This window comes from Roseovarius sp. PS-C2 (genome assembly GCF_018862045.1).
Taxonomy (GTDB): Bacteria; Pseudomonadota; Alphaproteobacteria; order Rhodobacterales; family Rhodobacteraceae; genus Roseovarius.
Window position 1 is genome coordinate 1 of the sequence record NZ_JAHKSQ010000005.1, and the last position, 57671, is coordinate 57671.

The window sequence follows — 57671 nt, forward strand, 5'->3', positions numbered from 1 at the left end:
CTCAAAAATCCCATGTCGATCACTCCATATCTCCCCGACCGAATCCGTCAGGGCAACGTGTTCACATGGGTCAATTCTCAGTGGAAATTTGGTGAGCTACCGGGTCACTTCTCAGCGGAAATCAACACCCTAGGGGGTCTGCCCGAACGATCCGAAACCGCCGGAGCGCCGTTTGCGGCGTCTGAGGACGTGCCTCCGACCCATCCGACAGTCCCTCCCGGTGCGGTGTCGGTCACGATGCGCTCGATCCAGCCATTCTCTGCCAAAGGCGTGACCGGCAGAAACGGACCGGTCCCGGTGTCACGCGGCCACACCCCGATCACGCAGGTCGGTCAACACCTCGGCGGCGATCCCGAACGAGCGGACCCGCGCGCTGTGGTCGTGGATCATGCCCGTGATCATCAATTCATCTGGCCGGAACGTGTCGATCAGCGTGCCGAGTTGCTCCCTCACGGTCGCGGCCGATCCGGTGGCAGAGCATGACAGGGCCTGCCGCACCTGGGTCATGACCGGCGCGGGAATGTCCTCATCGACGTCATGGGTCGGGTAAGGCAGTTTGCCGGGCCGTCCCGTTCTCAGCCGTGCGAAGGCGAGCAGTTGCGAGGAGCGCAGGAATTCCGCCTCGGCATCGCTATCCGCCGCACAGACCCCAGCGGCCATCATCACATAGGGTTTCTCCAGATGCGCCGACGGCTGGAAGCTACGGCGGTAGACCTCCAGCGCCTGCTCCAGCATCGCCGGGGCGAAATGCGAGGCAAAGGCATAGGGCAGGCCCAGATACGCCGCCAGTTGCGCGCCATAGAGGCTGGACCCGAGAATCCAGACCGGGACATGGGTGCCGGTTCCGGGAATGGCGCGCACGGGCGATGTGCCGGTGTCGTCGCCGAGATAGCCGATCAGTTCCTGCACGTCCTGCGGAAAGCTGTCTTCGGGCGCCATGTGACGGCGCAGCGCCCGTGCCGTGGCCATATCGGTGCCGGGCGCGCGGCCCAGCCCCAGGTCGATCCGCCCCGGATACAGCGTTGCAAGGGTGCCGAACTGCTCTGCAATGACAAGCGGCGCGTGGTTGGGCAGCATGATGCCCCCGGCCCCGATCCGCATGGTTTCGGTTGCGCCCGCCACATGGCCGATCAGCACGGCGGTGGCCGCGCTGGCAATCCCCGGCATGTTGTGATGCTCGGCCATCCAATAGCGATGATACCCGGCCCGCTCGGCGGCTTGGGCAAGATCGACGGTTCCCGCCAGGGCATCGGCGGCGGTTTTCCCCTCGGGAACAGGGGACAGATCGAGAAGTGAAAAATGCTGCATTAAGGCCTCCGTTGGAACACAGCTAGGCACCACGTGCGGCCACGCCAAGGCTGTATCGGATTTTTCAGTGGCCCGGCATTGGTTGGTCCGGGTGCGCCGAGGTTCTGGATGTTGTCTGTCTCTGCGCGCCGCGCGCCTTTTTGACGCGGCTGTCGGGAAAAGAACGGCAACGCTCCTGCAGTTCCCTATCAGGCCGTCGCTATGGAGAAATCAGCCAGAGCGGACGCTGCTGGCTGCGACGCTTGTCGAGGACTGAAATGTCAAAGAAACCTTACGAAAACACACGTCATGGTATCCGAAGCCAACGGATGAAGACATCCACCGCGTCAGTTCATACCGCCTCTACTTACGCGCGGTATAGTCCGAAACATCTTCGCAGGGCTGCCAGTGCCCTGAAGTTCGGATAGCTTTCAGGTTCAACGAAACCAGGACAACTGTCCGGAGACAAAAAAGACGCCCAAGGGCGCCTTATTTCATTGGTCGGAGTGAGAGGATTCGAACCTCCGACCCCTGCCTCCCGAAGACAGTGCTCTACCAGGCTGAGCTACACTCCGACCGTGGAACAGGCGATTACAGATCGTTGCGGTGCTTTGCAAGGGGGATTCGGGGGTTCTTGTGTTTCGCGGTGGCGATTTGCATTCTGTCATCCGGAGTAACCGGCATGTTGGCACAGGCATTGCCCGCCCTTGGAGGGATCGGGCTGTTTCTTCTGGGGATGAAGATCATGACGGACGCCCTGCGCGAGGCCGCGGGCGCCGGGCTGCGCCGTTTGCTGGCGCGCTTCACCACCACGCCCTTGCGCGGAGTCGCCAGCGGTGCATTGACCACGGCGGTTATCCAGTCCTCCTCGGCGACCACGGTCATGACGGTGGGGTTCGTGGGCGCGGGGTTGCTCAGCTTTCCGCACGCGCTCGGGGTCATTTACGGCGCGAATATCGGCACCACGGTGACCGGCTGGATCGTGTCGCTGGTGGGGTTCAAGCTCAGGCTGGGCACGGTGGCGATGGGGCTGTTGTTCTTGGCCAGCCTTGCGCTTTTGCTGACCGAAGGGCGCATGGCGCGGCTTGGGCGGATCGCGGCGGGGTTCAGCCTTTTGTTCATCGGGCTGGACATGATGCAAGACAGCATGAGCGGCGCGGGGGGCTGGTTGCACCCCGACCGGATGCCCGGTGACGGGATCGGCGGGTTGCTGATCATGGCCTTCGTGGGGCTGGCGATGACGGTCGCGATGCAATCCTCGTCCGCCGCCGTGGCAGTGGTGCTGGTCCTGCTGGACAGCGGCGCGCTGACGCTGATGCACGCCGCCGCCGCGGTGATCGGGATGAATCTGGGCACGACCTTTACCGCCCTTCTCGCCGTGCTGGGCGGATCGCGGGCAATGCAGCAGACGGCAGCGGCCAACCTGCTGTTCAACTTCGGCACCATGCTGATCGCCTTTCCGCTGCTGATGATTTCGGCGGGTGCGTTACAGGATATCGCGATGCGTACCGGGGCGGATACCGCGCTGGTCCTGTTCCACACCGCGTTCAACCTGCTGGGAACGGCGGTGTTCCTGCCGTTTACGGATCGGTTTGCCGGATTGGTCGCGCGCCTGTTGCCCGAGCCGTCAGTCAGCACGCCGCCCGAACTGGACGACCGCCTCCTGCGCGATGAAGGCGCGGCCATGCAGGCGGCGCACAGTGTCCTTCACTGGGCGGCGCGGGACGTGCTCAGCGCCTATTCCGCAGCGCTTGGCCCGAACCGGGATTTGCGGAGGCTGTCGGCGCTCGAACCGCGTGTCCTGCCGGTTCTGGATCAACTGAAAGATTACCTTGCGCGGATCGTCCTGCCGCGCGACAAGCCGGACGAAGCCGCCGCCTATGCCGCGCTCATGCATCAGGTCGATCACCTGACCCGCCTGTTGGAGCAAAGCGGCCGGCGCAGCTTTATCCCGATCCTGACGGCAAGGCCGGTCACCCTGCGCCCGGTGCGCTGGTTCGCGTGTTGCCTGTCACCCGAAAAGGGCCTGCCCCTGCCTGCCATTGGGGCGCGGCTGGCGCGCATGACCGGCGTGATCGACAGGCGCACGCGGCGGCACCGGCGCGCGCTTCTGCTGGGGGAACATGCGGGGATCTATTCGATGCAGGAAACCTTCGAGACCACCGATGCGATGCGGTGGCTGAACCGAATCATGCACAATGTGCAGCGCCTCGGGGAATACGACCAGACCGTGCAGAACAAACTGGGGCGGACAGATATGCCCGCCCCGCAGTCGTAAGGATCAGAGGCTGGCGTCCAGCGCCGCGACGATGGCATCGCCCATTTCCGAGGTCGACACAGGCTGCACGCCGTCTTCGCCCAGCAGGTCTGCGGTGCGCTTGCCATCGGCCAGCACCTGCTCGACCGCCTTTTCGAGGCGCGTCGCCTCGTCGCCCTGATCGAAGCTGTAGCGCAGCGCCATCGCAAAGCTGAGGATACAGGCAATGGGGTTGGCCTTGCCCTGTCCGGCAATATCGGGGGCCGAGCCATGTACCGGCTCGTACAGGGCCTTGGGCCGTCCGTTGGCCATCGGTGCGCCAAGGCTGGCCGAGGGCAGCATGCCAAGGCTGCCGGTCAGCATCGCGGCGGCGTCCGACAGCAGGTCGCCGAACAGGTTGTCGGTTACGATCACGTCGAATTGCTTGGGCCAGCGGCACAGCTGCATGGCACCGGCGTCGGCATACATGTGGCTCAGTTCCACGTCGGGGTAATCCTCGTCATGGACCTTCTGCACCACTTCGCGCCACAGGATGCCCGATTCCATCACGTTGGCCTTTTCCATCGAGCACACCTTGTTGCCCCGCTTGCGGGCCAGTTCGAAGGCGCTGCGCGCGACGCGGTCGATTTCGGATTCGGTATAACGCTGGGTGTTGATGCCCACGCGCTCGTTACCTTCCTCGAAGATACCGCGCGGTTCACCGAAATAGATACCGCTGGTCAGCTCGCGCACGATCATGATGTCGAGCCCGGCAACCACATCCTTTTTCAGCGACGAGAAATCGGCCAGCGCATCGAAACATTGCGCCGGGCGCAGGTTGGCGAACAGGTCCATTTCCTTGCGCAGGCGCAGCAGGCCGCGCTCGGGCTTCACCGAGAAATCCAGGTTGTCGTATTTCGGGCCACCCACCGCGCCCAGCAGAACGGCGTCCACCTCCTGCGCCTTGGCCATCGTATCGTCATGCAGGGGCGTGCCGTGCTTGTCATAGGCGGAACCGCCGACAAGATCCTCGCTGACGTCAAAGGACAGGTCGCGCTTGGCGCCGTACCAGTCGATGACCTTGCGCACCTCGGCCATGACTTCGGGGCCGATGCCGTCACCGGGCAGAATAAGAAGCGAGGGGGTGCTCATGGGGCGTTTCCTTTGCGTTATCTGGTGTCTGCTTTCGCCTATCCCGAAGCCCCGCAATGGTCAAGAAAGGCGGCGCGGGCTATAGGCGTACACGCCCCGCATCAAGGGTTTGGAACAGCTAGCTCTATGGCTCGCGCGAGTCGGTTTCCAGATCGACCCAGACCAGCCGGTGCGCGCTGGCCGTCATGGCCGCCTCATGGCCCGGTGCCCCCTTGGGGGGCCAATGCACCGCCGCCGCGCGCACCGTCCAATCCGCCGAGGGCAAAACGTAATCCACCCGCAGCGGGCCGGGGCCGGGCGCGGGCCAGTCCACCGTGTGCAGGCGCGGATCGCCTTTCGCTCCGGCCACTGGCAGCTCCGGGCCGGGGCGCATCGGGCGCGGGTCGCGCACGCGCGGATCGGCCAGCAGGGCGCGGATCGCACCCTTGCGCCCGCCTCCATCCACCGGGTCCACCGTCGCCCCGCCCAGAATGACGAACCGCGCCTTGGGGGCCGGGCCGAACGCCCCGTCCAGCACATGCTGCCACAGGCGGATTTCATCGTGATTGCGGCGGCCATTGCGATCTTCGGGGCCGTCGAACACATGCGGGGCGGCGTGAAAGGCCATCAGGCCGATGCGTCCGCCGGGCGCCTGCACCGGCACGATCCAATGCCCGACCGAAGACAGGCGCTGTATCGCCTGCGCCTCTTCGGACGGGAACGGCTTGCCGTCCGTCACGGGCAACAGCGCCCCCGGCACGTCCCGCCACAACAGGCCCGACAGATCGCGCACTGCAGCCCGGTCAATCGGATAGCGCGACAGGATCGCCATGCCCCCTTGCCCGAAAAACGCGCCATAGCCCTGCGCATCGGCCCCGCCGCCCAACCGGCCGTCACCGTTCAGGTCCAGCCCCGTGGGCTGGCCGCTGTTGGGTGGCAAGGCAAAGATATGCGGATAATGCGGCCCGCTCCGCGCAATGGCATCGCGCAGCGCCCGCAACCCATGCAGGTCGTGATCATGATCGACGCCCTGCAGCAACAGGATATCCGGCGTCACCTGCGCAATCACCTGCACCACGGCGGCCACCTGCGGATCCTTGTCTGTCAGGATATCGCGCAGCAACAGGCCGGGACCGTCACGTTCCAGACCCGTGTTGAATGTCGCGATGCGCAGGGTGTCCGCCGGGGCGCCCCCGGCGACAATCATCAGGAAAAGCGTCAGGATCAGGCGCTGTGCAACGCCTCGGCCTCGGCCCGCGCATAGGCGCGCTTGCGCTTGTCTTCGATCATCTCGGCGATACGAGACATCGCGACACCGCGCATCAGCATACTTGCAGGCAGAAAGGCCCATGCGGTCATCGTCCAGATCAGCGTTTGCGGATTGGCGATCGAGATCGGGTCGATCAGATCGGATGCCGCCTTGATCGCCGCCGGAATCAAGAATGGCAGCAAAGACCCTAACACAATGTTAAGGCCCGCATCCCGTTTCAGACGATAGAGAACATCGCCGCCACCCGTCGGATCGAACAGCGGCAGGTTCACCCAGACATTGAACGCACCGTTACGCAACGGCCAGCCGAACATGCGCACCGCCGTGATGAACACAAAGATCATCACGATGGAGATCGTATAAGACAGCCCCGCCGCCGTGCGCACCGAGGCGATCAGCGCCGCATCGGCATCGGGCGGCATCATCAGCACCACAAGGCGCACCGGCGAATACGGAAAGTCGATCACCCGGCCCAGCCCGTCGCCCAGCTGCGTCAGGAACAGGCTCCACCCCGTAGGATCGTGGGCGCCGCGCAGGATGATCGTCAGCAGGAAAACCGTGCTGGCGAGTCCGAAGAACTTGATCCGGTTGAACGGCGGGGCGAAACGGAATTCGACGATGCTGGGATACTGACCGTAATATTCGATGAAGGTCATGAACGACGCAAGAATGGCCAGCACCACCACAAGCTGCGCCGTGTCCGTTCCCGTATCCGGCAATAGCAACGATGGCGTTGCAACCAGCAACGCAACCAGAATGGCGCGTATCAACGCACTGGTAACTTGTGAAAACACTGCCCGCTTCCCTTCAAACTGGACCGGCACGGTACTTCGCCGCGCCGTTGTGCCAACTTGATTCCGCCAATTGTGGCGGTATGCCTCATTTCTGTCCAATTTTTGCCCACTTTCGCTCCGCGGCTCAAGCTGTACCCGGACAAGACATGGGTTTTTCGGCAAATTGATGTATGGGGTGGTGCGGGATTGCATCAATTTCGGTACAGAAATTGGGCAGCCTTGTGGCCCACCACTACATTTTGCGGTTTACCCGAACCCGACAACCAGAGGCATATTCCCCGATCCAAAAATGAAAGCACCGCCGGATTGCTCCGGCGGCGCATCAGATCAACGGTGGCGCAAGATCAGACCCAGGGGCGCTCCGTGCCCGCCTTGGCCTCGAAAGCATCAATGGCGGGCGCCTTTTCCATGGTCAGGCCGATATCGTCCAACCCTTCCAGCAGGCAATGCTTCTTGAACTGGTCCACCTCGAAGGGGAACACCTCGCCATCCGACGTGGTGATCGTCTGGTTTTCCAGATCGACGGTCATCCGCGCGTTCGATCCCTTCTCGGCATCCTTCATCAGAACGTCGATCTGGTCTTGCGGCAGGGCGATGGGCAGAATGCCGTTCTTGAAGCAGTTGTTGAAGAAGATGTCGGCAAAGCTGGGCGCGATGACACAGCGGATACCGAAGTCCTTGATCGCCCAAGGGGCATGCTCGCGCGACGATCCACAGCCGAAATTGTCGCCCGCGACAAGGATTTCAGCCTCGCGATACTGCGGTTTGTTCAGCACGAAATCGGGAATTTCGTTGCCGTCATCATCGTAGCGCATCTCGTCGAACAGGTTGACCCCCAGCCCCGAACGCTTGATCGTTTTCAGGAACTGCTTGGGAATGATCATGTCGGTATCGACATTGATCAGGGGCAGCGGGGCGGCAATGCCGGTGAGTTTTTCAAATTTTTCCATTCTGGTTCTCCTTGGCTCGGTCAGAGCCGGGGTTGTTCATCGAAATCAGGGATCACGGGCCGGGAACGGCCGGCGGCGATTGCGGTGGAACGGACGGCGCGGCTGACATAGACTTTGGAATCGTGAAAGAAAGCGCGCTCATCACCTGGCCCGAACTGAGGCAGATTACCGATTGCACGTTCAACCGTTGGCATGCCGGTATCGGCGACCCCAGCCTCATGGGCTGGCTGACCGTTTTCGCCTATGTCCTGACCTGCGCCCTGGCGTTTTCCGTTCGGCGCAAACTGCCGCCGCACCCTGCCGGCCAGAGACTTTTCTGGTCCTGCCTGGTGCTTTTGCTGGCGTTCCTGGCGATCAACAAGCAACTGGATCTCCAGTCGCTCGCCACCGCCAGCGCACGCTGCACGGCCAAGGTTCAGGGCTGGTACGCCGACAGGCGCAACTTTCAGATCATGGCGATCCTGTCCTTTATCGCCATCGCCTGCTTTGCGGGCCTGATCCTGCTCTGGGTCATACGCAAGGCCTTCTGGCGGAATGCGCTTGCCCTTGCCGGGCTGACAGCGGTGCTGGCCTTCGTGATGGTCAGGGCGGTGGGGTTTCACCACATGGATGCCCTGATCAAACGCGAAATAAGCGGTCTCCGGCTGAACTGGATTCTCGAACTGTCCGGTATCGCGCTTATATGTGCCAACGCCGTTTATCATCTTCTCCGCTCCCGGCGCACCAGACCTAGATAAGGTCCCGCACGTCCGTCAGCTTGCCGGTCACCGCAGCGGCGGCGGCCATTTGCGGCGACATCAGATGCGTCCGCCCGCCACGGCCCTGACGACCCTCGAAGTTGCGGTTGCTGGTGGCAGCGCAGCGTTCGCCGGGCGACAACTGATCGGGGTTCATCGCAAGGCACATCGAACACCCCGCAAGGCGCCATTCGAACCCGGCCTCCTTGAAGATGTCGGCAAGGCCCTCTTCCTCGGCCTGTGCCCGCACAAGGCCCGAACCGGGCACCACCATGGCGCGCAGACCGTCCTTGATCTTCTTGCCTTTCAGGATTTCGGCGGCGGCGCGCAGATCCTCGATCCGGCCATTGGTACAGGAGCCGATGAACACCGTGTCGATCTCGATATCGCTCAGCTTCTGACCGGCGGTCAGGCCCATGTATTCCAGCGCACGCTTGGCCGCGTCCACCTTGCCGCCCTCGAAATCCGAGGGGTTCGGAACGGTATCGGTGATCGGCAGCACGTCTTCGGGGCTGGTGCCCCAGGTGACGACGGGCGCGATATCCTCGCCCTTGATGGTGATCACCTTGTCCCAATGCGCGTCGTCATCGGAATAGAGCGTCTTCCACCACGTCAGCGCGGCTTCCCACTGTGCGCCTTTCGGGGCGTGGGGGCGGCCCTTGATGTATTCGAACGTGGTTTCGTCCGGGGCGATCAGACCGGCGCGCGCGCCGCCTTCGATCGCCATGTTGCAGACGGTCATCCGGCCTTCCATCGACAGCGAGCGGATCGCCTCGCCGCAATATTCGATCACATAACCCGTGCCACCCGCCGTGCCGGTCTTGCCGATCACCGACAGGGTGATGTCCTTGGCGGTCACGCCGGGGCGCAACTGGCCGGTGATCTCGACCTTCATGTTCTTCGACTTGGTCTGGATCAGGGTCTGGGTGGCCAGCACATGCTCGACCTCCGAGGTGCCGATGCCATGCGCCAGCGCGCCGAACGCGCCATGCGTGGCGGTGTGGCTGTCACCGCAAACCACGGTCATGCCCGGCAGCGTCCAGCCCTGCTCGGGGCCGACGATATGCACGATACCCTGACGAATATCGTCCACCGGGTAATAGTGGATGCCGAAATCCTTGGCGTTCTTGTCCAGCGCCTCGACCTGGATGCGGCTTTCCTCGTTCTGGATGCCGTTCACGCGGTCGGGCGTGGTGGGCACGTTGTGATCCGGCACGGCAATCGTGTTTTCCGGCTTGCGCACCTGACGCCCAGCCATGCGCAGCCCTTCAAAGGCCTGCGGGCTCGTCACCTCGTGCACGAGGTGACGATCGATATACAGAAGGGATGTGCCATCCTCGGCTTCATGCACGACATGTGCATCCCAGATTTTGTCATAGAGTGTCTTGGCAGACATGCGGGGAACTCCCGTTTGGCGGAATGTGGTCAAATAGCTCAACAGGTCTGGTCGCGCCTCATAGGCGCGCCAGCACCGTCATGGTCGCACCGTAAAACCGCCAGGGCAGGCGTGCGCGATCATCCATGTCGAAAATCCGTGTCATGCCATGTCAGATACAGCCGATGCCCGAGTCTATCAAGGGGATAGGTCACACAAGGCATGCGTCCCGAAAACGGCCCGCTCAGTCGGGCACCAGCATATACCCCTCGCCGCGCACCGTTTGCAGGTAGCGGGGCTGCTTGGGATCGGCCTCGATCTTGCGGCGCAGCCGGGTGATCTGCACATCGACCGCACGTTCCTGCGCCTGTCCCCTGTCGCGGCCCAGATCCTCGACCAGCTTGGTGCGGCTCACCGGCTCGCGCAGGTTCTCCGAGAATATCCGCATCAGCTGTACCTCGGTCGCGGTCAGGCGCACCATGGCGTCGCCCTCAAACAATTCCGAGCGTTCGATATCGAACCGCACCGGCCCCATATGCAGCACCTTGGGCGCCGCCAGCGCCGCGGCCGGTTCGGGCATCCGCCGCAGGATCGCGTTGATCCGCAACAGCAGCTCCTTGGGTTCGAACGGTTTGGGCAGGTAATCGTCGGCCCCCGCTTCGAGCCCGGCAATGCGCTCTTCGGTCTCGCCCCTCGCGGTCAGCAAAAGGATCGGCGTTTGCATCGTTTCGCGCAAGGATCGGGTCAGCGAAACGCCGTCTTCACCCGGCATCATCACATCCATCACGATCAGGTCGAATTCCAGCCCCGACAGGACACGCCGGGCATGTGCCGCATCCCGCGCGACCGACACCAGAAATCCGTTTCGCACCAGGAACTTGCGCAACAGGCCGCGAATGCGCTCGTCATCGTCCACGATCAGCAGATGAGGAATGGGATCGCTCATACGTCCTTGTCCCTGATGGCGTGATAGCGGCGGCGCATATCGGGGTCCATCATCGCCTCCAGCACCTTGCGGAACCCGGCAACCGCTTCGGGGCCCGCGGTGCGATATGCGCCCCGCATCCGGGCGCGTTGCGCATCGCTCAGCTTCTGTTCCAGCACGTCACCGGCATCCGTCAGGTACAGGTGGCGTTCGCGCTTGTCGGCGGTACCGACGCGGCTTTCCACCAGACCGTCCTCAATCAGGGTGCGCAGTACGCGGTTCAGCGATTGCTTGGTCACGCCCAGAATGGCCAGCAGGTTGTTCACCGTCGTGCCGGGAATACGCGAAATGAAGTGAAGCGCCCGGTGATGCGCACGGCCATAGGCCATTGTCGCGAGGATGCGGTCGGGATCGGCGGTAAACCCCCGATAGGCAAAGAACATCGCCTCGATTCCCTGCCTCAGTTGTTCATCCGTCAGGAACAGCAGGGTTTCCCCACCTTGTGGTTCAGGCATCGGCTCCTCCGGTCGCATCCTGTGAGCGTTTGAAACACATTACGTCAGCTTTATTGACATTCCAAGGATGAACTGGTAGCGAATCGCAGCTTTGACGCAATTATATGTCCGATATGGACGTTTCTCGCGCAATATATGGAAATCTCTCGCCACAATAAAGGAGATAGGCGATGGCTGGTTATGATGATCGTGACGGCAAGATCTGGATGGATGGCACCCTGGTCGACTGGCGCGAGGCCAACGTACATATCCTGACGCACGCGTTGCACTACGCCAGTTCCGTGTTCGAGGGCGAACGCTGCTATGACGGCAAGATATTCCTGTCGCGCAAGCACTCCGAACGCCTGCTGAAATCGGGCGAGCTGATGGATATGCAGATCCCCTACAGCGTCGATCAGATCGAGGCCGCCAAACAGGCCGTTCTGGAGGCCAACGGGCTGGACAACGCCTATGTGCGCGTCGTCGCCTTCCGTGGCGCGGGCGAAGACATGGGCGTCGCCTCGGCGCGTAACCCGGTGCGCATGGCCGTGGCCGCGTGGGAATGGGGCAACTATTACGGCGACGCCAAGATGAAAGGCGCCAAGCTGGACATCGCCAAGTGGAAACGCCCCAGCCCCGAAACCATCCCGACCGCCGCCAAGGCCGCCGGTCTTTACATGATTTGCACCATGTCCAAACACGCCGCCGAGGCCAAAGGCTGTTCGGACGCGCTGTTCATGGATTACCGCGGCTACGTGGCCGAGGCGACCGGCGCCAACGTGTTCTTCGTCAAGGACGGCGAGGTGCACACCCCCGACCCCGACGCGATCCTCAACGGCCTGACCCGCCAGACCGTGATCAAGCTGCTGGAAGAGCGCGGCATCAAGGTGAATGTCCGCCACATCATGCCCGAGGAACTGGAAGGGTTCGAGCAATGCTGGCTGACCGGCTCGGCCGCCGAAGTCACGCCCGTGGGCCAGATCGGCGACTACACGTTCGAAGTCGGCCAACTCACCCGCGACATCGCCGAAGGGTATGAAAAGCTGGTTCGCAGCTAAGCCCCCTCCCCGGCGCGGAATACACACGCTTCATGGGACCAGGCCCTCGGTCTTGCCCCATGACCACATGACAAAGCGAAGGCCGGGCATTGCCGCCCGGCCCGCCCGCTTCAGCCCTGATACTCCTCGTCCGAAACCTTCTCCATCCAGGTGACGGGGCTACCGTCGATGCTTTCCTGAATGGCGATATGGCTCATCGCGGTTTCGGGCGAGGCGCCGTGCCAGTGTTTTTCATCGGCGGGGAACCAGACGACATCGCCCTGGCTGATTTCCTCGATCGGCCCGCCTTCCCGTTGGACCCGGCCACGCCCGAAAGTCACGATCAGGGTCTGGCCCGCCGGGTGGGTGTGCCACGCGGTGCGCGCGCCGGGCTCGAACGTGACATGCGCGCCGCCCGCGCGCCCCGGCTCCTCGGCGGTGAACAGTGGATCAACCCGCACGGTGCCGGTGAAATACGCCTCCGGGCCGGGGGCCGAGGGGGTGGTGCCTGAACGAATGATTTTCATGGATCAACTCCTTGATTTGGGCACGGGGCTCAATCCCGCAGCTTTTCAAAACGATAGATAAGCGCAGGGCCACCGGGCTGACCATAGGCCAGTTCCGCCGTGACCATGGCAAAAGGCTCGACGAACCGCGCGGTGTGTAGCCCGCCCGCCTCCAGCGGCTCGAAACCGATGTCGCGGATAAGCCCGTTCGCGATATCCTTGGCCCCCGCATCGTCCCCATAGATCAGAAGATGCGGGCGCGGTGCCTGCTCTTTGCGGGCGAAAACGCCCGCAAAGCTTTCCGACGGGCTGGTATTGAAGCACGACACCCAGCGGGCGTCGGGGCGCATCCGGGCCAGTTCTTCGGCCCCCGACGTAGTGGTGCCCACCACCAGATCGGTGTTGCTCTCGTCCAACGGCACGCAGCAATTCAGCACAACCTGCCCGGCAAGATCGCCCGCCTGCTCCAGCACGTCGCCGATCCGCGACCAGTGAACCGCCAGCAATACCGCCTCCGCACCCCGCACGGCATTCGCGACCGATCCGCTGGCAGCCCCGGCATCACGGGCCAGCCGCTCCAGCTTTGCCGGGCTGCGCGCATAGGCAAAGGTCACCTCATGCCCGCAACGCGCCCAAAGCGTGCCCAGCTTGGCCCCCATCAGGCCCGATCCCAATATGCCGATCTTCATCGCGGTTCTCCTTCACGTCATGCGGCGCGCGGCGGGCAGATCACTCGGCGCGGGCTTCAAAGACCTGTTTCGCCACCGGCAGGGCCGAAAACACCTTGGGCCACCCGGTGTAGAACGCCAGATGCGACAGCACCGCACCCGCCTCTTCCTGTGTCAGACCGTTGTCCATCGCCCGGTTGAGGTGAAAGGTCATCTGCTCGGGCTGGCCTGCGGCAATCAATGCCGCGACGGTCACGAGGCTGCGGTCGCGCGGCGCGAGCCCCGGACGCAGCCACAGATCGCGAAACAGCAATTCACGGGTGTTGTCCACGACGCCCATGCTGACATCGCCGAAACTACCGCGCACGAAATCTTCCCGCGCGGCCTCGGCCTCTTCGTCCAGCGGCAGCAATTCGGGATCGGTGGCAGGCAGGTCTTCGGCAGTCACGCCGCGCGCCTCAAAAACGGGGGCGGCGGCACGGGTGGCCGCAGTGGCATTGCCCCAGCCCGTGTAGAAAGCGAGATGAGTGATGGTTTCCGAAATCTCGGCGGGTGTCACACCGGCATCCAGCGCCAATGCCACATGGTCGGACAGGTTGCCGGTTTCGTGGCGTGTCGTCAGCGCGACGAAGGTGACAAGCGCCCGGTCGCGGGCCGAAAGCTCCTGCCCCTGCCAGACGGACCCGAACAGATCGTCATTGGAATAGGACTCCAACGCCGGGGCCACACGGCCAACGGCCTCGGGCAGTGTGCCGGAAAGGTCTTGTGCGGTTGCGGTGGTGGCGGTCATTGCAAGGGCCGAGGCGGCGAGAAGGGTTTTCATCTGGAACTCCTGTGTGTTGCAGCTACCTCACCTATGTGGCCCCTCCCGGCCCGGCCTTAATGGCCGATCGCATCACGCCACTCATGATTACGCCTCATGAATGCTCAGCCCCGCTCGCGCAAAGCGTCCAGCACCACCTGAAACGCCGAAGACGGGCGCAACCGGCTGGGATAGTAAAGGTGGAAACCGGGGAAATAGGGCGAGTAATCTTCCAGACAGGTCCGCAAGGCACCCGAGGCCAGATGATCCGCCGCCAGCCGCTCGGGAACCAGCGCCAGCCCGTGCCCGTCGAGCGCCGCGCGCAGGACAAGGTTTATCGTGTTGAAACGGGCCTGCCCCTGCACCTTGACGCGGATTTCATTGCCCGCATCATCCTCGAATTCCCAGGCATAAAGCGCCCCGTGATTGGACAGCCGCAGATTGATGCAGCGATGATCGCTCAGATCCTGCGGTGCCTGCGGGATGCCCTGCGCGTCGAAATACTCAGGTGCGCCGACACAGATCATGCGCTCTTCCGGGCCGATCCGCATCGAGATCATCCCGTCGCTCACCTGATCGCCATACCGCACCCCGGCATCGCATTGCGAACTGGCCAGATCGGTATAACCGTAGTCGATCATGAGCTCGATATTGATCGCCGGAAACGCCTTGAGAACCGGCGACAGCTTGGGCCAGAGCAGGGATTCGATGGCATATTCGGTCGCGACGATCCGCACCGTCCCGGTCGGATGGTCCCGCGATTCGTTAAGCGCCTCGAGCCGCGCCTCGATCTTCTCGAAACAGGGTGCGAGCGTGGCAAGCAGGTCTTCGCCCTCGAGTGTCGGGGCAACAGACCGGGTCGTGCGGGTCAGAAGCCGCAGGCCAAGCCGCTTTTCCAAACCCTTGATCGTATGGCTCAGCGCCGATTGCGACACATTGAGGCGCGCTGCGGCGCGGGTAAAGCTGCGCTCTTCCGCCACCGTGGCCAGCGCGATCAGGTCGTTGATGTTTTCGCGAAGCATGAGAGAAGCCCTGACCTGCCAATCGAGGATCATGGTTGGTTTCCCTCACGATATATGCGCAGGGCTCATCAGTCCACGCATTATGCAGTCGCGCATCGTGATATCCCGCGCATTGGGCAATCTTCCGCACGACCGTGGCGGTGCGGTAAATATCCCCACCATTCATGAAGCCGCCTCATGACTGGTTGCGAAATCACGGGGCTAATAAACCTGCAACAAGGGCCCAATTTTCAGTGCATGAAGTTCACTTTGTCAGGAGAACAAGAAATGGCCGATATCACCGTTCCCGCCGCCACAGGCGACATGCCGAACCAGTGCCGCCGCGATCTGCTCAAAATGGCGGGGATCAGCGCCGCCGCCCTCGGGGCCGTTTCCGCCGCCGGAACGCCCGTTTTTGCACAAGTCACCGATACCTGGGACAAGACCTTTGCCCAAAGCGATGCCGTCGATCACCGGAAGGTGTCGTTCACCAACCGGTATGGCGTTCCCCTCGTGGGCGATCTCTACATGCCCGCCGACCGGCCCGCAGGGGTGTTGCCCGCCCTTGCAATCGCGGGGCCGTTCGGTGCGGTCAAGGAACAGGCCGCCGGTCTCTATGCACAGACGATGGCCGAACGTGGCTTTGTCACGCTGGCCTTCGATCCGTCCTTTGTCGGGGAAAGCGGCGGGGAAGTGCGCGACGTGGCCTCACCCGACATCAACACCGAGGATTTCATGGCGGCGATCGACTTCCTCGGTCTGCACGACGCCGTGGATCGCGAACGGATCGGGATCATCGGCATCTGCGGTTTCGGCGGCATGGCCCTGAACGCCGTCGCCGCCGACAAGCGTGTGAAAGCCGTGGCAACGACAAGCATGTATGACATGTCCCGCGTGATGGCCAAAGGCTATTACGACGCGATGACCGACCAACAACGCGCCGATGCGCTGGAACAGATGAGCCGCCAGCGCTGGAGCGATGTCGAAAACGGCCAACCGGCGATGGCGGGCGGTCTACCCGACAGTCTGGACGGGATCGACGATCCGGTGATCCGCATGTACCACGGTTATTACAAGACCGACCGCGGCTATCATGAGCGCTCGCTGAACTCCAACGGCGGCTGGACCGTGACCAACCCGCTTTCTTTCATGAACATGCCGCTTTTGACCTATATCGACGAGATTTCGCCGCGCCCGATGCTTCTTGTCGCCGGCTCCGAGGCGCATTCGCGCTATTTCACCGAAGACGCCTATGCCGCGGCGGCGGAACCCAAAGAGATGATGATCATCGACGGTGCGGATCACGTCGATCTTTACGACCAGGTGGACATCATTCCGTTCGACAAGCTGCAATCGTTCTTCGATCAGCACCTCGTCTAAGCGGTAACAACGCCGAAACCGGCAAGGCCGGGGGATCGGGCGGCGGCCTTTGCAGGCCGTCGCCCGCTTCGCCTCACCGGCAACATCGGTCCTGACGGGTCAGCGTTGCGGGCCGGGAGAACAGGAGCGAATACCGGACAAGATGCGGGTAATTCATGATCCACACTCATGAGTGATAGAAAGCTTCAGCCGGTTATCCCGCGCGCATGAAGGTTTAAATAACAAGGCAACCGAAACCGGACGGGAAAGGGGTATCACGATGACCCCCCGAGGCATGACACATATCAGGGCCGCCGTGGCGGCATTGGGCCTTCTGTCCGGCGTTGCCCCGGCGCATTCCGAAACAGGAGAATCCGCAATGACGAAAATCCATGTGATCGTCGGAAACGAAACTCTGACCGCGACGCTGGACGACACGCAAGTCGCACGCGACTTTGCCTCGCTCCTGCCGCTCAACCTGACGCTGAGCGATTATCACGCCACCGAAAAGGTCGCCGACCTGCCGCGCAAGCTCGATATCAGCGCCGCGCCCGACAGCTACACGCCGAAGGCGGGCGATATCACCCATTACGCCCCCTGGGGCAATCTCGCGATCTTCTACAAGCCGTTCCAGTCCTCGCGCGGCCTTGTCCGGCTCGGGGAATTCGACGGGCAGATGGATGCACTGATGCAGGATGGTGCTTTTCCGGTCCGCATCGAACTGGCCGACTAGACTCAAAGCAAGCAGGTGCGCCTGCACCAAACTCCAAGGAAAATATCATGACAAACAATATCACCGGCAAGACCGTCATCATCACCGGCGCCTCCTCCGGCATCGGCGAAGCGAGTGCCAGGCTGCTTGCCGCGAAGGGTGCCAATGTCGTTCTCGGCGCGCGCCGCGCGGACAAGCTCAGGCAGATCGCTGACGAGATCGAAGCCTCCGGCGGCAAGGCGGCCTGGCAGGAACTGGACGTAACCGACCCCTCGGAAAACGAGGCCATCGTCAAACTTGCCAAGGACAGGTTCGGCGGCGTCGACGCCATCTTCCTCAATGCCGGGCTGATGCCCAGCAGCCCGGTTTCGGCGCTCAAGACCGACGAATGGAACCGGATGGTCGATGTGAACATCAAGGGCGTGCTGAACGGGGTCGCGGCTGTCATGCCGACATTCACCGCGCAGAAATCCGGCCATGTCCTCGCCGTGTCCTCGGTCGCGGGGCTCAAGAACTATCCCGGCGCGGCGGTCTATGGCGGCACCAAATGGTTTGTGCGCAACTTCATGGAAGTGCTGCGCATGGAATCCGCCACCGAAGGCACGAACATCCGCACCGCAACGCTCTATCCGGCGGCGATCAACACCGAACTTCTGGGCACGATCACCGATCAGCAGACCGCCGAGGGCATGCAGGGCCTTTACGATACGTTCGGCATCTCGCCCGACCGGATCGCCGACGTGGTCGCCTTCGCGCTCGACCTGCCCGCAGACACCACGGTTAACGAATTCACCGTCGGCCCGGCCAATCAGCCCTGGTAACGACACGGGCGGTCAATCCGCTTGCGGACCCGTCATGAGAAAAGAACCAGCCGGGGGTGAGTATTCGCGCCCGGCTGGTTCGTCATGAAACACCCCACGCGTGTCATCGTCCGATCAATACGCAGGTCGGCAATTGCCCGGATTTGGCATCACTGGATGCCATGACGGCTTTCGTACAAAACTCGGGTCGATTTCGTACGTTTTGTACGAAACGCGCCGCCCGATTGGGGCGGCGCGGTTTGGAGTCAGCCGGGGCTCATGCCGCGCAATCGCTCGGACCGGCGGCGCAGCAGTTCGACCGTCGTCAGCAGGGCAATCGAGATCACCACGAGGATCGTCGCAACCGCCAGAATGGTCGGCGAGATTTGCTCGCGCAGGCCGATAAACATCTGCCAAGGCAGGGTTTTCTGCCCTGCCGAACCGACGAACAGAACCACCACCACCTCGTCGAAGGACGTGATGAAGGCGAACAACCCGCCCGAAATCACCCCCGGCAGGATCAGCGGCATCTGCACCCGGAAGAACGTGGTTACCGGGTTCGCCCCCATATTCGCCGCCGCACGGGTCAAAGAGCGGTCAAAGCCGACCAGGGTGGCCGTTACCGTAATGATAACAAAGGGAATTCCCAGTGCCGCATGGGCCAGAACGACCCCCCAATACGTCCCCTGAAGTCCCAGCCGCGAATAGAAGAAATACATCCCCGCCGCCGAAATGATCAGCGGCACGATCATCGGCGAGATCAGAACCGCCATGATCGCCCGCCGGAACGGCACGTGTTCGGAACTCAGGCCAATCGCCGCTAACGTCCCGAAACCAACCGATAAAATCGTCGCCATCGGCGCAATCGCCAACGAATTCCACATCGCCTGCTGCCAGTCGCTGTTGGTAAAGAAATCGCGGTAATGCTTGAGCGAATACCCCTCGGGATCAAAACGCAGCATCTCGGGCGTGAAGGTAAAGAAATCCTCGGCGTTGAAACTCAGCGGCATCACCACAAGGATCGGCGTGATCAGGAAGATAAAGATCGCCCCGCAAAGCACCCGGAACAGGAAATGCAGAAACACCTGCATTCCCGTGCTGTAGGGCGGCAGTTTGGCGCGGTAGCGACCCTCACCCAGCCAGAAGATGAACCAGCCAAAGAACGCCCCGAAGGCAAGGCCGATCACAACGCCGGGCACACCGGCATAGGCAAACCCCGCCACGCCAAAGCCTAGGAACGTGAGCCAGCGCGCAGAGCGTTCGTTACGAAATACCGTCAGCCACACAAAGGCCAGCACCGCAGTCAGTACCGCGCCAATGGCCACACCCAGCAAGGGGTTGTCATGGGCCGTTCCCACCAGCAGCCCGCAGAAGGCTCCGGCAAGCGCCACGACAGGCGCGACAAAGGAAACAGGTTTCGGTTCGATGATAGTGAGTGTCATCCGTCTTACCCCAGCTTCACGTTGTCGATGCCGACAATCTTGTCATAGGCCCAATAGAGGATCAGCACCGCCGCCAGCAGGATCGAGCCAAGCGCCGCCGCCAGCCCCCAGTTGAGCGAGGTCGAAATATGATAGGCGATCCGGTTCGAGATGAAGGTACCGGTGGTGCCGCCCACGATTTCGGGCGTAATGTAGTACCCGATGGCAAGGATGAACACGAGGATCGACCCCGCCCCGATGCCGGGCACAGACTGCGGGAAATAGACCCGCCAGAACGCCGTCCAGTTCGTCGCGCCAAGCGATTTCGCCGCGCGCACATAGTAGGGCGGAATGGTCGACATCACCGAATACATCGGCAGGATCATGAACGGCAGCAGGATATGCGTCATCGCCACGATCGTGCCGAACTGGTTGTTGATCATCACCAATCGGCTGGCGTCGTCCACCAGCCCCAGCCAGACCAGCGTATCGTTGATCACACCTTGTTGCTGCAACATCACCTTCCAGGCGGATGTGCGCACCAGAAGCGACGTCCAGAACGGCAACAGCACCAGAATCATCAACAGGCTCGACGTGCGCATCGGCAGGTTCGCCAGCAGGAATGCCACCGGATATGCCAGCAGGATACAAGACCCGGTGATCATGAGCGACATGAACAAAGTCCGCTTGAACAGCTTGATGTAGATCTGTTCGGATTCGGGACGCGCCTGAAAGCCTTCGGGCGTCTTCTGCATGTCTACGGCATTCAGGAAATAGCCCTCGGTAAAGGGCGGGGCATACATCTTGATGGTTTTCCAGTTGTCCAGATCGCCCCAATCCTCGTTCATGTCGAGGAAGGCCTGTTTGTAATCAATGGCGGGTTGATCGGCCATGCCGTCCTGCGCTGCGCGCAGTTCCTCGGCACCGGGGCCGTCATAGCCGGACAGATCCGCGCCACTGCGCAAATCCTCGATCAGCGCAACCTTGACGGCCTCCCACGGCTCTTCTTCTGCAACCACGTCTCCGTCGGCAATGGCGGTGAAAACCGCAAAGGCGCTATAGGCCCGCACCGTGCGCGGCAGCAGGTCGGCGATCTCTTGCGACGGCGCAAAGCCCACCTCGCCGGAAAACCCGGTTTCGTTCAGCCTGGACAGGCGCGTGCGTTGCGCCTCGATGATACCGTCGGCCTTGGCCGCACCATCAGCGCCGCTCATCAATGCGAACCAGAAAGCCTCGTCGCTCCAGGATTTGTCGAGATCCTCCAGGGCGTCGATCTGATCCTTGCCGACATCGTCTACCTTACGTCCCGATGTCCGGAACATCGAGGAAATCCCGGCCTCTTCATAGTTCAGCCGCGACCCCAGGCGTGTATGGCGCTTGGACTCGGCAGCCAGGAACATATCGTAATAAAGCGCCTCGAACGTCTCTTCTCCGGGCACCGTATCGCCGGTGCCGTCCCAATCGTTCAGCGTTGCAACCGCGTTGGGCAGGGTGTTCGAAACGATCTGGTTCTCGACCGAGCGGAACAGCATGTCCGCGATCGGCGCGATGAACGTCACGAGAACGAAGATCAGCAAGGGCGCGATCAGGGCCAGCGCCCTCATTTTCTGGGCTCGCAACGCGCGGTTCAGGCTGCGCTTGAGTGGCGTCCCGTCAGCGGCCAGCACCGGGCCGGAATCGGTGGTATCGCTCATCTTGTCCCCGTTGGAATTCTTTATGTTTTGGTCGAGAGGGCCGCGCACGGCCCTCTCGGGGTATTTTCAGTCAGACAGACCGATTACTGGGCCAGCCACGCCTGGAATTTCGCATCCAGATCGTCACGGTTGTCCGCCCACCATTCGTAGTCATACAGGTGAGTGTTCTTGGCGTTTTCCGGATCGGTCGGCATGTGTGGCCCCATGTCGATGCCCAGTTCGGCGTGCTTGCCGACCAGCGGTGCCGAGGACTGACGCGCCGGACCGTACGAGATGTATGCGGCCTGATCCGCCAGACGCTGCGTGTCGGTCGCGAACTTCAGGAAATCGAGCACACGGGCCAGACGATCTTCGGGCAGACCGGCGGGAACGACCCAACCGTCCAGGTCGAACGACTGCATGTCCCACATCATCGCGATCGGCTGATCCTGCTCGGCGATGGCCGAGAACAGACGACCGTTGTAGGTCGAACCCATGAAGACTTCGCCATCGGCCAGCAACTGCGGCGTTTCCGCACCGGCAGTCCACCAGACGACCTGATCCTTGATACCTTCCAGCTTGGCCAGCGCGCGGTTCACGCCTTCGTCGGTGCCCAGAACGTCATAGATTTCGTCCTTGGCCACACCGTCGCAGTACAGAGCCCATTCCATGTTGTCGATCGGGCGCTTCTGCAACGAACGCTTGCCCGGATATTTCTCCAGATCGAACACGTCGCAAACGCTGCTCGGCGGTTCGACGCCATCGGGCACCATGTCGGTGCGATAGCCGAAGGTGGTCGAATAGACGATCTGCGGAACGAAGCAGTCGCTGACGATCAGGTCGCCAAAGTCGTCGCTGGCATCGGTGCCATCGGGGGCAGGCGCCAGCATTTCGTCATGGTCCAGCTCCATTGCCAGGCCTTCGTCGCACAGGCGCATCGCGTCCGAGGCCACGACATCGACCAGATCCCAGGTCACGTTGCCGGCTTCGTTCATGGCACGCATCTTGGCGACGGCCTCGGCCGAGCTTTCGTCCCATGTGGCGGTCACGCCGGGATTCGCGGCCAGGTACGGCTCGACATAGGCTTTTTGCTGGCTGTTCTGATACGCGCCGCCCCAAGAGACGAGCGTCATCGAATCGGCCATGTCCTGCGCCTGAGCCGACACGGCGGCTACGGTCAGCGCGGTCGAGGCCAGAAGAGTTGTCTTGAAGGTCATTTCATACTCCCAACTAACGTCCCGTTTTGGTTTCAGGGCTTCGGGTTACGGGCAAGAACGTCGAAGCCTCAAGGTGACCGCACCCCGTTATCGAGGGTGCGAATACACATGACTTAGACCGCGTCCAGTGCGCGGCAATCGCGCGGCAGCCATCCGATCTGAATCTGCTCGCCCGGTTGCAGGCGCCGCTGATCCGCCGAATTGCGGGTCTTGATGATGAAATCGTCCCGGCCAGCCACGCGCAGGCGGGTGCGGAACACATCGCCCATATAGATGAATTCCATCACCTCGGCCTTCAGGGTGTGGGCATTTTCGCCCAGTTTGGCAGTGTCCACCTCGACACGCTCGGGGCGGATCGAGATGGTCGTGCGATCCCCGACCTTGCTCACATTGACCGGCTTGGCGTCAATCAACTCGCCATCATCCAACTGGACAAGGCAGATATCGTCGCTGATTTCCTTGATTGTCCCCTCAAGCGTGTTGTTCTCGCCGATGAACTGGGCAACGAAGCTGTTTTCAGGGCTTTCATACAACTCGTCGGGCGGCGCAAGCTGCTGAATGCGGCCATCGTCGAACACGGCCACGCGATCCGACATGGTCAGCGCCTCGGTCTGGTCGTGCGTCACGTAGACGGTGGTGATGCCCAGCTCATGCGCCAGATTGGTGATCTCGAACTGCATGTGCTCGCGCAACTGCTTGTCGAGCGCGCCCAGGGGTTCGTCCATCAGGACCAGCTCGGGCTCGAACACCAGTGCGCGCGCCAGGGCGATCCGCTGCTGCTGACCGCCTGAAAGCTGCGCCGGACGCCGCCCGCCGAAATCGCCCATCTGAACCATGTCCAGCGCGCGTTTCACCTTGGCCTCGCGGTCGGCCTTGCCGATCTTGCGCACTTCCAGAGGGAAGGACAGGTTTTCAGCCACGGTCATGTGCGGGAACAAGGCGTAGTTCTGGAACACCATGCCGATCCCACGCTTGTGCGGCGGAATGTTGTTGATCGGGCGTCCGTCCAGCTTGATCTCGCCATGCGTGGCGGTTTCGAACCCCGCCAGCATCATCAGGCAAGTTGTCTTGCCGGAACCCGACGGCCCGAGCATCGTGAGAAACTCGCCCTTGGGCATGGAAAGGTTGAGGTCTTTGACGACAAGATTTTCGCCGTCATAGCTTTTCTGTACGCGTTCGAATTCAACGAACGCATCGCCGGTCGTGGTGTCGGCCAAGTTAGGCTCCCTGTTATCGTTACTCGCGGATTTTCCCGCGTTTCATTGAACTAAAACGCCATTGAATTTCTGTTGCAACCCGATTCCGCGACATTTTGCATCGAATAGCGGCATCGCGGGAAGATTGGGCAATTTATATGGGCAATTCAGGCGTTTCGCCTGCGTCTGAATGCCGCGACCGTGCCGGGCCGCTATCCATTCGAATAGCGGCCCGGCATGTGATCAACTTACCCAAGAACCTGTTGAACGGCCTTGACGGTCTTGCCGACCACCTCGTCGGCCTCGTCCCGAGTCAGGCAGAACGGCGGTGCAAAACCCAGGATATCGCCCTGCGGCATGGCGCGACCGATCACGCCCTGTGCGGCCAGTGCACCGGCAATCTGCGGCCCGACCTTGTCGGTGCCGTCAAAGAATGTGCGGCTGTCCTTGTCCTTGACGAATTCGACAGCGCACATCATCCCTTCACCGCGCACATCACCGACATTGCCATGCCCGGCCAGCGCATCGGACATGGTCTTGTTCAGATAGCCACCCACCTCACGGTTGTTGGCGATCAGGTCCAGTTCGTCCAGCAGCTTGAGGTTAGCCACACCGGCCGCCGCCCCGATGGGATGGGCCGAGTAGGTCCAGCCGTGGCCGATGGGGCCGTTTTCATCGGTGCCCTGTTCCAGAATCTTCCACATCTTGTCGCCCACGATGGACCCCGACAGCGGCGCATAGGCACTGGTCAGACCCTTGGCGATGGTGATCAGGTCGGGTTCCAGCCCGTAATGATCCGAGCCGAACATCGTTCCCAGACGACCAAAGCCGGTAACAACCTCGTCGGCCACCAGCAGAATGTCATGCTTTTTCAGAACCGCCTGAATGGCCTGCCAGTACCCGGCGGGCGGGGGGACGATACCGCCGGTGCCCAGAACGGGCTCACCGATGAAAGCGGCGATGGTGTCCGCGCCTTCGCGCTCGATCAGCGCCTCCAGCTCGTCCACGCAATGCTGCACGAATTGCTCTTCGCTCTGGTCCAGATCGTCGCGACGGAAATAATACGGCGCTTCGGTATGGATCACCTGCGCCAGCGGCAGGTCGAATTTCTTGTGGAACAGTTCCAGCCCGGTCAGCGAGCCGGTCATCAACCCCGACCCATGATATCCGCGCCAGCGCGAGATGATCTTCTTCTTCTCGGGGCGGCCAAGGATGTTGTTGTAGTACCAGATCAGCTTGACGTTGGTCTCGTTCGCATCAGACCCCGACAGGCCGAAATAGACCTTGCTCATGTTTTTGGGCGCACGATCCATGATCATCTTGGATAGCGTGATGCTCGCCTCGGTGCCGTGACCCACATAGGCGTGGTAATAGGCCAATTCCTTGGCCTGTTCGGCGATGGCGTCGGCGATGTCCTGACGGCCATAGCCCACGTTCACGCAGTAAAGCCCGGCAAAGGCATCCAGCAGCTTGTTGCCGTCGCGGTCTTCGATATGGCAGTTGGTGCCGCCGGTGATCACGCGGTTCGGGGCCTCGCCACGGGCGAACTGCGCCAGATGCGTCGAGGGGTGGAAAAAATTGTCACGATCCCATTGATCGAGTTGATCGTTCTTCAGCATGTTTTGTCCTTTCGTTTGTTCGCTGGCCCGGAATTTTCAGAAATTCCGGGCCGAAATCTTTTTCAGGATTTCGCCCGCTCACGCCCAATCGCGGCAGACGTATTTGATCTCCATGAACTCTTCCATGCCCTTGCGGGCCCCTTCGCGGCCAAGGCCCGATTGCTTGACCCCGCCAAACGGGATCGGCGCGCCGGTGACCTTGGTGCGGTTCACCGCCACCATGCCGAATTGCAGCGCACGGGTCACGCGGTAGATGCGCCGCGGATCGTGGCTGTGCAGATAGGCGACAAGGCCATATTCGGTATCGTTGGCGCGTGCGATGACCTCTTCCTCGGTGTCGAACGGCGTGATCGGCGCGACGGGGCCAAAGGTCTCGTCCTTCATGATCGCCGCCTCGTCGGGCACGTCGGTCAGTACCGTGGGCTGATAAAACAGCGGCCCCAGATCGTCACGCTTGCCGCCACAGGCCAGCTTGGCGCCTTTTTCCAACGCGTCGGCAACGTGTTCCTCCTGCTTCTGCACCGCTTTTTCGTTCATCAGCGGCCCGATCTCGGGGTCATCCATGCCCACGCCAAGGCTCAGCGCCTGCGTGGCCTCGGTAAAGCGGCGGCAGAACTCGTCGTAGACCGGACGTTCCACATAGATACGGTTCGCACCCAGACAATCCTGCCCGGATGTGGCGAACTTGGCCTTGATGGTTTCCTTGATCGCGGTGTCCAGATCGGCGTTCTTGAACACGATCACCGGTGCGTGACCACCCAGTTCCATCACCAGCCGTTTGACCGTGTCAGCGGATTGGCGATACAGAAGCCGCCCGATTTCCGTGGACCCGGTGAACGACAGGGCGCGAACGCGATTGTCCTGTGTCCAGGGCTCCACCAGCGTGCGGGCCTGCCCCGTCAGCACGTTGAACACGCCCGCCGGAATACCGGCGCGTTCGGCCAGTTCGGCCAGCGCAAGGGCGGAATAGGGCGTTTCGCTCGACGGATGCGCCACGACGGTACAACCCGCCGCCATCGCCGCAGCGGCCTTGCGCGTCAGCATCGCCGCCGGGAAGTTCCACGGCGTGATCAGGGCCGCGACGCCCACGGGTTCCAGCCACAATTCCACCTCGGCATCGGGCAGGTGGCTGGTGACGCCCTCGATATTCGGGCGCTTGGCCTCTTCGGCATAATACTCGACAAAGCTGGCGGCATAGTCGATTTCGCCGCGCGCCTCGGATAGGGGCTTGCCCTGTTCCAGCACCATGATGCGAGCCAAGTCCTCCTTGTGCTCCAGCATCAGATCGAACCAGCGGCGCAGGATGGCCGAGCGATCCTGCGGCAGAGTCATCGACCAATCGGCAAACGCCGCCTGGGCAGCATCCACCGCCCCGCGTGCCTGATTGACAGACAGGCTGGCCACATCGCCCAGCAAACGCCCATCGGCAGGGTTGGTGACAGCAATCGTGGCGCTGTCATCGCCAGCCGTCCACTTGCCGTTCACATAAGAAAAACTGCGCACAAGGCGCGTATCGGTGACACCATTGCGGGTCCAGATCGCAGTATCGGACATAAAAGGCCCTCCTTTCTCCCGAAGATTTAGAGGGTCAGGGCCATGAGTTGGGGCTGAACAATCCGCAGTAACCAGAAGATTCTTCTGCCTCAAACCAACCAAGCAGACGATTCACCCTATCAAGGCGTCCAACGGCGGCAAGGCCGGGGATTTGACGGGTTTCGTGACGATATACGTGAAATACCGCGCCAGCCCGATCCGCGCCTCGAGCATCTCATCAATCAGACGTTGATAGGTGTCGATATCGGTGGTCACGATCTGCATCAGGTAATCGAACCCACCCCCTAGGGCCCAACAGGCGGTGATTTCGTCATAGTGCTGCACACTGTCTTCGAAGGCGCGGAAACTGGCCGGAGTATGATCGGCCAGCTCGGCGGCGACGAACACCGTCACATGCGGCCCAAGTTTTCGCAGGTTGATACGCGCATTGTAGCCTTCGATGATCCCGGCCTGTTCCAGCTTTTTCAGGCGCTCCCAGCACGGGCTGGCCGACAGGCCGACCTTGGTTGCCAGTTCGGCCTTGGTAATGCGTCCTTCGGTGGACAGCACACGTAAAATGGCCATGTCCCGGGCATCGAGTTTCAGCATCCTGGCTCCGTTCTACAGTTTCACGCAGTCGCGCAGATAAGGCAGGCGGCTTTGCGCCGTGACGACCCGGGCCGGATCAAGCGACGCCGCTATCAGCCCCACCTTGCCCGTTTCCGCCAGGGCCACGTCCTGCCCATCAGGGGCCACGATCCGGCTTCCGCCGTAAAACGACAACGCTCCACAGTCCCCTGCATGATCCGCATACGCGATCCAGACCCCGTTTTCAAAGGCGCGGGTCGGCACCAGTTTCTCGGCCACGACCCCCCACTCGGCCCCCAATGCCGTTGGCACCAGAACCACATGCGCACCGCCTTGCGCCGCCTGTCGCAGGCTTTCGGGGAATTCCACCTCGTAACAAATGATCATCGCCAGCCGCAGATCGCCCAGATCGGCAAAAGTCACGGCCCCGCCCCGGCCAAAGACCCGCTCTTCGAAACTGTATGGCGAGGGCAGGCGCTTGCGATGATTGGCCAGAAGACGGCCCGACGCGTCGATCAAAGCCGCGGAATTGTAAATCGTATCCCCCGCCCGTTCCGCATACCCATAGGCAATCGCGATGCCATGCTTGCGCGCAAGCGCGACAATCCCTTGCGCAAACGGGCCGTCCGGCGCTTCGGCCACGTCGCCGTAATCGGCCCGCTGATCGTACCCTGTCGAGAACAGCTCGGGGCACAACAGCAAATCCAGCCCCTGCCCCGCGATATGGCGCTCAAGCCGCGCCAGGCGTTCATCCTGCGCCCCGCCCGAGGCCGGGCACTGATACACGCCCAGCTTCATGCAGAAATCACCGTACCGGCCTTGCTGTCCCTGATCATCGCGAAAACGTGGCTGGCGATGGCCGTATCCTGCGCGCCGGTACCCGTCAGGTCGGCAATGGTGATGTCCTCTTCGCTGCGCCGCCCCGGCGCATCCCCGGTGATGACATTGCCCAGTTCCGCCGGAATGCCATGCGCCCAGACCCCAGCCTGTTTGGCGCTTCGCAATTCGCCCAGAATTTCCGTCTGGCTGACACGATCCGCCACATAGAGATCGGCCAGTGCCAGGGCACGCGGGTCGATCTCGTTCTTGCCTTCCTGATCCGATCCCATCGCAGTGATATGCAACCCTTTGTGCAGCCACTCGGCCTTGACCACGGGCTCACGCGCCGGGGTCGTCGTGACCACCAACTGACTGAGCGACACCAGCTCGGAGGCATCCGCCACCGGCTGCACCTCGATCCCCAGATCCGTCGCCAGATCCTCGGCGCAGGTTTGCGCCTTGGCCGCGTCCCGGCCCCAGACCAGCAGCTTGCTGAAGGGCCGCACCAGATGGGCAGCCTTCATCTGCAACCGCGCCTGCACGCCGGTGCCGATCACGCCCGCCGTTTCCACCACCTCGGGCGCCATATGCCGCGCGGCCACGGCGCCCGCAGCCGCCGTGCGAATGTCGGTCAGATACCCGTTGTCCAGAAACAGAGCCTGAACCAGCCCGGTCTTGGCCGAAAACAGGATCATCAGCCCGTTCAGCGACGGCAGGCCCAGCTTGGGATTGTCGAAGAATCCGGGGCTGACCTTGATCGCGAAGCCATCGAACCCCGGAATATAGGCGGTTTTCACATCGACCTCGCCATTGGCCGCGGGCAAGTCCATCGACAGGATGGGCGGCATCACCACCTCGCCGCTCGCAAGCGCGGTAAAGGCCTGCTCGATCACATCCACGGTTTCGATATCAAGGCCGACCACCTGACGCAGTTCCGCCTCGGTTAGAATCTTGATGTCATGAGACATAGGGTTTTCCTTTCACCGTCACATCGCCCAAATCCACATCCTGCCCGGTCACGATGCGGGTGAATGTAGGCATGTCCAGATTGCGGCCCGTCACGATGGTGGCGCTCGGACCGTCCAGTGTGACCTTGCCGTTCAGCACGGCGGCCAGCCCCACCACGCAGGCCCCTTCGGCCACGATCCTGTCCTCGTAATAGAGCACCTGCATGGCGTGATAGATTTCATCCTCGCTGACCAGAACGATCTCGTCCAGCAGATCACGGCACATTGGAAAGCTCAGCCTGTTCTTCAGCCCGATCCCGCCACCAAGGGAATCGGCAAGGCTGGCGACCTCTTCGACTTCGACGGGTTTGCCTGCCCTGATGCTTTCATACATCGCCGCCCCGCGATCCATGGTGATTCCCACCACGCGAATGCCCGGATTGATCGCCTTCGCCGCCAGCGCCACGCCCGCCGCCAGTCCGCCGCCCGACAAGGGCACAAGCAAGGTGGTCACATCGGGACGTGCCGACAGGATCTCCAGCCCGATCGTGCCCTGCCCCGCAATCACCAGCGGGTCGTCGAAGGGCGAGATTTCAACCAACCCTTCCTCGCGCACCAGACGCAGGGAGTGTGCCAGCGCATCGTCCTGACTGCGGCCCTCGATATGCACTTCGGCCCCAAGGGCGCGAATACCGTCCACCTTGGCCTGCGGCACCAGTTCGGACATGCAGACAACCGCCCGCATCCCCCGTGCCCTTGCCGCATAAGCCACGCCGCGCCCGTGATTGCCGGTGGAACAGCACGTCACACCCGCCGCATCGCCCACCCCCGCCACGGCGTTCAGCGCACCCCGCAGCTTGAACGCGCCTATGGGCTGCATGTTCTCGAGCTTCAGCAGAAACTCGGCCCCGGCGCGTTCGCTCATATAGGGCGACGGCACCAGGGGCGTGGCATCGGCGATCCCGCGGATCGTGTTCGCGGCGGCATGAATATCGGCCAGCGTCGGTTGCATTACGGCTCCTTGATGTATTGTGGCAGCTTTGCCTTGCTGCAGGCTATCGTCAATTGTGCGACATGGAATTTCCCAAAAACGACATTTCTTGCCGTTTTCCTTGGGGCACCCTCCGTTTCAAAACCGTAAGGCGGAAAGGTCCGATTACAGCAGGAAACACCATGATCGAAAAGAACCTTCCCTTTTCCGATGCCGAATTCCAGCGCCGCCTGACCAAGACACGCAGCGCGATGGAGTCCGCAGGCATCGACGTTTTGTTCGTGACCGACCCGTCAAACCAGAACTGGCTGACAGGTTATGACGGTTGGTCGTTCTATGTGCATCAGGGGGTTGTCGTTCTGCCCGATGCCGATCCGGTCTGGTGGGGCCGCAATCAGGACGCCAATGGCGGGCGGCGGACCGTTTGGATGACCGATGATCGGGTCATGGGATACGCCGACAACTACGTTCAGTCCACCGAGCGCCACCCCATGCAGGATCTGGCAGAGCGCCTGCGCGGCATGGGGGTGCAGGACAAACGCATCGGCGTCGAGATGGACAATTACTATTTCTCGGCCAAGGCCTATGCGGTGCTTCAGGCCGAACTGCCTGACGCCACCTTCGTCGATGCCACGGCGCTGGTGAACTGGCAGCGGGCGGTCAAATCCGACGAGGAACTGGTCTTCATCCGCAAGGCCGCCGCAATCTCGGAAAAGATCATGGACGGCCTTCTGGAGCGCGTCGAACCGGGCGTTCCCAAGAACGAGGTCGTGGCCGAGATTCTCCGCGACGGCATTCGCGGCGTAGACGGGGCCTGGGGCGATTACCCGGCCATCGTGCCGCTGTTGCCCTCGGGCTCGGACGCCGCCGCGCCGCACCTCACATGGGACGGGCGCGACTTTGCCAGCGGCGAGGCGACTTTCTTTGAGATTTCAGGCTGTTACCGCCGCTATCACGCGCCGTTCTGCCGCACGCTGTTTCTGGGCAAACCGCCGCAGTTCATCCTTGATGCGGAAAACGCGCTGGTCGAGGGGCTGGAGGCCGGGCTGGAGGCCGCCCGCGCCGGCAACCGCGCCTGCGACATCGCCAATGCACTGGCCGCACCGCTGGAGCGGGCGGGTATCGAACGCGGCGCGCGCTGCGGCTATCCCATCGGCCTCAGCTATCCGCCCGACTGGGGCGAACGCACCATCAGCCTGCGCGCCGAGGACGAAACCGTTCTGGAGCCGGGCATGACCTTCCACTTCATGCCGGGGCTGTGGATGTCCGACTGGGGCCTCGAGATTACCGAATCGGTGCTGATCACCGAGGACGGTCCGGCGGAAACCTTCTGCGACCGGCCCAGAAAGATGTTCGTCAAGGACTAGGCCGCGAATCGCCACCAAAGCCCGGTTAACAAGGGAAAACCGGCTTCGGCACCGCGTCGGTATCATGTCGGTATCGCGTCGGTGCCGGGGTCGGCGGCATCCGTGGTAAACGGTGCGCACGCAAACAACACCACAATCCCCCGGTTCTGCCGGTGACATTCGCCTCACCGCTTGCTAAAGCCTTGACGCGTTGACCAATGCGAGGGAGTGCGTGTTTTGAACGTCACGGAAACGAAACTGCCCGGTGTCCTGCTGCTGGAACCGCGCCGCTTTGGCGACGAACGCGGCTTCTTCTCGGAAAGCTGGAACCGCAAGACCTTTCTGGACCACGGGATCGACATGGATTTCGTGCAGGACAATCATTCGCTGTCCGCCACCGTGGGCACCGTGCGCGGCCTGCATTTCCAATCCCCGCCCCACGCACAGGCCAAACTGGTGCGCTGCGGGCGCGGGCGGCTGTTTGACGTGGCGGTGGACATCCGCAAGGGCAGCCCCACCTTCGGGCAATGGGTGGGCTATGAACTCAGCTTCGAGAACGGTCTGCAACTGCTGATCCCCGCCGGATTCCTGCACGGGTTCATCACCCGCGAACCCGATACCGAAATCATCTACAAATGCTCGGATTACTACGCGCCCGACTACGACGGCGCGGTGCGCTTCGACGATCCCGACCTGGGCATTGATTGGGGCCTCGGCGGCGATCCCGTCCTGTCCGAAAAAGACGCCAACGCGCCGCTGATGGCCGATTTCGACAGCCCCTTCACCTACGGAGACACGGCATGAAGATTCTTGTGACGGGTGGTGCGGGCTTCATCGGCTCGGCGGTGGTGCGACTGGCCGTGGCGCGCGGGCATCAGGTGATCAACCTCGATGCGCTGACCTACGCGGGGCGGCTGGAAAACGTGGCCGAAGTGGCCGACAGCCCGAATTACACCTTCGAGCAGGCCGATATCCGCGACCGCGCGGGCCTGACCCGTATTTTCGAATCCCATGACCCCGACGCGGTGATGCATCTGGCGGCGGAATCCCACGTGGACCGCTCGATCGACGGGCCCGGCGATTTCATCGAGACCAATATCACCGGCACCTATAACATGCTGGAAGCGGCCCGCGCCCAATGGGTTGCCAATGGCCGCCCCGAGGCGTTCCGGTTTCACCACATCTCGACCGATGAAGTATACGGATCACTGGGCGACGAAGGGCTGTTCACCGAAGACACGCCCTATGACCCGCGCAGTCCCTATTCCGCCTCGAAGGCGTCCTCGGATCATCTGGTGCGGGCGTGGTTCCACACCTACGGTTTGCCCGTGGTGCTGACCAATTGCTCGAACAATTACGGCCCTTACCATTTCCCCGAAAAACTGATCCCCAAGGTCATCCTGAACGCGCTGCACGGCAAGGAGCTGCCGATTTACGGGCAGGGCCTGAACGTGCGCGACTGGCTTTTTGTCGAAGATCACGCCGACGCGCTGCTGCTGGCGGTGGAAAAGGGCACACCGGGGCGCAGCTATAACGTGGGCGGCCATAACGAACGGCGCAACATCGACCTCGTGCATGCGATCTGCGATATCCTCGACGCCAAGCGCCCGCGCGACAGCGGCAGCTATCGGGACCAGATCGCCTTTGTCACCGACCGGCCCGGCCACGATGCGCGCTATGCCATCGACCCCGAGCGGATCATGAACGAACTGGGCTGGAAACCGTCTGTTACGGTGGAACAGGGTCTGGAAAAGACGGTGCAATGGTATCTGGACAACCCCGAATGGTGGCAGCCGCTACTGGAGATTGACGGCGTCGGCACACGGGTGGGCAAGGCATGAGCCTGCTGATCTTCGGCAAAACCGGCCAGGTGGCCACCGAACTGGCGCGTCTTGCGCCCGAGGCCCTCTTTCTGGGCCGCGATCAGGCCGACCTGAGCGATCCCGCCGCCTGTGCCGCCGCGATCAAGGCCCATGCACCCGAAGCCGTGATCAACGCCGCCGCCTATACGGCAGTGGACCGCGCCGAAGAGGAAGAGCCCCTCGCCACCGTGGTAAACGGCGAAACCCCCGGCGCGCTGGCCCGTGCCTGCACCGATCTGGGCATCCCGCTTGTGCATATCTCGACCGACTACGTGTTCGACGGAACGGGTAGCGATCCGCGCGCAATATCAGACCCTGTTGCACCGCAAAACGCCTATGGCCGCAGCAAACTGGCGGGCGAGCAGGCCGTGCAAAAGGCCGGTGGCACCTATGGCATCCTGCGCACAAGCTGGGTGTTCTCGGCACATGGCGGGAACTTCGTCAAAACCATGCTGCGCCTGTCGGACACCCGCGATGCGCTGAGCATCGTGAATGACCAGATCGGCGGGCCGACGCCCGCCGCAGACATCGCGCGCGCCTGCCTTGCCATGATCGAACAGCTACAGGCCGATCCCGGCAAGTCCGGCATCTATCACTTTTCCGGCGCACCCGATGTCAGTTGGAAAGACTTCGCCGAGGCGATATTCGAGCTTGCCGGACGGTCCGTGACGGTCAGCGGGATACCCACCGCCGACTATCCCACCCCGGCCAGCCGTCCATTGAATTCGCGGCTGGATTGCGCCGCAACAGAGACCGTTTTCGGCATAGCCCGCCCCGATTGGCGCGCGGGCCTGAAGGCGGTTTTGACAGACCTGGGAGTAACCAAAGCATGACCCAACGCAAAGGCATCATTCTGGCTGGCGGGTCCGGCACGCGGCTGTACCCGATCACCATGGGGATCTCGAAACAGTTGCTGCCGATCTACGACAAACCGATGATCTACTATCCGATCTCGGTATTGATGCTGGCCGGTATCCGCGACATCGCCATGATCACCACGCCGCAGGATCAGGCCCAGTTTCAGCGGATGCTGGGCGATGGCAGCCAGTGGGGCATTTCCCTGACCTATATCGTGCAGGAATCGCCCGACGGGCTGGCGCAGGCCTATTTGCTGGCCGAGGATTTCCTGAACGGCGCACCGTCGGCGATGGTCCTGGGCGACAACATCTTTTTCGGGCATGGCCTGTCCGAACTTCTGGCCGATGCCGACCGTCAAACCACCGGCGGCACGGTGTTCGGCTATCACGTCGCCGACCCCGAGCGCTATGGCGTGGTCAGCTTCGATTCCGAAGGCCGCGCCAGGGAAATCATCGAAAAACCCGAGGTTCCGCCGTCGAACTATGCGGTCACGGGCCTTTATTTCCTCGATGGCGACGCGCCGAAACTGGCGCGCGAGGTCAAACCCTCGGACCGGGGCGAACTGGAGATCACCACCTTGCTGGAGATGTATCTCCATGCCGGCAAGCTTGAGGTCAAACGCATGGGCCGGGGTTATGCCTGGCTGGACACGGGCACCCATGCCAGCCTGCTCGACGCTGGAAATTTCGTGCGCACGCTGGAAAAACGGCAAGGGTTGCAAACCGGCTGTCTGGACGAGATCGCCTATGACAAAGGCTGGATCAGTGCCGAGGCTCTCGCCGAACGGGCCGAAATGTTCAGCAAGAACGACTATGGCCGCTATCTGAACAGCCGCCTCAAATAAGAGGCGGCTTTCGCAGTGTCATGGATGTCGGGCGGCCTTAACTGACCGCCTTCATCAGCCCTTCGTCTTTCAGGCGGGCATGGGCCTGATCCAGCGACCTCCAGGCGCGCTCGATCATCGTGTCGATCTCGGGCTTGGAAATCACCAGCGGCGGCGAGATCACCATGCGATCCCCGACATGGCGCATCACCAGGTTGTTGCCGAAACATGCCTCGCGGCAGATCAGCCCCGCCGTTCCGGCATCGGCAGCGAATGCCGCGCGGCTGGATTTGTCGGGCGTCAGCGCGATCGAGCCCATCAGCCCGGCAATCTTGGCCTCGCCCACCAAGGGGTGATCTGTCAGCGAGTCCCATTTCTCTTTCAGGTAGGGCGCTGTTTCGGCCCCGGCACGGTCGACGATGCCCTCTTCTTCGAGGATGCGCAGGTTTTCCAGCGCCACGGCGCACGACACCGGATGCCCCGAATAGGTATAGCCATGCGCGAACTCGCAATTGTTCATCACCTCGGCCACCTCGTCACACACCAGTGACCCGCCAATCGGCGCATAGCCCGAGCTGAGCCCCTTGGCGATGGTCATGATATGCGGGCGGATATTGTAGGTTTGCGAGCCGAACCAGTTGCCCGTCCGGCCAAACCCGCAGATCACCTCGTCGGCGATCAGCAGGATCTCGTACTTGTCGCAGATCCGCTGAATTTCCGGCCAATAGGTTTCCGGCGGCACGATCACGCCGCCTGCGCCCTGCACCGGCTCGGCGATGAAGGCCGCGACCTTGTCTTCGCCCAGCTCGTGAATCGCCTCTTCCAGTTCCCGCGCGCGGGCAAGGCCGAACTCTTCGGGCGACATATCACCACCCTCGGCCCACCAGTGGGGCTGATTGATGTGGTGAATATCCGGGATCGGCAGGCCGCCCTGCGCATGCATCCCCGACATCCCGCCAAGGCTGGCGCTGCCCACGCTGGAGCCGTGATAGGCGTTCTTGCGGCTGATGACGATTTTCTTGTCGGGCTTGCCCTTCTGTGCCCAATAGGTGCGCACCATACGCAGGTTCGTATCGTTCGCTTCAGACCCTGATCCGGCGTAAAACACATGATTCAGGTCATGCGGCGCCAGTTTGGCCAGCTTGTCGGCCAGTGCGATTGCCGGCACATGAGTCGTCATGAAGAAGGTGTTGTAATAGGGCAATTCCTTCATCTGGCGGGCGGCGGCCTCGGCCAGTTCATCCCGGCCATAGCCGATATTCACGCACCACAGCCCGGCCATCGCATCGAGGATGTCGTTGCCCTCGCTGTCGGTCAGGGTCACACCTTTGGCGCGGGTGATCACCCGCGCACCACGCCCGGCCAGTTCATTGCCGTTGGTAAAGGGGTGCATATGGTGCGCGGCATCCAGCGCCTGCAATTCCGCCGTGGGCATGTGATTTGAAATCAGCGTCATGACTTAACCTTTCAAGAGCAAGAGGACACGGCGCCGCCCGGCGGCCCGTCTGTTCTTTGCTAGAATATGATCAAATTATTCGCTGTCAATCGAATCAGTTCGACACCGCCGGAGCGTCGAAAGATTGCCGCACCTGCTCCATTCCCTGGATCACATCCTCGCGGATCGCCCGCGCCGCGCCTTCCGCATCCTTCGCGCGCATCGCCTCCAGCAGGTCCTTGTGCTTGTCCGGCAGGTTCTGCGTCCCGAGCCGCCCACAGACCACCCGCAGCGACGGGCCGAACCGCAACCACAGGCCATCGGCCAGATCGGCCAGGATCGGGGCCTCGGCCAGCTCGTACAGGCGCTTGTGAAACCGGTAGTTCAGCTCCAGATATCCGCGCAAATCACCCGCCGAAATCGACCGGTCGAGCGCCTCGTCCAGGGCGGTCAGTTCCTCTAGGTCATCGGGGGTCGCACGCTCGGTTGCGCGCAGGCTCAGATGGGGGTCAAGCCATTGACGTGCAAGAATTAATTCGCTCATATTATCGACACTCAGAAGCGGCACAGAGACCCGGCGATTGCCCTGAAACTCCAGCGCCCCCTCGGCAATCAGGCGACGGATCGCCTCGCGCACCGGGGTCATGCCCGCGCCCAGCCGTTCGGTCAGGCCCTGAATGGTCACCGCCTGCCCCGGCGCCAGATCGCCGTACAGCACCAGATCGCGCAGCTGTCTATAGATCACCTCATGCGCCGGCAGACGCCCTTTGGCAGTGGCGGATTCGGTTAATTTTCCGGCAACCTTGTTCATCTCCGGGGCCTCCAATCGCCCTGCCCTCATAACTGATCTTGCGAGTTTAACGGCTGCGTGAAAACATTGCCATATTGCCATGAGCGGAATTTTTTGATCAAATCCGCAGACAAGGCAAAACAACTTGCCGAACCAACGGGAGACCACAATGCGCAAGCTGATTCTGACAACCACCGCAACGATTGCCCTCGGCGCCATATCCGCCAGCGCAGAAGAAGTGCGGGTCTACAACTGGTCCGACTATATCGACGAGGAACTGTTGACCAAGTTCGAGGAAGAAACCGGACTGGACCTGATCTATGACGTGTTCGACAGTAACGAGGTTCTGGAAACCAAGATGCTGGCCGGTGGCTCGGGCTATGACGTGGTTGTTCCGACCGGCACCTTCCTGCAACGCCAGATCAGCGCCGGGGCGTTCCAGAAACTGGACCCCTCCAAGCTGCCCAACCTCGAAAACATGTGGGACGTGGTCGAACAGCGCACCGCGCAATACGACCCCGACAACGCCTATTCCATCAACTACATGTGGGGCACCACGGGGATCGGCGTGAATGTCGGCAAGGTGACCGAACTGCTGGGCGAAGACGCGCCCATCGACAGCCTGGACCTGATCTTCAATCCCGAGAACATGGAAAAACTGGCCGAATGCGGTGTGCATTTCCTTGATGCCCCGGCCGAGATGATCCCCGCGGCGCTGAAATATATCGGCGAAAACCCCGACAGCCACGATCCCGACGTGATCGCCAAGGCCGAAGAGGTCTATGCACCGATCCGCCCCTATATCCAGAAATTCCACAGCAGCGAATACATCAACGCGCTGGCCAATGGCGACATCTGCGTTGCCGTCGGCTGGTCAGGCGATGTGTTGCAGGCGCGGGACCGTGCCGCCGAAGCCGACAATGGTGTCGAAATCGCCTATAATGCGCCCAGTGAAGGCGCGCAGATGTGGTTTGACCAGATGGCGATCCCGGTTGATGCACCCAACCCCGATGGCGCGCACACGTTCCTGAACTTCATCATGGACGCGCAAAACATGGCCGCCGCGTCGAACTATGTGTATTACGCCAACGGCAACAAGGCCTCGCAGGAATACCTGGTCGAGGACGTGATCGGTGATCCGGCGATCTATCCGTCGCAGGCCGCGATGGACAACCTTTATACCACCACGCCCTACCCGGCGAAGGTTCAGCGCGTCGTGACGCGCCTGTGGACCAAGATCAAATCGGGCACCTGACGCCCTTTTACGGCCCGCGCAACGCATTTGCGCGGGCCATTTTCTGACAGGTGGGACAGGTATGACTCAAACCGTATTCGAGCCGTGGAACGACCCGAACGAAAAACCGCTGATCCAGTTCAAGGGTGTTACCAAGCGGTTCGGCGATTTCACCGCCATCGACAATCAGACCTTCGACATTTTCGAACGTGAGTTCTTTGCCCTTCTCGGCCCCTCGGGCTGTGGCAAGACCACGATGATGCGGATGCTTGCGGGGTTCGAAACGCCCACCGAAGGCACGATCCTGCTGGCCGGGCAGGACATCGCGCCAATTCCCCCCAACAAACGCGCCGTCAACATGATGTTCCAGTCTTATGCTCTGTTCCCGCACCTGTCGGTCTGGGACAACATCGCCTTCGGCCTGAAACGCGACGGCATGGCCCGCGACGCCATCGGCGATCGCGTCGCCGAGATGCTGAAACTCACCCGACTCGAAAAATTCGCCAAGCGCAAACCACACCAGATTTCCGGCGGTCAGCGGCAGCGCGTGGCGCTCGCCCGCAGCCTTGCCAAGGCGCCCAAGCTGCTGTTGCTCGACGAACCCCTGGGCGCGCTCGATGCCAAGCTGCGCCAGGACACCCAGTTCGAACTGATGGACATTCAGGAAAAGACCGGCACCACCTTCGTGATCGTCACCCACGATCAGGAAGAGGCAATGACAGTGGCCAGCCGCGTCGCGGTGATGGATCACGGGCAGATCATTCAGGCCGACACCCCCGCGCGCATCTACGAGAACCCCAATTCCGTCTATGTGGCCGATTTCATCGGCGATGTGACCATCATCGAAGGCACCGCCACCCGGAACGGCGCGGGATACCGGATCGACTTTGCCGAAGGGCAACCCGCCCTCTATGCCGAAACCGATGTCACGCTGACCGACGGACAGCGCGCCTACCTAGCGATCCGGCCCGAAAAAGTCTCTATCACGGCGGAAAAGCCCGAAGACAAACGCAACGCGCTGCACGGCAAGATCCTCGATATCGCTTATCTGGGCAATCTGTCGACCTATCACGTCGAGCTGCCGAACGGTCAGATCGTGCGCGCCCAGACGGCCAACACACGTCGCCTGTCGCGCCGTTCTTTCACATGGGAGGACGAGGTCTGGCTCAGCTGGACCGATACCGCCGCCGTCCTGCTGGAGCGCTGAACGATGCGGCGCGCAACTCTCATCCTGGTCCCCTACCTGTGGCTTCTGGCGCTGTTCCTGGTGCCCTTCATCATCGTCCTGAAAATCAGCCTCAGCGACACGGCGCTGGCCATCCCGCCCTACACCCCAACGCTGGATTTCGGCGCAGGCTGGCAGGGCATCAGGGATTTCTTCTCACAGCTCGATCTTGAAAACTTCGAGTTCCTGACCACCGACGACCTTTACTGGAAAGCCTACCTGTCCTCGGTCAAGATCGCGATCATCGCCACCTTCCTGACCCTGCTGGCGGGCTACCCCATCGCCTACGGCATGGCCAACGCCCCCGATCACTGGCGGCCCACGCTGATGCTGCTGGTGATCCTGCCCTTCTGGACCAGCTTCCTGATCCGCGTCTATTCGTGGATGGGGATTCTCTCGGGCGAGGGATACCTGAACCAGCTCCTGATGTGGCTCGGCCTGATTTCCGAACCGCTGACCATCCTCAACACGCCCATCGCGGTCTATATCGGCATCGTCTACACCTACCTGCCCTTCATGATCCTGCCCATCTATGCCGCACTCGAACGCATGGATGCCTCGCTTCTGGAGGCGGCCGAGGATCTGGGCTGTTCCCGGTTCAAGGCCTTCTGGCTGATCACCATTCCGCTGTCCAAGAACGGCATCATCGCGGGTTGTTTCCTCGTGTTCATCCCGACCATCGGCGAATTCGTGATTCCCTCGCTTCTGGGCGGATCTCGCACCCTGATGATCGGCAAGGTGCTGTGGGAGGAATTCTTCAACAACCGCGACTGGCCGGTGGCCAGTGCCGTGGCGGTGATCCTGCTGCTGATCCTGATCATCCCGATCATCCTGTTCCAGCGCAACGAGCAGAAACAGCGGGAGGCCGAAGGATGAGAACCGTCATGCACCTGAAATCTTCAAAAGATTTCAGCCCGATGTCTTTTCAAGACATCGCCACCCGGAGGGCGCGCGCATGAGACGCTTTACCTGGTTCAACGCCACATCGCTGACCCTCGGCTTTGCCTTTCTCTACCTGCCGATGGTCCTGCTGATCATCTACAGCTTCAATGAATCCAAGCTGGTCACGGTCTGGGCGGGATTTTCCACCAAATGGTATGGCGAACTCCTGCGGAACGAGGCGTTTCTGGACGCCGCATGGGTCACGCTTCAGGTGGCCTTTGTCAGTTCCACCATCGCCACGGTCCTTGGCACCATGGCGGCCTATGTCATGGTCCGCGCGGGCCGTTTCGCGGGGCGCACCCTGTTTTCCGGCATGATCTACGCACCGCTTGTCATGCCCGAGGTGATCACCGGCCTGTCCTTGCTGCTACTGTTCATCGGCATCGGGCTGGACCGTGGCGTGTTCACCATCATCCTCGCCCATACGACCTTTTCGATGTGTTACGTGTCGGTCGTGGTGTCGTCGCGGCTGGTCAGCTTTGATCGCTCGCTGGAAGAGGCCGCTCTCGATCTGGGCTGTTCGCCAATGCAGGCGTTTCGCCTTGTCACCCTGCCCATCATCGCGCCTGCGGTGATTTCCGGCTGGCTGCTGGCCTTTACCCTGTCGCTGGACGATCTGGTGATCGCGTCCTTTACCGCCGGTCCGTCGGCCACCACCCTGCCGATCAAGATCTGGTCGTCGATCCGCCTGGGCGTCAGCCCCGAGATCAACGCATTGTCCACGCTGATGATCGCCGTGGTCGCCGTTGGGGTCATCACCGCCTCGATCGTGACGAAACGTGCGGCCCTGCGACAAGAGGCCGATCAACGCGCCGCCGAACGCGCATGAAACACATCTTTCCCGAGCACACCTATGGCGATGCGCCCCGCGCGCAGTGCTATTGGGGCGATACGGTATCCGATCCCGGCTATCCTGCCGCCTCGGGGCAGATCACCTGCGACGTGGCGGTGATCGGCGCGGGCTTTACCGGCCTTTCCGCCGCCTTGCACCTGGCCGAATCCGGGGCAGATGTGGCCGTGTTAGAGACGAATACGCCCGGCTGGGGCGCCTCGGGGCGCAATGGCGGATTCTGCTGTCTCGGCGGGTTCGGGGCCCCCGACCCGGTGATCGCCAAACTGCACGGCGAAAACGCCCGCGCCGAGGCCCGCCGCGCCGAAATGGCCGCCGTTGAAACCGCCGCGGATCTGATCGAGCGCCACGATTTGCAGGTCGACCGCCACTCGGACGGCGAAACCGTCATGGGCTTCACTCCCAGGTCGCTGGCCGGGTTCGAGGCCGAGTCGAAACGGATCGAGGTCGATCTCGGCATCACGCCGCAAATCATCCCGAACGAAGATCTGGCACAGCACGGCATGTCCGGCCCGTTCCACTGCGGCTTGAGCATTCCGGTAGGATTCGCGCTGAACCCGGCCAAATACGCGCTTGGCCTCGCGCAGGCGGCCAGCGCGCAGGGCGCGCGTATCTTTTCGCGCTCCCCCGTGCAGCGGATCGACCACGGCAATCGCTTTACCCTGCAGACCGACAACGCCCGGATCACCGCCAAACGCCTGATCGTGGCGACCAACGGCTATTCCTCGGACGACCTGCCGCGCTGGATGCGGGCGCGATACCTGCCTGCGCAATCCAATGTGCTGGTCACCCGCACCCTGTCGGACGAAGAGATCGCCGAACAGGGCTGGTCCAGCACCCAGATGGCCTATGACGAACGGTTCTTCCTGCACTATTTCCGCCTGATGCCGAACCGGCGCTTCCTGTTCGGGATGCGCGGCGGGTTGTTCAGCTCTCCAGCGCAGGATGCCCGCATGCACCGCACGATCCGCAGCCATTTCGAGCGGATGTTCCCCGCCTGGGCGCATGTCGATACCCCCTATAGCTGGAACGGGTTGCTCAGCCTCTCGCGCGACATGACGCCCTATGCCGGCCCGATCCCGGAAATACCGGGGGCCTTCACCGCGCTCAGCTATCAGGGCAACGGTGTGGCGATGGCCAGCCACGCGGGGGCGATCCTTGCCGATCTGGCACAGGACAAGACACCGGGCCGCGCCTATCCGGCCATCCTGCGCAAACCGCCCCGGCGCTTTCCCCTGGGCCGTTTGCGGCGCGCATGGCTCTGGCCGCCCTACGCGGTGGCCGCATTGACCGGCGGGTAACAGGCCCTAACCCTGCGGGGTGCGCAACGCACGAGCCTGCCCGCGCTTCAGGCCCAGATGACGCTCGCGCAGGATGATGATGATCCCCGCCGCAATCACCAGCACCGCGCCCAGCAACATCGGTCTGGTCGGCACCTCGTCGAAAATCACGTACCCGATCGCCAGCGCGAACAACATCGAGGCATAATCGAACGGCGCCACCACGCTGGCATCGGCAAAGCGATAGGCAGAGGTCAGGAAAATCTGCGCGATGCCGCCGATCAGCCCCGCGAGGATCAGGTAAACAGTCTCTGTTCCGCCCGGAATCGTCCAGCCAAAGGGAATCGTCAGCAAGGACAACAAGGTCGAGGTGGCCGAGAAATAGAACACGATGGCACTGGTTTGCTCGCTCGCCACCAGCTTGCGGATATAGATCTGCGCCAGCGCCGCACAGGTGGCCCCCATCAGGACCATCACCGCGCCCACGGCCTGCGTGGTCTGCACCGTTTCGCCCGTCAGCGTGCTCAGGCGCGGGGCCAGCACGATCAGAACCCCCACCAGCCCCAGCGCGACCGCCCCGATCCGGAACAGGCCCACCCGCTCGTCCAGGAACATTGCCGCGAACACCACCGTCAGCAGCGGCGCGGTATAGCCCAGCGCCGTGACCTCAGGCAGCGGCAGCAGGCCAAGACCCGCAAACATCAGCCCCATCGCCGCCGTGCCCACGAACCCGCGCCAGAAATGCCCCATAGGCGATGTCACCCGCAGCCCCGTCGCCAGATCCCCGCGCACCGCCAGCCATGTCAGAATCACCGGAATCGCGAACAACGAGCGGAAAAACACCGCCTGCCCCGGCGGGACGGCACCCGACGCCGCCTTGATCAGCGAGGACATGACCACGAACAGGATCACGGAACAAAGTTTGAGGGTAATCCCCTTGAATGGGCTCATCTGCGCGTTTCCTTCCACGCGCATGATTGCGGCGACCCGGCGGGGAAATCAATCCGCTTGCACCACAATCCACCCTTCAACAAGGCGCATAGCTGATTCCGCTCAGGCTGAAACAGTCACTATTCCAGCCTGAACAGACAATCTCAGCTTCCCGGCAACACCCAGTCCGGGCGCGGAAAATGGCAGGTATAGCCCTGCGGAAAGCGCTCCAGGTAATCCTGATGCTCGGGCTCGGCCTCCCAGAAGTCGCCAACGGGCTCGACCTCGGTCACCACTTTTCCGGGCCAGAGCCCCGAGGCTTCGACATCGGCGATGGTCTTCAGCGCCATCTCCTTCTGCGCCTCGTCCACATAATAAATCGCCGAACGATAGGACATCCCCATATCGTTCCCCTGCCGGTTCAGCGTCGTCGGGTCGTGGATCTGGAAAAACACCTCCAGCAACTTGCGGTAACTGATCCTGCCGGGATCGAAGATGATCTCGATCCCCTCGGCATGGGTGCCATGATTGCGATAGGTGGCGTTGGGCACATCCCCGCCGGTGTAACCGACACGGGTGGAAATCACCCCGTCCAGCTTGCGGATCAGGTCCTGCATGCCCCAGAAACAGCCCCCCGCCAGCACGGCACGTTCGCTCATGTCACGTCCTCCACCTGATCCAGATAATCGCCATAGCCCTCGGCCTCCATGTCGTCGCGATGGATAAACCGCAGGCTGGCCGAGTTGATGCAATAGCGCAAACCGCCCCTGTCCTGCGGCCCGTCGGGAAACACATGCCCCAGATGGCTGTCGCCATGGGTGCTGCGCACCTCGGTGCGGACCATGCCGTGACTGTCATCGCGCAGCTCGTTGATATGCGCAGGCTCGATCGGCTTGGTGAAACTGGGCCAGCCACAGCCAGATTCATACTTGTCCGAGGACGCAAACAGCGGCTCCCCCGAGACGATATCCACGTATATCCCCGGCTCCTTGTTCTCAAGATACCGGCCCGTGCCTGGCCGTTCGGTCCCGCTTTCCTGCGTGACCCAGTATTGCTCCGGGTCCAGGGCGGCGACTGCGTCGGGGTCTTTGGTATACCTGGTCATTCTCACGCTCCTGTTCCTGTCCCTTCAAAAGATGGGGCAAAGAGCGGTTGATGAAAGGGGCTCATCCCTCCCAGTCCATCACAACCTTGCCAGAATTGCCCGAAATCATCGCCGCGAACCCCTGCTCGAACGCGTCGATATGAATGCGATGCGTGATCAGGCCAGACACGTCCAGCCCCGACTGCACCAGCGCGATCATCTTGTACCATGTCTCGTACATCTCGCGGCCATAGATGCCCTTGATCTGGAGCATCTTGAAAATCACCGTGTTCCAGTCCACCGGGAATTCCGTCGGCGCGATCCCGAGCAGGGCCAGCTTGCCGCCATTGTTCATCCGCGCGATCATCTGCTGCATCGCCGGGGCCGCGCCCGACATTTCCAGCCCCACGTCGAATCCTTCGGTCATGCCGATCTCGTCCATCACGTCGCGCAGGGTCTCGTTGCCCACATCCACCACATGCTGCACCCCCATCCGGCGCGCCAGATCCAGCCGATAAGGGTTGATGTCGGTGATCACCACCTTGCGCGCGCCCACCTTCTGGGCCACCAGCGCGCCCATGATCCCGATCGGCCCGGCACCCGTCACCAGCACATCCTCACCCACCAGATCAAAGCTCAGCGCCGTATGCACCGCATTGCCCAGCGGATCGAAAATCGCGGCGATTTCGTCGGGGATGTCCTCGGGGATCGGCACCACGTTACTTTCCGGGATGCACAGGTACTCGGCAAAGGCTCCGGGGCGATTCACGCCCACGCCTTTAGTATTGCGGCACAGATGCCCCCGGCCGGCGCGGCAATTCCGGCAGGTGCCACACACGATATGCCCCTCGCCCGATACACGCTGCCCGATACGATAGGTCCGGGCCGCCGCACCCATATCCACGATCTCACCGACGAATTCGTGGCCCACGACCATCGGCACAGGCACCGTTTTCGCGCTGAATTCGTCCCACTTCCAGATATGCACGTCAGTGCCGCAAATCGCGGTTTTCTTTATCTTGATCAGCACATCGTTCGGCCCCGGTTCGGGCACCGGCACGTTCTGCATCCACAGCCCCTCTTCGGGCCGCGCCTTGACCAGCGCCTTCATCTCGTTCGTCATCGGATCACCCCTAGGTCTCGACCGACCGTTTCAAAGGCATCAATCGCCCGGTCCAGCATCGCGCGATCATGCGCCGCGCTCATCTGCGTGCGGATGCGGTCCTGATCCTTCGGCACCACCGGAAAGCTGAAAGCAGAGACAAACACACCGTGATTGTCCAGATTCGCCGCCATGGCCTGCGCCAGCTTGGGGTCCCGCAACATCACCGGAATGATCGCATGATCGCCGGGCAACAGCTCGAACCCCAGCGCGCCCATGCGTTCACGAAAATAACCCGCGTTGTCCCAGATACGGGCGCGGCGTTCGGCCCCGTCCTCCATCATTTCGAACACCTTCAGCGACGCCGCCGCGATCACCGGCGCCAGCGTGTTGGAAAACAGATAGGGGCGCGAGCGTTGCCGCAACCAGTCCACCACCGGCCCACTGGCCACCGTATACCCGCCCGAAGCCCCGCCCAGCGCCTTGCCCAGCGTCCCGGTCAGAATATCCACCCGGTCCATGACCCCGAATTTCTCCGGCGTGCCCCGGCCCGTATCGCCCACGAACCCCGTGGCATGGCAATCATCCACCATCACCATCGCATCGTAACGGTCCGCCAGATCGCAAATCTCGTCCAGCCTGGCGTAATAGCCATCCATCGAAAACACGCCATCCGTGGCGATCAGGCGATGCCGCGCCCCCTGCGCGGCCTGCAAACACTGCTCCAGATCGGCCATGTCGGAATTGGCGTAGCGATGCCGCTGCGCCTTGCACAGGCGCACCCCGTCGATGATGCTGGCATGGTTCAGCGCATCGGAAATGATCGCGTCCTCGGGGCCGAGAATCGTCTCGAACAAACCGGCATTCGCATCGAAACAGCTTGGATACAGGATGCAATCCTCTTTTCCCAGAAACCGCGCGATCACGCCTTCCAGAGCCTTGTGCTCTTCCTGCGTCCCACAAATGAAGCGCACGCTCGCCATGCCGAACCCGTAGCGGTCCAGCGCCTCGTGCGCGGCGGCGGTGATCTCGGGGTTGTCGGCCAGCCCAAGGTAATTGTTGGCGCACAGGTTGATCACCTCGCGCCCGTCCTCCAGCGCGACCTTCCCCGCCTGTTTGCTGGTGATCACCCGTTCGGATTTATACAACCCCTCGTCGCGCAGCCCTTCAAGGCGTCCGGCAATATCCTCGTCAAAACGGTCTCTTGCACTCATCTGCCTTGTCCTTTCCCTGTTGTCGGTCAGACAGCGACGCGCGGCCTCCCTGTCGCCTCGACCGTGATTTCGGCCTCCAGAAACACCTCGCGCCCTTCGGCCTGTGCGCTGCGCAGGTCTCGGGCGGCGTGGGTGTGTATATCCTCGGCCCCCGCCGCCTCGGCCTCGGCCCGTGCCTCGGCTGTCAGCGCGTTTTGCAAGGCCACCATCGCCGCCTCGGCGTCTGAATGATCCTCCGGCCCGGTTTCCAGATGCACCCGGTATTTCCCTTCCGCCGGGCAGGTCACCGTACCGCTGCGCCGGATCGTAACACGACCCACCACCGCACCGATAGCATTGGCCACACCCGCATGTTCGGGCAAAACCATCCGGCAGCTCAGGCGCTGCCCCACCGCCGGGTAATAGGACGGGGCCGAGGCCCCAAGCCCCACCACCGGCACGTTCAGCCCGCTTTCGATACGCACCAGCCCCTTGTGATGGGCCAGTCCGCGCTGCATCAGAACATGACGCGCCAGGTCTTCGAGGGAGTGCCCGAACTCATAGGCATCTTCGGCAAAAGCAGTCTCTAACAAGGCCAGGGACGTTTGGTGCGTCAACTGATCGACGATCATCTGCGCCAGTGCTTTCGGGGCGGGACACAGCATGTTGCCGCTGCCCGTGCGCCGCCGCCCCACCAGTTCCAGCGCCTTGCGCGCCGCCGGGGCATCCCAATCCTTCAGGCGGCCCAAAACATGGCTGGCATCCGAAGGCGTGACCCCGGCCAACTGCACCAGCCCCCGCGCGATCAACCGTTTCAGCGCCTGCCCCTCCAGCCGGGTTTTCAGTATCTTCCCGGTCGGATGCACCTGATCGCCGATCCGCTGCAACAAGCTCTGTTCCCGCTCGGGCAGGCCATCGGCCTCCAGCCCCGGCACGGCCCGCACGAAACGCGCGTCATGCTCATTCGGCACGGTGCGGCGCAACTGATCGTCCAGCGCGGCATGAACCACCTCGGGCGCTTCCGACGCGATCAGGCTGACCGGAATCAACCGCCGCGGCCCCAGCGACACACCCCCATGCAGGCCCTCTTCCAGAACATGCACTTCGCTGTCACCACCCAGCCCCGTGGTGCGCATCGCCACCGCCTCGACCATCGTGCGCCACGGCCCCACCTTGGCGCCCGCCGGGTCGATCATCGGGCGCCCATCGCGCAAAACGGCCACGTCCGTCGTCGTGCCACCGATATCCGAAACCAATGCCTCATCCGCCCCGGTCAGCCACCGCGCGCCCACGATACTGGCTGCCGGACCGCTCAGGATGGTCTCGATGGGCCGCTCGCGCGCCTGGTCGGCAGACACCAGCGCACCGTCGCCGCGCACCACCATCAGCGGCGCATGAATCCCGAGGCGTTCCAGCGTGTCCTCGGCCCGGTCGATCAACCGGGCGATCATCCCGATCAGCCGCGCGTTCAACAGCGCCGTCAGCGCTCGCTTCGGGCCGTTCAGCCTGGCCGACAGGTGATGCGAACAGGATACGGGCCGCCCGGTAACCTCCTGCACGATCCCGGCCGCACGCAGTTCATGCGCCGGGTTGCGCGTGGCGAACTGCGCCGCCACGGCATAGGCGGAAACGCCTGAATTCGTCTCTAACCATGCCCGAAGCGCGGTTTCATCCAGCGCCACACGCTCGGCACCGGCATGGCTGTGCCCGCCCGCGATCGCCACCGCCGGATCGCCCGCCAGCACCTCGCCCAGCCCTTGACCGTCGATATCCTGCTCGCGAAACCCGATATAGATCAGCCCCGCGCGTCCGCCCTGCCCCTCGACCAGCGCATTGGTCGCCAGCGTCGTCGAAAGCGAGGCCAGTCCGATCTGCCCGCGATCCGCGCCGCTTTGCTCCAGCACGGCGGAAATCGCCCGCTCGATCCCGATGGCCAGATCGTGCCGCGTGGTCAAAGCCTTGGCCTTGGCCACGACCTCGGTTTCGTTGCGGATCAGAACCGCATCCGTATAGGTGCCACCCGTATCGACCCCCAAAAGCAACGCCATCTCGCCCGCTCCTTAACCCGTTCGCAAGCGGTGTAGCGGGTTTTGCGGATCAATCCATCCCGTTTGCGGCATGGCGCAGTCGCAACACAGCCCAGCGCGCCGCATCCGCCACCGTTTCATCCGCGTCCTCGCACAGCCCCAGCGCCACGTCGCTCAGCATCGGATCGCCGGAATTCCCGATGGCATACAGCACGTTGCGCACGAACCGATCCCGCCCGATCCGCTTGATCGGGCTGCCGGAAAACCGCGCCCGGAACCCGGCATCGTCCAGCACCGCCAACTCGGCAAGCTTCGGCGCGATCAGATCCTCGCGCGCATGATATTTCACCTCACGCGCCGCCACGGCAAACTTGTTCCACGGACAGGCCGCCAGACAATCGTCGCAGCCATAAATCCGGTTGCCCATCCGCGCGCGCAGATCTTCGTCCACCGGGCCTTTGTGTTCGATCGTCAGATAGGAAATGCACCGCCGCGCATCCAACTGATAGGGCGCGGGAAAGGCATCGGTCGGGCAAGCGTCCAGACAGGCCCGGCACGACCCGCAATGGTCGATTTCCGCCGGATCGGTCTCTAAATCCAGCGTGGTGAAAATCGACCCGATGAAAAACCAGCTGCCCAGGTCGCGGCTGACCAGATTGGTGTGCTTGCCCTGCCAGCCCAGCCCGGCGGCCTGCCCCAGCGGCTTTTCCGGCACCGGCGCGGTATCCACAAAGACCTTCACCTCGCCTCCGGCTTCGGCGATCAGCCACCGCGCCAACCGCTTCAGCCGCTTTTTCAAAACATCATGATAATCGCGGTTTCGCGCATAAACAGAGACTGTTCCGACATCCCCGTGCGCCAATGTCGCCGTCGGATCGTCCTCGGGCGTATAGCTTTCGCCAAGCATCAGGATGCTGCGCGCCTCGGGCCACAGGGCATGCGGATCGCCCCGCCAATGGCTCCGCTCGGCCAGCCACCCCATCTGCCCGTGATACGCCTTGCCCAGAAACGCCGCCAGCCGGTCGGGCACATGCCCCACATCCCAGGGCCGGCACACCCGCGCCAGATCGAACCCTTCCTCCAGGGCCTGTGCCACCAACTTGTCTTTCAAGCTGCCCATGGCTTCTTCTTGCTCAAAATATCCTGGGGGGAGGCCGCAGGCCGGGGGGCAAAGCCCCCAACTCAGAAATCCAGATCGGCATAATGCGCCGGCGGCGGGAATCCGGGCACCTGATCGGCCAGAATGCCCCGGAATGCGGGCCGCGACTTGATCTTGGCATACCAGTCCTTGACCGCCTCGCTGCGGTTCCAGTCCACGTCGCTGATATAATCCAGCGCGCTCAGATGCGCGGCGGCGGCGAAATCGGCCAGGGTCATGACATCCCCCGCCAGCCAGCGCCGCCGGTCCAGCAACCACGCCATGTAATCCAGATGATATTTGATCGCCCGCGCCCCGGCCTTGACGTTTGTACTGTCGGGAAAGCCCTGTTTCATCACCTTCTTGTTCACCCGCTCATACAGCAGCTTCGAGGTGACTTCGGAATGGAACTTGTCGTCGAACCACGCCACAAGACGGCGCACCTCGTATCGCGCCTCGGCGCTTTTGGGCATCAGCGACGGTTCGGGATATTTCTCTTCCAGATACTCGCAGATCGCGGTGCTTTCGGCCATGGTCTGCCCGTCGATCTTCAGCACCGGCACCTTGCCCGCCGGGTTGCGCCGCAGGAAATCCGGGTCTTTTTCCCAGTACCGTTCCTCGGTCAGTTCGCATTCGATCTTCTTTTCCGCAAGGCTCAGCCGCACCTTGCGGCAGAACGGTGACAACGGAACGTGATAGAGCTTGGCCATGATCAAATCAAACCTTGGTCGAATGGTCGGGATGCCCCCTCCATGCCGTGAATGGGCACGGTTTTCAATCCTCGAAACAGCCTGAACGCCCGTCCCGGCGGATGGTGGCCGCACCGTCCATGATCGACGCCGCCCGTTTACGCAGCCATCCTCCGGGTTTCGCGGCCGAGCGATCCTTGGGGTCCGGCAACACCGCGGCCAGCCGCGCGGCCTGCATCGCGCTCAAGTCCTCGGGGCCAACACCGAAGTAATGGCGCGCGGCGGCCTCGACGCCGAAAATGCCCTCGTCGAACTCGGCCACGTTCAGGTAAACCTCGATGATCCGGCGCTTGGTCCACAGCCCCTCGACAACCGGGGTGATCGCGGCCTCCAGCGCCTTGCGCAGCCAGCTGCGCCCGTGCCACAGATAGACGTTCTTGACCGTTTGCTGACTCAGGGTCGAGGCCCCCCGCCCGCCGCCGTCCTCGATGGCGGTGCGGATCGCGGCCATGTCGAACCCCCAGTGCAGGCAGAAATTCGCATCCTCCGCCGCCACGACAGACCGCGCCATCACCGGCGCAACCTCGTCCAGCGGCACCCATTGATAGTCTATTCCGCCCAAACGGCGCGCTTCCTGCCCCATGTAAAAGGTTTGAGGCGGGGTCAGCACACGATGCGCCGCCACCGTACCCACGACCACCACGATCACGATCAGGCAAAACCGGATCGTCCAGCGACGCACCCAGCGTACCGGCTGAAATCGGCGCGGCTCGGGCGCGGTTTTCTTGGTCTTGCGTTTGGCCATTGCCGCCCAGCTATAGCGCCCGGTCAGGACGTTGCAAATCCCGCGTTTGCATCATTCTTCTGCCACCTTACGGACAGGCCTGTCCGCCATCTGTTTTTCATAGGCATTGCGAAACATACCCCCGAGATCCTCGACCGTGCGGCGCACCCGCGCGCCGCGCCCGGCTATGGCATCCTGCGCCAACCGCACAAGATATCCCCGCTCTTTCAGGGTTTCGCTGACCCGGTGCCCGAAGCCCGGCAAAATGAAATGCGCCACCCCACGTGTTTTGGGAAAACGTAGCGCATGTTCCAGTTCACCGGGGCCATCGCCATGCAAAATGAAATACTTCGTCTGCGCCGAATCCAGGTTTTCGACCCTGTCAAAGCGGAATTCTCGAATTCTCGACCGGAAGAACCTCCATCGGTCCTCCTCTGGGACAACCTTTGGATTGGCCGAATATTGCGGGGTCATCGCAAGAACCGAGTCAAATCGCGTCAACCGCGACAAATGTAACAGCATGGTCGCCCCCATCGAATCGCCAATTCCGGCGATCCGGGTCACACCCGCCTTCTTGGCAGCATCTTCGACGGTACGGACGATGGTTTCCGCCATCCCCGGCGCATTCAGCCAGCTCCGGCTTTGGTCTGTGATGAATAATGCCGGATTCTTGCCTCCGGCTGTAGCGATTTTCACGAATTCCGGGGGTGGCGGCGAATGTCGTTTTTTGCCCACGCTGGAACAACTGACAACAAGTGTTCCGGTCTCACCCGCTGTCCGGAATATACGCAACGGCGGTTCAATCACCAAATCCTGTAACTCTAACTGCATCGGGCCCTCTTTCGCACCTTGACTGAAGTCTTAGCGCAAAAAAGGGCCCGATGGGAAAGGCAAGGATGCCCGCCCCGCGATTATTCCGCGGGAATGGCGCTGTCTTCGATGCCCAGCGGATGGCGCAGCTTGTTCAGCATCTCCGTGGGGCAGACCTGAACGAAATTGGCCTTTTCCAGATCCCAGTATTGCAGCAGGTCCTGCGCCTTGCGGCTGCCGGTTTCGTCGGCATGACGGCGCACCAGCGATTCCAGTTCGGCCAGCCAATAGTCTTGCGTGACAGGGCAGGTGACCAGCGATTCCATGTTGATCAGCTTTTCTGTCGCGCCGTCGGGATCGTACAGATAAGCCATGCCGCCCGTCATGCCTGCCCCGAAATTGGCCCCGATGCTGCCAAGGATCACGGCAACACCGCCGGTCATGTATTCGCACCCGTTGCTGCCGCACCCTTCGACCACCACCTTGGCGCCCGAGTTGCGCACCGCAAACCGCTCACCGGCGCGTCCGGCGGCAAACAGGTAGCCATCGGTCGCACCATAAAGAACGGTATTGCCGATGATCGTGTTCTCGGCGGCCACCAGCGGGCTTTGCTGCTGCGGGCGCACCACGATGGTGCCCCCCGACAGGCCCTTGCCGACATAGTCATTGGCATCGCCCGACACTTCCAGCTTCAGCCCCGGCGCGGCGAACGCCCCAAGGCTCTGCCCCGCGCTGCCCGTCAGCTTGACGGTCAGGTGATCGGGCTGCAGGCTGTTGCGCATCCCGAAATTGCGCACGATGTGGCTCGAAACCCGCGTTCCGACCGTCCGATGCGTGTTCTGCACCGCGTAATGCAGTTGCATCTTTTCGCCTTCGTTCAGGAACCGCTGCGCATCGCGCACGATCTCCGCATCCAGCGTATCGGGCACCGGGTTGCGCGGGCGCTCGCGGTCATAGCGCGCATTCTTCGCGCCATCCACCGTGATCAGCATCGGGTTCAGGTCCAGATCGTCCAGATGCGCACTGCCCCGGCTGACCTGCGTCAGCAGATCGGCCCGCCCGATCACTTCGTCCAGCGACCGCGCACCGATGCTGGCCAGCAGCTCGCGCACTTCCTGCGCGTAGAAGGTGATCAGGTTCACCACCTTGTCGGCATTGCCCGTGAACTTGGCACGCAGCGCCTCGTCCTGCGTGCAGACACCGACGGGGCAGGTGTTGCTCTGACACTGGCGCACCATGATGCAGCCCATGGCGATCAGCGCGGCGGTGCCGATGCCGTATTCCTCGGCCCCCATCATCGCCGCCATGACGATATCGCGCCCGGTGCGCAGCCCGCCATCGGTGCGCAATGTCACCCGGTCGCGCAGCTTGTTCATGCTCAGCACCTGATGCGCCTCGGTCAGGCCCATTTCCCACGGCAGGCCGGCATACTTGATGCTGGTCGCCGGGCTGGCCCCGGTGCCGCCATTATGCCCCGAGATCAGGATCACGTCCGCCTTGGCCTTGGCCACCCCGGCGGCAATCGTGCCCACGCCCGACTGCGCCACCAGCTTGACCGTGACCTTCACGATCGGGTTGATCTGCTTGAGGTCATAGATCAGCTGCGCCAGATCCTCGATCGAGTAGATATCGTGGTGCGGCGGCGGCGAGATCAGCGTCACACCCGGCGTCGAATGGCGCAGCCGCGCGATCAGGTCGGTCACCTTCATCCCCGGCAACTGCCCGCCCTCACCGGGCTTGGCGCCCTGCGCCACCTTGATCTCAAGCTCTTCGCACTGGTTCAGGTATTCAGCCGTCACGCCAAACCGCCCCGAGGCCACCTGCTTGATCTTGGCCGACGGGTTATCGCCATTCGGCTCGGGCACGAAATGCGCCGGGTCTTCGCCGCCCTCGCCCGAATCCGAGCGCGCCCCGATCCGGTTCATCGCCACGTTCAACGTCTTGTGCGCCTCGGGGCTGAGCGCGCCAAGCGACATCCCCGGCGTCACGAACCGCTTGCGGATCGCGGTCACGCTTTCCACCTCTTCCAGAGGAATCGCCTCGCCCAGCGGCTTGATCGCCATCAGGTCGCGCAGATGGATCGGCGGATTGGCCTGCATCGCCTTGGAATACTGCTGCCACAGCGCATAAGACGCCCGGTTGCACGCCATCTGCATCAGGTGCATCGTCTGCGCGCCCCAGGCGTGGCTCTCGCCCGATTTGCGCATCTTGTAGAAACCACCGATCGGCAGCACATCCTTGCCCCCGGCAAAGGCATCGCCGTGAATCTCTTCCAGCTTGGCCTGAATACCGCTCACACCGATGCCGCTGATCCGGCTGGTCAGACCGGGGAAATACTCGTTGCACATCGCCCGACTCAGGCCCACGGCCTCGAAATTCACACCGCCGCGATAGGACGAGATCACGCTGATCCCCATCTTCGACATGATCTTCAGCAGACCCTGATCAATCGCCTCGCGATAGCGCGCGATATTCTCGGTCAGGCTGCCATCCAGCAGGCCGCGCTCGATCCGGTCGGCAATCGTGTCCTCGGCCAGATAGGCATTGACCACGGTCGCCCCGGCCCCGATCAGAACGGCGAAATAATGCGGGTCGATACATTCGGCCGCGCGCACGTTCAGCGAACAGAAGGTGCGCAGGCCCTTGCGCGTCAGATGCGAATGCACCGCACTGGTGGCCAGGATCATCGGCATGCCGATGCACCCCTCGCCCAGCTTGTGATCGCTCAGCACCAGATGTCCGGCGCCGCTGCGCACGGCATCTTCGGCCTCGGCGCGGATACGCTCCAGCCCGGCCTGCAACGCGCCCGCCCCGGCCTCGAAGGTACAGTCGATCTCGGTCACGTCGCCATCGAACTGGCGCATCAGCTCGTCCCACTGGGCATTGCCCAGGAACGGGCTTTCCAGCACCACGATTTCCGTCTGCTGGCTGGATTCGTCCAGCACGTTCTTCAGGTTCCCGAACCGCGTTTTCAGGCTCATCACCCGGTATTCGCGCAGGCTGTCGATCGGCGGGTTCGTCACCTGGCTAAAGTTCTGGCGGAAGAAATGGCTCAGCGGGCGGTATTTCTTGGACAGAACGGCACTGGGCGTATCGTCACCCATGCTGGCAATCGCCTCTTTGCCGTCTTCGGCCATCGGGGCCAGAATCGTCTCGATTTCCTCCACCGAATAGCCGGCGGCAATCTGACGGCGGCGCAGGTCATCCCCCGTGAACAGGGGCGTTTCCGAGACACCGGCCAGCACCTCGTCGAGATCGTTGATCTTGCCGACCCATTCGCCGAACGGCTGGGCATGGGCCATTTTGTCCTTGATCTCGGTGTCGTGATACAGCTTGCCCTCGGCCATATCCACGGCCAGCAACTGCCCCGGACCCAGCGCGCCCTTTTCCTTGACCGTCGCTTCGTCCACCGGCACCATCCCGGCCTCGGACCCGGCAATCACCAGCCCGTCGCCGGTCACCACATAACGCATCGGGCGCAGCCCGTTCCGGTCCAGTCCGGCACAGACCCAACGGCCATCGGTCATCGCCAGAGCGGCAGGGCCGTCCCACGGCTCCATCACCGAGTTGCAGTAGGAATACATGTCGCGCCACGCGACCGGCAGTTCCTCGGCCTGCTTCGACCAGCTTTCAGGCACCAGCATCGTCTTGGCCATCGGCGCATTGCGCCCCGCGCGCACCAGCACCTCAAACACCGAGTCCAGCGCCGCCGAATCCGACGATCCGCCGGGGATGATCGGCTTGATATCCTCGGCCAGGTCGCCAAAGGCGCTGCTGGCCATGCGGATTTCATGGCTTTTCATCCAGTTGACGTTGCCCTTCAGCGTGTTGATCTCGCCGTTATGCGCCAACATGCGGAACGGCTGCGCCAGCCACCACTGCGGAAAGGTGTTGGTCGAATAGCGCTGGTGATAGATCGCAAAGGCCGATTTGAAGCGCTCGTCCTCGAGATCGGGATAGAACACCGCCACCTGTTCGGCCAGCATCATGCCCTTGTAGATGATCGACCGGCAGGACAGCGATGCGATATACATCTCGTTGATATTCTGCGCCGCGGCCGCCTTTTCGATCCGGCGGCGGATCACGTAAAGTTCCCGCTCAAAGGTCTCTTCGTCGATCCCCTTTGCGTTAGAAATCAGGATCTGCTCGATCTCCGGGCGCGTGGCGTTGGCCTTTTCACCAAGGCAACTGATATCGACCGGCACATGTCGCCAGCCATAGATCGAATGCCCCATGCGCAGCACTTCGGTTTCCACGATGGTCCGGCAGGCCTCTTGCGCGCCAAAATTGGTGCGCGGCAGGAACACCTGCCCGACGGCCATCAACTGATCTTCGCGCGGCTCGTGGCCGGTGCGGCGAATCTGATCGTAGAAGAACGGCACCGGAATCTGCACGTGAATGCCCGCACCATCGCCCGTCTTGCCATCGGCATCCACCGCCCCGCGGTGCCAGATCGCTTTCAACGCGTCGATCCCCGCTTCGACCACCTTGCGGCTCGGCTTGCCGTCAATCGAAACGACCAGACCCACCCCGCACGAGGAATGCTCTTCCTCTTCGCTGTACATGCCGTTTTCGGCCAGCCACTTGCGCTTGGCCTCTTGGTCGGCCTTCCAGTTAAGATCCAGTTTCGTCATCGTTCTTAACCCTTCCTTTATCCGGTGGGTCAGGGCTGTTGCCCTGTCTGCTGTCTTGATCCGCGCATTTGGCGCGATTGTGTCCATTGCGTACGCAAGCCCCGTGGAACCATCGGAATTTCGTACAAAACCCGCGTCCACTTCGTACGTTTTGTACGAAAGTTACTCCGCCGCGACCGATTGCGCGGCGTTCAGGTAATCCAGGATCGCCTCGGCTGAATCGCGCCCATCACGGATCGCCCAAACCACCAAAGACGCCCCACGCACAATATCACCCACGGCAAAAACACCGTCCATCGCGGTCTTGCCCGTGGTGAATTCAGCCTTCACCGTTCCCCAGCGCGTGACCTCCAATTCCTTTTGATTCCAAAGGGTTGGCAGGTCTTCGGGCTCAAAGCCCAGCGCCTTGATCACCAGATCGGCGGGCTCATCCACTTCGGCACCTTCGATAGGTTCTGGGCTTTGGCGGCCCGTCGCATCGGGCTGGCCAAGGCGCATCTTTTGCACCTTCACCGCGCTGACCGGATCGCCGGCAAAGCCCTTGGGC

The 57671-nt window shown here is 62.3% G+C and carries 52 protein-coding genes and 1 tRNA gene (1 of these 53 running past the window's edge); 16 read left to right on the forward strand and 37 right to left on the reverse strand.

Annotation, left to right across the window (positions count from 1 at the left end):
* Window positions 1-300: 300 nt before the first annotated feature.
* On the reverse strand, window positions 301-1308 hold the full coding sequence (locus tag KPG71_RS10275) for an LLM class flavin-dependent oxidoreductase (protein WP_216338001.1): 1008 nt from the start codon (window positions 1306-1308) through the stop codon (window positions 301-303).
* A 477-nt stretch (window positions 1309-1785) separates the two neighbouring features.
* Window positions 1786-1862, reverse strand: a tRNA-Pro gene (locus KPG71_RS10280).
* Between the two features lie 107 nt (window positions 1863-1969).
* On the opposite strand from KPG71_RS10280, the gene KPG71_RS10285 reads away from it, so the two are divergent.
* Window positions 1970-3565, forward strand: a complete 1596-nt coding sequence (locus KPG71_RS10285; protein ID WP_216338002.1) for a Na/Pi cotransporter family protein — start codon at window positions 1970-1972, stop codon at window positions 3563-3565.
* Window positions 3566-3568: 3 nt separating this feature from the next.
* On the opposite strand, the gene leuB is transcribed toward KPG71_RS10285, so the two are convergent.
* The 4 genes from leuB to leuD form a co-directional block, all read right to left on the reverse strand.
* Window positions 3569-4675 (reverse strand): 3-isopropylmalate dehydrogenase, encoded by a 1107-nt coding sequence (gene leuB, locus KPG71_RS10290; RefSeq protein ID WP_216338003.1) that lies wholly within the window; start codon window positions 4673-4675, stop codon window positions 3569-3571.
* Between the two features lie 124 nt (window positions 4676-4799).
* A complete protein-coding gene (locus KPG71_RS10295; RefSeq protein ID WP_216338004.1) occupies window positions 4800-5861 on the reverse strand; it encodes an endonuclease/exonuclease/phosphatase family protein in 1062 nt (353 codons plus the stop codon).
* A 17-nt stretch (window positions 5862-5878) separates the two neighbouring features.
* On the reverse strand, window positions 5879-6718 hold the full coding sequence (locus KPG71_RS10300) for a hypothetical protein (protein WP_216338005.1): 840 nt from the start codon (window positions 6716-6718) through the stop codon (window positions 5879-5881).
* A gap of 344 nt (window positions 6719-7062) precedes the next feature.
* The gene (gene leuD, locus KPG71_RS10305) at window positions 7063-7668 is read right to left on the reverse strand and encodes a 3-isopropylmalate dehydratase small subunit (RefSeq protein WP_216338006.1); all 606 of its coding nucleotides are present in this window, start codon (window positions 7666-7668) and stop codon (window positions 7063-7065) included.
* 11 nt (window positions 7669-7679) lie between these two features.
* Between leuD and KPG71_RS10310 the strand changes: the two genes are divergently transcribed.
* The gene (locus tag KPG71_RS10310) at window positions 7680-8405 is read left to right on the forward strand and encodes an isopropylmalate isomerase (RefSeq protein ID WP_216338007.1); all 726 of its coding nucleotides are present in this window, start codon (window positions 7680-7682) and stop codon (window positions 8403-8405) included.
* On the opposite strand, the gene leuC is transcribed toward KPG71_RS10310, so the two are convergent.
* The 3 genes from leuC to KPG71_RS10325 all read right to left on the reverse strand — a co-directional run bounded on the left by leuC (window position 8398) and on the right by KPG71_RS10325 (window position 11220).
* Window positions 8398-9801, reverse strand: coding sequence for a 3-isopropylmalate dehydratase large subunit (leuC, locus tag KPG71_RS10315; protein ID WP_216338008.1), 1404 nt, complete (start codon window positions 9799-9801; stop codon window positions 8398-8400). The genes KPG71_RS10310 and leuC overlap by 8 nt on opposite strands.
* 223 nt (window positions 9802-10024) lie before the next feature.
* Window positions 10025-10726: a response regulator gene (locus KPG71_RS10320; RefSeq protein ID WP_216338009.1), complete on the reverse strand. Its 702-nt coding sequence runs from the start codon at window positions 10724-10726 to the stop codon at window positions 10025-10027.
* On the reverse strand, window positions 10723-11220 hold the full coding sequence (locus KPG71_RS10325) for a MarR family winged helix-turn-helix transcriptional regulator (protein ID WP_216338010.1): 498 nt from the start codon (window positions 11218-11220) through the stop codon (window positions 10723-10725). Before KPG71_RS10325 ends, KPG71_RS10320 begins: the two co-directional genes overlap by 4 nt.
* 170 nt (window positions 11221-11390) lie before the next feature.
* On the opposite strand from KPG71_RS10325, the gene KPG71_RS10330 reads away from it, so the two are divergent.
* Window positions 11391-12257 carry a branched-chain amino acid aminotransferase gene (locus KPG71_RS10330; RefSeq protein ID WP_216338011.1) on the forward strand — a complete coding sequence of 289 codons (867 nt, stop codon included), beginning with the start codon at window positions 11391-11393 and terminating at the stop codon, window positions 12255-12257.
* A gap of 110 nt (window positions 12258-12367) precedes the next feature.
* Here the strand turns inward: KPG71_RS10330 and KPG71_RS10335 are convergent, their stop codons facing one another.
* The 4 genes from KPG71_RS10335 to KPG71_RS10350 all read right to left on the reverse strand — a co-directional run bounded on the left by KPG71_RS10335 (window position 12368) and on the right by KPG71_RS10350 (window position 15267).
* Window positions 12368-12763, reverse strand: a complete 396-nt coding sequence (locus KPG71_RS10335; RefSeq protein WP_216338012.1) for a cupin domain-containing protein — start codon at window positions 12761-12763, stop codon at window positions 12368-12370.
* 29 nt (window positions 12764-12792) lie between these two features.
* Window positions 12793-13431, reverse strand: a complete 639-nt coding sequence (locus KPG71_RS10340; protein ID WP_216338013.1) for an NADPH-dependent F420 reductase — start codon at window positions 13429-13431, stop codon at window positions 12793-12795.
* A 40-nt stretch (window positions 13432-13471) separates the two neighbouring features.
* Complete coding sequence (locus KPG71_RS10345) at window positions 13472-14233, reverse strand: carboxymuconolactone decarboxylase family protein (RefSeq protein WP_216338014.1); 762 nt, start codon at window positions 14231-14233, stop codon at window positions 13472-13474.
* Between the two features lie 104 nt (window positions 14234-14337).
* The gene (locus tag KPG71_RS10350; RefSeq protein WP_367397340.1) at window positions 14338-15267 is read right to left on the reverse strand and encodes a LysR family transcriptional regulator; all 930 of its coding nucleotides are present in this window, start codon (window positions 15265-15267) and stop codon (window positions 14338-14340) included.
* 234 nt (window positions 15268-15501) lie between these two features.
* On the opposite strand from KPG71_RS10350, the gene KPG71_RS10355 reads away from it, so the two are divergent.
* The 3 genes from KPG71_RS10355 (at window position 15502) to KPG71_RS10365 (ending at window position 18105) form a co-directional block, all read left to right on the forward strand.
* The gene (locus KPG71_RS10355) at window positions 15502-16593 is read left to right on the forward strand and encodes an alpha/beta hydrolase (RefSeq protein ID WP_253196199.1); all 1092 of its coding nucleotides are present in this window, start codon (window positions 15502-15504) and stop codon (window positions 16591-16593) included.
* Window positions 16594-16852: 259 nt separating this feature from the next.
* Window positions 16853-17305 carry a cyclophilin-like fold protein gene (locus KPG71_RS10360; protein ID WP_253196200.1) on the forward strand — a complete coding sequence of 151 codons (453 nt, stop codon included), beginning with the start codon at window positions 16853-16855 and terminating at the stop codon, window positions 17303-17305.
* 47 nt (window positions 17306-17352) lie between these two features.
* Complete coding sequence (locus KPG71_RS10365; RefSeq protein ID WP_216338015.1) at window positions 17353-18105, forward strand: SDR family oxidoreductase; 753 nt, start codon at window positions 17353-17355, stop codon at window positions 18103-18105.
* A gap of 245 nt (window positions 18106-18350) precedes the next feature.
* Here KPG71_RS10365 and KPG71_RS10370 read toward each other — a convergent pair whose 3' ends face one another.
* From KPG71_RS10370 to eutB, 10 genes are all read right to left on the reverse strand, one after another.
* Window positions 18351-19526 (reverse strand): ABC transporter permease subunit, encoded by a 1176-nt coding sequence (locus tag KPG71_RS10370; RefSeq protein WP_216338016.1) that lies wholly within the window; start codon window positions 19524-19526, stop codon window positions 18351-18353.
* A 5-nt stretch (window positions 19527-19531) separates the two neighbouring features.
* Window positions 19532-21199 carry an ABC transporter permease gene (locus tag KPG71_RS10375; RefSeq protein WP_216338017.1) on the reverse strand — a complete coding sequence of 556 codons (1668 nt, stop codon included), beginning with the start codon at window positions 21197-21199 and terminating at the stop codon, window positions 19532-19534.
* A gap of 83 nt (window positions 21200-21282) precedes the next feature.
* On the reverse strand, window positions 21283-22395 hold the full coding sequence (locus KPG71_RS10380; protein ID WP_216338018.1) for an extracellular solute-binding protein: 1113 nt from the start codon (window positions 22393-22395) through the stop codon (window positions 21283-21285).
* Window positions 22396-22508: 113 nt separating this feature from the next.
* On the reverse strand, window positions 22509-23612 hold the full coding sequence (locus tag KPG71_RS10385; RefSeq protein WP_216338019.1) for an ABC transporter ATP-binding protein: 1104 nt from the start codon (window positions 23610-23612) through the stop codon (window positions 22509-22511).
* A 227-nt stretch (window positions 23613-23839) separates the two neighbouring features.
* Window positions 23840-25210: an aspartate aminotransferase family protein gene (locus KPG71_RS10390; RefSeq protein ID WP_216338020.1), complete on the reverse strand. Its 1371-nt coding sequence runs from the start codon at window positions 25208-25210 to the stop codon at window positions 23840-23842.
* Between the two features lie 78 nt (window positions 25211-25288).
* Window positions 25289-26764 (reverse strand): NAD-dependent succinate-semialdehyde dehydrogenase, encoded by a 1476-nt coding sequence (locus KPG71_RS10395; protein WP_216338021.1) that lies wholly within the window; start codon window positions 26762-26764, stop codon window positions 25289-25291.
* A 111-nt stretch (window positions 26765-26875) separates the two neighbouring features.
* Window positions 26876-27349 (reverse strand): Lrp/AsnC family transcriptional regulator, encoded by a 474-nt coding sequence (locus KPG71_RS10400; RefSeq protein WP_216338335.1) that lies wholly within the window; start codon window positions 27347-27349, stop codon window positions 26876-26878.
* A 15-nt stretch (window positions 27350-27364) separates the two neighbouring features.
* The gene (locus tag KPG71_RS10405; protein ID WP_216338022.1) at window positions 27365-28129 is read right to left on the reverse strand and encodes a carbon-nitrogen hydrolase family protein; all 765 of its coding nucleotides are present in this window, start codon (window positions 28127-28129) and stop codon (window positions 27365-27367) included.
* Entirely contained in the window at window positions 28126-29118 is a 993-nt protein-coding gene (locus tag KPG71_RS10410) for a cyclodeaminase (RefSeq protein ID WP_216338023.1), read from the reverse strand. Before KPG71_RS10410 ends, KPG71_RS10405 begins: the two co-directional genes overlap by 4 nt.
* Window positions 29108-30109, reverse strand: coding sequence for a hydroxyectoine utilization dehydratase EutB (gene eutB, locus KPG71_RS10415; RefSeq protein ID WP_216338024.1), 1002 nt, complete (start codon window positions 30107-30109; stop codon window positions 29108-29110). The genes KPG71_RS10410 and eutB overlap by 11 nt, the downstream gene beginning before the upstream one ends.
* Before the next feature lie 161 nt (window positions 30110-30270).
* Between eutB and doeA the strand changes: the two genes are divergently transcribed.
* From doeA to rfbA, 5 genes are all read left to right on the forward strand, one after another.
* Window positions 30271-31455 (forward strand): ectoine hydrolase DoeA, encoded by a 1185-nt coding sequence (doeA, locus tag KPG71_RS10420; RefSeq protein WP_216338025.1) that lies wholly within the window; start codon window positions 30271-30273, stop codon window positions 31453-31455.
* Window positions 31456-31671: 216 nt separating this feature from the next.
* On the forward strand, window positions 31672-32238 hold the full coding sequence (gene rfbC, locus KPG71_RS10425) for a dTDP-4-dehydrorhamnose 3,5-epimerase (RefSeq protein ID WP_216338336.1): 567 nt from the start codon (window positions 31672-31674) through the stop codon (window positions 32236-32238).
* Window positions 32235-33275, forward strand: coding sequence for a dTDP-glucose 4,6-dehydratase (gene rfbB, locus KPG71_RS10430; RefSeq protein ID WP_216338026.1), 1041 nt, complete (start codon window positions 32235-32237; stop codon window positions 33273-33275). Before rfbC ends, rfbB begins: the two co-directional genes overlap by 4 nt.
* Entirely contained in the window at window positions 33272-34129 is an 858-nt protein-coding gene (rfbD, locus tag KPG71_RS10435) for a dTDP-4-dehydrorhamnose reductase (protein WP_216338027.1), read from the forward strand. Before rfbB ends, rfbD begins: the two co-directional genes overlap by 4 nt.
* Window positions 34126-34998 carry a glucose-1-phosphate thymidylyltransferase RfbA gene (gene rfbA, locus KPG71_RS10440; protein ID WP_216338028.1) on the forward strand — a complete coding sequence of 291 codons (873 nt, stop codon included), beginning with the start codon at window positions 34126-34128 and terminating at the stop codon, window positions 34996-34998. The genes rfbD and rfbA overlap by 4 nt, the downstream gene beginning before the upstream one ends.
* Window positions 34999-35035: 37 nt before the next feature.
* On the opposite strand, the gene KPG71_RS10445 is transcribed toward rfbA, so the two are convergent.
* Window positions 35036-36433: an aspartate aminotransferase family protein gene (locus KPG71_RS10445; protein WP_216338029.1), complete on the reverse strand. Its 1398-nt coding sequence runs from the start codon at window positions 36431-36433 to the stop codon at window positions 35036-35038.
* Between the two features lie 94 nt (window positions 36434-36527).
* Window positions 36528-37223 carry a GntR family transcriptional regulator gene (locus tag KPG71_RS10450; protein ID WP_216338030.1) on the reverse strand — a complete coding sequence of 232 codons (696 nt, stop codon included), beginning with the start codon at window positions 37221-37223 and terminating at the stop codon, window positions 36528-36530.
* A 148-nt stretch (window positions 37224-37371) separates the two neighbouring features.
* Between KPG71_RS10450 and KPG71_RS10455 the strand changes: the two genes are divergently transcribed.
* The 5 genes from KPG71_RS10455 to KPG71_RS10475 all read left to right on the forward strand — a co-directional run bounded on the left by KPG71_RS10455 (window position 37372) and on the right by KPG71_RS10475 (window position 42754).
* Window positions 37372-38457, forward strand: coding sequence for a polyamine ABC transporter substrate-binding protein (locus tag KPG71_RS10455; protein ID WP_216338031.1), 1086 nt, complete (start codon window positions 37372-37374; stop codon window positions 38455-38457).
* A gap of 61 nt (window positions 38458-38518) precedes the next feature.
* A complete protein-coding gene (locus tag KPG71_RS10460; RefSeq protein ID WP_216338032.1) occupies window positions 38519-39643 on the forward strand; it encodes an ABC transporter ATP-binding protein in 1125 nt (374 codons plus the stop codon).
* 3 nt (window positions 39644-39646) lie between these two features.
* Window positions 39647-40537 carry an ABC transporter permease subunit gene (locus tag KPG71_RS10465; protein ID WP_216338033.1) on the forward strand — a complete coding sequence of 297 codons (891 nt, stop codon included), beginning with the start codon at window positions 39647-39649 and terminating at the stop codon, window positions 40535-40537.
* Between the two features lie 79 nt (window positions 40538-40616).
* Window positions 40617-41432 carry an ABC transporter permease gene (locus tag KPG71_RS10470; protein ID WP_216338034.1) on the forward strand — a complete coding sequence of 272 codons (816 nt, stop codon included), beginning with the start codon at window positions 40617-40619 and terminating at the stop codon, window positions 41430-41432.
* Complete coding sequence (locus tag KPG71_RS10475) at window positions 41429-42754, forward strand: FAD-binding oxidoreductase (protein WP_216338035.1); 1326 nt, start codon at window positions 41429-41431, stop codon at window positions 42752-42754. Before KPG71_RS10470 ends, KPG71_RS10475 begins: the two co-directional genes overlap by 4 nt.
* 6 nt (window positions 42755-42760) lie before the next feature.
* Here the strand turns inward: KPG71_RS10475 and KPG71_RS10480 are convergent, their stop codons facing one another.
* From KPG71_RS10480 to KPG71_RS10535, 12 genes are all read right to left on the reverse strand, one after another.
* Complete coding sequence (locus KPG71_RS10480) at window positions 42761-43684, reverse strand: DMT family transporter (protein WP_216338036.1); 924 nt, start codon at window positions 43682-43684, stop codon at window positions 42761-42763.
* A gap of 143 nt (window positions 43685-43827) precedes the next feature.
* Window positions 43828-44322 (reverse strand): peptide-methionine (S)-S-oxide reductase MsrA, encoded by a 495-nt coding sequence (msrA, locus tag KPG71_RS10485; RefSeq protein WP_216338037.1) that lies wholly within the window; start codon window positions 44320-44322, stop codon window positions 43828-43830.
* A complete protein-coding gene (gene msrB / locus KPG71_RS10490) occupies window positions 44319-44768 on the reverse strand; it encodes a peptide-methionine (R)-S-oxide reductase MsrB (protein ID WP_216338038.1) in 450 nt (149 codons plus the stop codon). The genes msrA and msrB overlap by 4 nt, the downstream gene beginning before the upstream one ends.
* 61 nt (window positions 44769-44829) lie before the next feature.
* Window positions 44830-45858, reverse strand: a complete 1029-nt coding sequence (gene tdh / locus KPG71_RS10495; protein WP_200797802.1) for an L-threonine 3-dehydrogenase — start codon at window positions 45856-45858, stop codon at window positions 44830-44832.
* A gap of 8 nt (window positions 45859-45866) precedes the next feature.
* Window positions 45867-47063, reverse strand: a complete 1197-nt coding sequence (locus KPG71_RS10500) for a glycine C-acetyltransferase (protein ID WP_216338039.1) — start codon at window positions 47061-47063, stop codon at window positions 45867-45869.
* A gap of 26 nt (window positions 47064-47089) precedes the next feature.
* Window positions 47090-49090 (reverse strand): hydantoinase/oxoprolinase N-terminal domain-containing protein, encoded by a 2001-nt coding sequence (locus tag KPG71_RS10505; protein ID WP_216338040.1) that lies wholly within the window; start codon window positions 49088-49090, stop codon window positions 47090-47092.
* A gap of 49 nt (window positions 49091-49139) precedes the next feature.
* Window positions 49140-50189 carry a tRNA epoxyqueuosine(34) reductase QueG gene (gene queG / locus KPG71_RS10510; RefSeq protein WP_216338041.1) on the reverse strand — a complete coding sequence of 350 codons (1050 nt, stop codon included), beginning with the start codon at window positions 50187-50189 and terminating at the stop codon, window positions 49140-49142.
* 62 nt (window positions 50190-50251) lie between these two features.
* Window positions 50252-50917, reverse strand: coding sequence for a glutathione S-transferase family protein (locus KPG71_RS10515; protein ID WP_073035124.1), 666 nt, complete (start codon window positions 50915-50917; stop codon window positions 50252-50254).
* Window positions 50918-50981: 64 nt separating this feature from the next.
* A complete protein-coding gene (gene mtgA / locus KPG71_RS10520) occupies window positions 50982-51701 on the reverse strand; it encodes a monofunctional biosynthetic peptidoglycan transglycosylase (RefSeq protein WP_216338042.1) in 720 nt (239 codons plus the stop codon).
* A 51-nt stretch (window positions 51702-51752) separates the two neighbouring features.
* Entirely contained in the window at window positions 51753-52487 is a 735-nt protein-coding gene (locus KPG71_RS10525; protein ID WP_216338043.1) for a hypothetical protein, read from the reverse strand.
* Window positions 52488-52591: 104 nt separating this feature from the next.
* Window positions 52592-57124, reverse strand: coding sequence for a glutamate synthase large subunit (gene gltB / locus KPG71_RS10530; protein ID WP_216338044.1), 4533 nt, complete (start codon window positions 57122-57124; stop codon window positions 52592-52594).
* 162 nt (window positions 57125-57286) lie between these two features.
* Window positions 57287-57671 carry the 3' portion of an NAD(P)-dependent oxidoreductase gene (locus KPG71_RS10535; RefSeq protein ID WP_216338045.1) on the reverse strand. It continues 1049 nt past the right edge of the window, so the window shows 385 of its 1434 coding nt (coding positions 1050-1434); its start codon lies off the right edge, out of view; the stop codon is at window positions 57287-57289.

Bases quoted from the DNA above. Each gene is read 5' to 3' on its own strand.
- KPG71_RS10275 (WP_216338001.1), bottom strand. From the start codon at position 1,308: ATGCAGCATTTTTCACTTCTCGATCTGTCCCCTGTTCCCGAGGGGAAA.
- KPG71_RS10285 (WP_216338002.1), top strand. From the start codon at position 1,970: ATGTTGGCACAGGCATTGCCCGCCCTTGGAGGGATCGGGCTGTTTCTT.
- leuB (WP_216338003.1), bottom strand. From the start codon at position 4,675: ATGAGCACCCCCTCGCTTCTTATTCTGCCCGGTGACGGCATCGGCCCC.
- KPG71_RS10295 (WP_216338004.1), bottom strand. From the start codon at position 5,861: ATGATTGTCGCCGGGGGCGCCCCGGCGGACACCCTGCGCATCGCGACA.
- leuD (WP_216338006.1), bottom strand. From the start codon at position 7,668: ATGGAAAAATTTGAAAAACTCACCGGCATTGCCGCCCCGCTGCCCCTG.
- leuC (WP_216338008.1), bottom strand. From the start codon at position 9,801: ATGTCTGCCAAGACACTCTATGACAAAATCTGGGATGCACATGTCGTG.
- KPG71_RS10320 (WP_216338009.1), bottom strand. From the start codon at position 10,726: ATGAGCGATCCCATTCCTCATCTGCTGATCGTGGACGATGACGAGCGC.
- KPG71_RS10325 (WP_216338010.1), bottom strand. From the start codon at position 11,220: ATGCCTGAACCACAAGGTGGGGAAACCCTGCTGTTCCTGACGGATGAA.
- KPG71_RS10330 (WP_216338011.1), top strand. From the start codon at position 11,391: ATGGCTGGTTATGATGATCGTGACGGCAAGATCTGGATGGATGGCACC.
- KPG71_RS10335 (WP_216338012.1), bottom strand. From the start codon at position 12,763: ATGAAAATCATTCGTTCAGGCACCACCCCCTCGGCCCCCGGCCCGGAG.
- KPG71_RS10340 (WP_216338013.1), bottom strand. From the start codon at position 13,431: ATGAAGATCGGCATATTGGGATCGGGCCTGATGGGGGCCAAGCTGGGC.
- KPG71_RS10345 (WP_216338014.1), bottom strand. From the start codon at position 14,233: ATGAAAACCCTTCTCGCCGCCTCGGCCCTTGCAATGACCGCCACCACC.
- KPG71_RS10350 (WP_367397340.1), bottom strand. From the start codon at position 15,267: ATGATCCTCGATTGGCAGGTCAGGGCTTCTCTCATGCTTCGCGAAAAC.
- KPG71_RS10355 (WP_253196199.1), top strand. From the start codon at position 15,502: ATGGCCGATATCACCGTTCCCGCCGCCACAGGCGACATGCCGAACCAG.
- KPG71_RS10360 (WP_253196200.1), top strand. From the start codon at position 16,853: ATGACCCCCCGAGGCATGACACATATCAGGGCCGCCGTGGCGGCATTG.
- KPG71_RS10365 (WP_216338015.1), top strand. From the start codon at position 17,353: ATGACAAACAATATCACCGGCAAGACCGTCATCATCACCGGCGCCTCC.
- KPG71_RS10370 (WP_216338016.1), bottom strand. From the start codon at position 19,526: ATGACACTCACTATCATCGAACCGAAACCTGTTTCCTTTGTCGCGCCT.
- KPG71_RS10375 (WP_216338017.1), bottom strand. From the start codon at position 21,199: ATGAGCGATACCACCGATTCCGGCCCGGTGCTGGCCGCTGACGGGACG.
- KPG71_RS10380 (WP_216338018.1), bottom strand. From the start codon at position 22,395: ATGACCTTCAAGACAACTCTTCTGGCCTCGACCGCGCTGACCGTAGCC.
- KPG71_RS10390 (WP_216338020.1), bottom strand. From the start codon at position 25,210: ATGCTGAAGAACGATCAACTCGATCAATGGGATCGTGACAATTTTTTC.
- KPG71_RS10395 (WP_216338021.1), bottom strand. From the start codon at position 26,764: ATGTCCGATACTGCGATCTGGACCCGCAATGGTGTCACCGATACGCGC.
- KPG71_RS10405 (WP_216338022.1), bottom strand. From the start codon at position 28,129: ATGAAGCTGGGCGTGTATCAGTGCCCGGCCTCGGGCGGGGCGCAGGAT.
- KPG71_RS10410 (WP_216338023.1), bottom strand. From the start codon at position 29,118: ATGTCTCATGACATCAAGATTCTAACCGAGGCGGAACTGCGTCAGGTG.
- eutB (WP_216338024.1), bottom strand. From the start codon at position 30,109: ATGCAACCGACGCTGGCCGATATTCATGCCGCCGCGAACACGATCCGC.
- doeA (WP_216338025.1), top strand. From the start codon at position 30,271: ATGATCGAAAAGAACCTTCCCTTTTCCGATGCCGAATTCCAGCGCCGC.
- rfbB (WP_216338026.1), top strand. From the start codon at position 32,235: ATGAAGATTCTTGTGACGGGTGGTGCGGGCTTCATCGGCTCGGCGGTG.
- rfbD (WP_216338027.1), top strand. From the start codon at position 33,272: ATGAGCCTGCTGATCTTCGGCAAAACCGGCCAGGTGGCCACCGAACTG.
- rfbA (WP_216338028.1), top strand. From the start codon at position 34,126: ATGACCCAACGCAAAGGCATCATTCTGGCTGGCGGGTCCGGCACGCGG.
- KPG71_RS10445 (WP_216338029.1), bottom strand. From the start codon at position 36,433: ATGACGCTGATTTCAAATCACATGCCCACGGCGGAATTGCAGGCGCTG.
- KPG71_RS10450 (WP_216338030.1), bottom strand. From the start codon at position 37,223: ATGAACAAGGTTGCCGGAAAATTAACCGAATCCGCCACTGCCAAAGGG.
- KPG71_RS10455 (WP_216338031.1), top strand. From the start codon at position 37,372: ATGCGCAAGCTGATTCTGACAACCACCGCAACGATTGCCCTCGGCGCC.
- KPG71_RS10460 (WP_216338032.1), top strand. From the start codon at position 38,519: ATGACTCAAACCGTATTCGAGCCGTGGAACGACCCGAACGAAAAACCG.
- KPG71_RS10465 (WP_216338033.1), top strand. From the start codon at position 39,647: ATGCGGCGCGCAACTCTCATCCTGGTCCCCTACCTGTGGCTTCTGGCG.
- KPG71_RS10470 (WP_216338034.1), top strand. From the start codon at position 40,617: ATGAGACGCTTTACCTGGTTCAACGCCACATCGCTGACCCTCGGCTTT.
- KPG71_RS10475 (WP_216338035.1), top strand. From the start codon at position 41,429: ATGAAACACATCTTTCCCGAGCACACCTATGGCGATGCGCCCCGCGCG.
- KPG71_RS10480 (WP_216338036.1), bottom strand. From the start codon at position 43,684: ATGAGCCCATTCAAGGGGATTACCCTCAAACTTTGTTCCGTGATCCTG.
- msrA (WP_216338037.1), bottom strand. From the start codon at position 44,322: ATGAGCGAACGTGCCGTGCTGGCGGGGGGCTGTTTCTGGGGCATGCAG.
- msrB (WP_216338038.1), bottom strand. From the start codon at position 44,768: ATGACCAGGTATACCAAAGACCCCGACGCAGTCGCCGCCCTGGACCCG.
- tdh (WP_200797802.1), bottom strand. From the start codon at position 45,858: ATGAAGGCGCTGGTCAAGGCGCGGCCCGAAGAGGGGCTGTGGATGCAG.
- KPG71_RS10500 (WP_216338039.1), bottom strand. From the start codon at position 47,063: ATGAGTGCAAGAGACCGTTTTGACGAGGATATTGCCGGACGCCTTGAA.
- KPG71_RS10505 (WP_216338040.1), bottom strand. From the start codon at position 49,090: ATGGCGTTGCTTTTGGGGGTCGATACGGGTGGCACCTATACGGATGCG.
- queG (WP_216338041.1), bottom strand. From the start codon at position 50,189: ATGGGCAGCTTGAAAGACAAGTTGGTGGCACAGGCCCTGGAGGAAGGG.
- KPG71_RS10515 (WP_073035124.1), bottom strand. From the start codon at position 50,917: ATGGCCAAGCTCTATCACGTTCCGTTGTCACCGTTCTGCCGCAAGGTG.
- mtgA (WP_216338042.1), bottom strand. From the start codon at position 51,701: ATGGCCAAACGCAAGACCAAGAAAACCGCGCCCGAGCCGCGCCGATTT.
- gltB (WP_216338044.1), bottom strand. From the start codon at position 57,124: ATGACGAAACTGGATCTTAACTGGAAGGCCGACCAAGAGGCCAAGCGC.